The sequence below is a fragment of the Streptomyces luteolifulvus genome (genome assembly GCF_008806595.1).
GTDB lineage: Bacteria > Actinomycetota > Actinomycetes > Streptomycetales > Streptomycetaceae > Streptomyces > Streptomyces luteolifulvus.
Genome location: NZ_VZRB01000008.1, coordinates 107,233 through 148,815, shown reverse-complemented (window position 1 = coordinate 148,815; position 41,583 = coordinate 107,233). Strand labels below are relative to the sequence as shown.

At 71.1% G+C, this 41,583-nt stretch carries 36 protein-coding genes and 1 pseudogene (1 of these 37 only partly in view); 14 read left to right on the top strand and 23 right to left on the bottom strand.

Going from position 1 to position 41,583, the window contains the following annotated elements:
* Positions 1 to 80: 80 nt before the first annotated feature.
* Entirely contained in the window at positions 81 to 776 is a 696-nt protein-coding gene (locus F7R91_RS14285; RefSeq protein ID WP_150948352.1) for a nucleotidyltransferase domain-containing protein, read from the bottom strand.
* A 151-nt stretch (positions 777 to 927) separates the two neighbouring features.
* Here F7R91_RS14285 and F7R91_RS14280 point away from each other — a divergent pair, with 151 nt between their 5' ends.
* Positions 928 to 2,004, top strand: a complete 1,077-nt coding sequence (locus F7R91_RS14280) for an LLM class flavin-dependent oxidoreductase (protein WP_150948350.1) — start codon at positions 928 to 930, stop codon at positions 2,002 to 2,004.
* Here the strand turns inward: F7R91_RS14280 and F7R91_RS14275 are convergent.
* From F7R91_RS14275 to F7R91_RS14255, 5 genes are all read right to left on the bottom strand, one after another.
* A complete protein-coding gene (locus tag F7R91_RS14275; RefSeq protein ID WP_150948347.1) occupies positions 1,933 to 2,742 on the bottom strand; it encodes a lysophospholipid acyltransferase family protein in 810 nt (269 codons plus the stop codon). The two genes, F7R91_RS14280 and F7R91_RS14275, sit on opposite strands and share 72 nt — an antisense overlap.
* Positions 2,742 to 3,512, bottom strand: a complete 771-nt coding sequence (locus tag F7R91_RS14270) for a GNAT family N-acetyltransferase (RefSeq protein ID WP_150948345.1) — start codon at positions 3,510 to 3,512, stop codon at positions 2,742 to 2,744. Before F7R91_RS14270 ends, F7R91_RS14275 begins: the two co-directional genes overlap by 1 nt.
* A gap of 191 nt (positions 3,513 to 3,703) precedes the next feature.
* Positions 3,704 to 4,450 carry a succinate dehydrogenase/fumarate reductase iron-sulfur subunit gene (locus F7R91_RS14265; protein ID WP_150948342.1) on the bottom strand — a complete coding sequence of 249 codons (747 nt, stop codon included), beginning with the start codon at positions 4,448 to 4,450 and terminating at the stop codon, positions 3,704 to 3,706.
* Entirely contained in the window at positions 4,447 to 6,396 is a 1,950-nt protein-coding gene (locus tag F7R91_RS14260) for a fumarate reductase/succinate dehydrogenase flavoprotein subunit (RefSeq protein ID WP_150948340.1), read from the bottom strand. Before F7R91_RS14260 ends, F7R91_RS14265 begins: the two co-directional genes overlap by 4 nt.
* Position 6,397: 1 nt before the next feature.
* The gene (locus F7R91_RS14255; RefSeq protein WP_150948816.1) at positions 6,398 to 7,069 is read right to left on the bottom strand and encodes a succinate dehydrogenase; all 672 of its coding nucleotides are present in this window, start codon (positions 7,067 to 7,069) and stop codon (positions 6,398 to 6,400) included.
* Between the two features lie 119 nt (positions 7,070 to 7,188).
* Between F7R91_RS14255 and F7R91_RS14250 the strand changes: the two genes are divergently transcribed.
* Positions 7,189 to 8,076 carry a LysR family transcriptional regulator gene (locus F7R91_RS14250; protein ID WP_150948337.1) on the top strand — a complete coding sequence of 296 codons (888 nt, stop codon included), beginning with the start codon at positions 7,189 to 7,191 and terminating at the stop codon, positions 8,074 to 8,076.
* Between the two features lie 102 nt (positions 8,077 to 8,178).
* On the opposite strand, the gene F7R91_RS14245 is transcribed toward F7R91_RS14250, so the two are convergent.
* The 5 genes from F7R91_RS14245 to F7R91_RS42695 form a co-directional block, all read right to left on the bottom strand.
* Positions 8,179 to 8,556, bottom strand: coding sequence for a nuclear transport factor 2 family protein (locus F7R91_RS14245; protein WP_150948334.1), 378 nt, complete (start codon positions 8,554 to 8,556; stop codon positions 8,179 to 8,181).
* Complete coding sequence (locus tag F7R91_RS14240; protein ID WP_150948331.1) at positions 8,553 to 10,688, bottom strand: putative bifunctional diguanylate cyclase/phosphodiesterase; 2,136 nt, start codon at positions 10,686 to 10,688, stop codon at positions 8,553 to 8,555. The genes F7R91_RS14245 and F7R91_RS14240 overlap by 4 nt, the downstream gene beginning before the upstream one ends.
* Complete coding sequence (locus tag F7R91_RS14235) at positions 10,685 to 11,497, bottom strand: SAM-dependent methyltransferase (protein WP_150948328.1); 813 nt, start codon at positions 11,495 to 11,497, stop codon at positions 10,685 to 10,687. The genes F7R91_RS14240 and F7R91_RS14235 overlap by 4 nt, the downstream gene beginning before the upstream one ends.
* 246 nt (positions 11,498 to 11,743) lie before the next feature.
* Entirely contained in the window at positions 11,744 to 12,706 is a 963-nt protein-coding gene (locus F7R91_RS14230; RefSeq protein ID WP_150948325.1) for an SCO0930 family lipoprotein, read from the bottom strand.
* Between the two features lie 392 nt (positions 12,707 to 13,098).
* On the bottom strand, positions 13,099 to 13,383 hold the full coding sequence (locus F7R91_RS42695) for a hypothetical protein (protein WP_225320645.1): 285 nt from the start codon (positions 13,381 to 13,383) through the stop codon (positions 13,099 to 13,101).
* A gap of 52 nt (positions 13,384 to 13,435) precedes the next feature.
* Between F7R91_RS42695 and F7R91_RS43810 the strand changes: the two genes are divergently transcribed.
* From F7R91_RS43810 to F7R91_RS14210, 4 genes and pseudogenes are all read left to right on the top strand, one after another.
* Positions 13,436 to 13,564, top strand: coding sequence for a hypothetical protein (locus F7R91_RS43810; RefSeq protein ID WP_269144747.1), 129 nt, complete (start codon positions 13,436 to 13,438; stop codon positions 13,562 to 13,564).
* Positions 13,565 to 13,589: 25 nt separating this feature from the next.
* Positions 13,590 to 14,354, top strand: a complete 765-nt coding sequence (locus F7R91_RS14220; RefSeq protein ID WP_150948320.1) for a bestrophin-like domain — start codon at positions 13,590 to 13,592, stop codon at positions 14,352 to 14,354.
* Between the two features lie 37 nt (positions 14,355 to 14,391).
* A pseudogene (locus tag F7R91_RS42690) lies at positions 14,392 to 14,505 on the top strand (oxidoreductase); the annotation flags it as partial.
* 238 nt (positions 14,506 to 14,743) lie between these two features.
* A complete protein-coding gene (locus tag F7R91_RS14210) occupies positions 14,744 to 15,277 on the top strand; it encodes a hypothetical protein (RefSeq protein WP_150948317.1) in 534 nt (177 codons plus the stop codon).
* Between the two features lie 91 nt (positions 15,278 to 15,368).
* On the opposite strand, the gene F7R91_RS14205 is transcribed toward F7R91_RS14210, so the two are convergent.
* Positions 15,369 to 15,950, bottom strand: a complete 582-nt coding sequence (locus F7R91_RS14205) for a hypothetical protein (protein ID WP_191971478.1) — start codon at positions 15,948 to 15,950, stop codon at positions 15,369 to 15,371.
* A gap of 329 nt (positions 15,951 to 16,279) precedes the next feature.
* Here F7R91_RS14205 and F7R91_RS14200 point away from each other — a divergent pair, with 329 nt between their 5' ends.
* Complete coding sequence (locus F7R91_RS14200; protein WP_150948312.1) at positions 16,280 to 16,951, top strand: class F sortase; 672 nt, start codon at positions 16,280 to 16,282, stop codon at positions 16,949 to 16,951.
* Positions 16,952 to 16,981: 30 nt separating this feature from the next.
* Here F7R91_RS14200 and F7R91_RS14195 read toward each other — a convergent pair whose 3' ends face one another.
* Positions 16,982 to 17,818, bottom strand: coding sequence for a polysaccharide deacetylase family protein (locus tag F7R91_RS14195; protein WP_150948309.1), 837 nt, complete (start codon positions 17,816 to 17,818; stop codon positions 16,982 to 16,984).
* 89 nt (positions 17,819 to 17,907) lie between these two features.
* Positions 17,908 to 21,195: a bifunctional lysylphosphatidylglycerol synthetase/lysine--tRNA ligase LysX gene (gene lysX / locus F7R91_RS14190; protein WP_150948306.1), complete on the bottom strand. Its 3,288-nt coding sequence runs from the start codon at positions 21,193 to 21,195 to the stop codon at positions 17,908 to 17,910.
* An 89-nt stretch (positions 21,196 to 21,284) separates the two neighbouring features.
* Here lysX and F7R91_RS14185 point away from each other — a divergent pair, with 89 nt between their 5' ends.
* Positions 21,285 to 21,746, top strand: coding sequence for a universal stress protein (locus tag F7R91_RS14185; protein ID WP_150948303.1), 462 nt, complete (start codon positions 21,285 to 21,287; stop codon positions 21,744 to 21,746).
* 25 nt (positions 21,747 to 21,771) lie between these two features.
* On the opposite strand, the gene F7R91_RS14180 is transcribed toward F7R91_RS14185, so the two are convergent.
* Complete coding sequence (locus F7R91_RS14180; protein ID WP_150948299.1) at positions 21,772 to 22,917, bottom strand: CapA family protein; 1,146 nt, start codon at positions 22,915 to 22,917, stop codon at positions 21,772 to 21,774.
* Positions 22,918 to 23,146: 229 nt separating this feature from the next.
* On the opposite strand from F7R91_RS14180, the gene F7R91_RS14175 reads away from it, so the two are divergent.
* The 3 genes from F7R91_RS14175 (at position 23,147) to F7R91_RS14165 (ending at position 25,154) form a co-directional block, all read left to right on the top strand.
* Positions 23,147 to 23,695 carry a sigma-70 family RNA polymerase sigma factor gene (locus tag F7R91_RS14175; RefSeq protein ID WP_150948296.1) on the top strand — a complete coding sequence of 183 codons (549 nt, stop codon included), beginning with the start codon at positions 23,147 to 23,149 and terminating at the stop codon, positions 23,693 to 23,695.
* A gap of 135 nt (positions 23,696 to 23,830) precedes the next feature.
* Entirely contained in the window at positions 23,831 to 24,346 is a 516-nt protein-coding gene (locus F7R91_RS14170) for a hypothetical protein (protein WP_150948293.1), read from the top strand.
* Between the two features lie 151 nt (positions 24,347 to 24,497).
* Complete coding sequence (locus tag F7R91_RS14165; protein WP_150948290.1) at positions 24,498 to 25,154, top strand: zf-HC2 domain-containing protein; 657 nt, start codon at positions 24,498 to 24,500, stop codon at positions 25,152 to 25,154.
* Between the two features lie 29 nt (positions 25,155 to 25,183).
* On the opposite strand, the gene F7R91_RS14160 is transcribed toward F7R91_RS14165, so the two are convergent.
* Both F7R91_RS14160 and F7R91_RS14155 read right to left on the bottom strand, forming a co-directional pair.
* On the bottom strand, positions 25,184 to 26,047 hold the full coding sequence (locus F7R91_RS14160; protein ID WP_150948288.1) for an Fpg/Nei family DNA glycosylase: 864 nt from the start codon (positions 26,045 to 26,047) through the stop codon (positions 25,184 to 25,186).
* A 31-nt stretch (positions 26,048 to 26,078) separates the two neighbouring features.
* Positions 26,079 to 28,154, bottom strand: a complete 2,076-nt coding sequence (locus tag F7R91_RS14155) for a SpoIIE family protein phosphatase (RefSeq protein ID WP_150948285.1) — start codon at positions 28,152 to 28,154, stop codon at positions 26,079 to 26,081.
* A 182-nt stretch (positions 28,155 to 28,336) separates the two neighbouring features.
* On the opposite strand from F7R91_RS14155, the gene F7R91_RS14150 reads away from it, so the two are divergent.
* On the top strand, positions 28,337 to 29,758 hold the full coding sequence (locus tag F7R91_RS14150) for a lipase maturation factor family protein (protein WP_150948282.1): 1,422 nt from the start codon (positions 28,337 to 28,339) through the stop codon (positions 29,756 to 29,758).
* 46 nt (positions 29,759 to 29,804) lie between these two features.
* On the opposite strand, the gene F7R91_RS14145 is transcribed toward F7R91_RS14150, so the two are convergent.
* From F7R91_RS14145 to F7R91_RS14120, 6 genes are read right to left on the bottom strand one after another with little or no spacing between them, the layout of a single operon-like run.
* Complete coding sequence (locus F7R91_RS14145; RefSeq protein ID WP_150948280.1) at positions 29,805 to 32,825, bottom strand: alpha-mannosidase; 3,021 nt, start codon at positions 32,823 to 32,825, stop codon at positions 29,805 to 29,807.
* 29 nt (positions 32,826 to 32,854) lie between these two features.
* Complete coding sequence (locus F7R91_RS14140; RefSeq protein WP_150948279.1) at positions 32,855 to 34,957, bottom strand: endo-beta-N-acetylglucosaminidase; 2,103 nt, start codon at positions 34,955 to 34,957, stop codon at positions 32,855 to 32,857.
* Positions 34,954 to 36,273, bottom strand: a complete 1,320-nt coding sequence (locus F7R91_RS14135) for a glycoside hydrolase 5 family protein (protein WP_225320644.1) — start codon at positions 36,271 to 36,273, stop codon at positions 34,954 to 34,956. The genes F7R91_RS14140 and F7R91_RS14135 overlap by 4 nt, the downstream gene beginning before the upstream one ends.
* Before the next feature lie 32 nt (positions 36,274 to 36,305).
* Entirely contained in the window at positions 36,306 to 37,211 is a 906-nt protein-coding gene (locus F7R91_RS14130) for a carbohydrate ABC transporter permease (protein ID WP_150948277.1), read from the bottom strand.
* A complete protein-coding gene (locus F7R91_RS14125; protein ID WP_150948274.1) occupies positions 37,208 to 38,104 on the bottom strand; it encodes a carbohydrate ABC transporter permease in 897 nt (298 codons plus the stop codon). Before F7R91_RS14125 ends, F7R91_RS14130 begins: the two co-directional genes overlap by 4 nt.
* A gap of 5 nt (positions 38,105 to 38,109) precedes the next feature.
* On the bottom strand, positions 38,110 to 39,402 hold the full coding sequence (locus F7R91_RS14120; protein ID WP_150948272.1) for an ABC transporter substrate-binding protein: 1,293 nt from the start codon (positions 39,400 to 39,402) through the stop codon (positions 38,110 to 38,112).
* Between the two features lie 221 nt (positions 39,403 to 39,623).
* Here F7R91_RS14120 and F7R91_RS14115 point away from each other — a divergent pair, with 221 nt between their 5' ends.
* The gene (locus F7R91_RS14115) at positions 39,624 to 40,721 is read left to right on the top strand and encodes a LacI family DNA-binding transcriptional regulator (protein WP_150948270.1); all 1,098 of its coding nucleotides are present in this window, start codon (positions 39,624 to 39,626) and stop codon (positions 40,719 to 40,721) included.
* Positions 40,722 to 40,729: 8 nt separating this feature from the next.
* Positions 40,730 to 41,583 carry the 5' portion of an alpha/beta hydrolase family protein gene (locus F7R91_RS14110; protein WP_150948268.1) on the top strand. It continues 184 nt past the right edge of the window, so only the first 854 of its 1,038 coding nucleotides appear in the window; it begins with the start codon at positions 40,730 to 40,732; its stop codon lies off the right edge, out of view.

Sequence of the window (41,583 nt, the reverse complement as noted above, 5' to 3'; positions counted from 1 at the left end):
GGTGGTGCGGGACACCCCCCCACCCTCGGTGCTTGCGACCACCCCCCGTCGGGCGGACGACGGGAGTTCGACGACAGGACCTAGACGGGCGCCGGACGGTAGAAGTGCGCCCGCACCCGCCGCAGCCACGCCTCCACGGCCGCCTCGTCGGGCCGGTCCGGCAGTGCGGTGCGGCTGTCGTCGAAGGCGGATTCGTAGTGGCCGAGCACGGGCCCGGCGGCCGACGGGTCGGCGGCGACGCGTTCGCCGAAGGCGTGGTACTCCTCGGGGTTCTCCACGCGGAGGGTGATCCGGCCGGTGGTGTACAGCTCCAGACCCTGGTGGCACAGCCGCTTCAGATGCCGTGCGTGTTTCGCGGTGCGCTTGCGTGTGTCCGCGGAGAAGGAGCGGTCGCCGCGGGCCTCCAGCCGACGGAACTGCTGGGTGGCATAGCCGAGGTAGGCGTCCCGGACCCGCTTGGCGCACAGGAACGAGGTGCGGATGCCGATCAGCTCGTCGCCGAGCGGTGTGCGGACCTCGTACAGCTCGTCCGGCAGCCATACCAGCTCCATGGCGGTCGGGTTGCCGCCCAGGGCGAGGCGGCACCACTTCGCGGCCTCGTGCAGGGTGCGGTCCGGGGCCGTGGTGACATGGGACTCCTTCGGCGTGTGCAGGCCGAGGAGGCTCTCGGTGGGCGAGGCAAACAGACCGAGGCGGTCGATGTCGGAGCCCTCGTGGGCGAGCCCGTACGCGGTCGAACCGACGATTCCGGACAGCAGGACGTTCGGGACGGTCACGGTCGGCCGCCTTCCTCGGGCTGGGCGTGGTGGATGTGTGCGGCCGCCATGCGGGCTTGCTCCATTGTGGTGACCTGCGCGATCGCGGTCACCTGCTTTTCGGCGGGGGCGGCGCCGGGAATGCCTCGCCGGCCCAGGTGTTGAACCCGGTGTGAGTTCCGTGATTGCCGACGCCCGCTTCTCCGTCCTCGACCGTTCCCGCACCCGCGAGGGCCGTACGAACGCCGAGGCGCTGCGCGACACCGTGCGGCTGGCGCAGGAGCTGGAGGGGCTCGGCTACGACCGGTTCTGGGTGTCGGAGCACCACGGCGTTCCCGGCGTCGCCGGTTCCGCGCCGACCGTGCTGGCCGCCGCCGTGGCCGCCGCGACGCGGACGATCCGGGTCGGCACGGGCGGTGTCATGCTGCCCAACCACCAACCGCTGGTCGTGGCCGAGCAGTTCGGGGTGCTCGAGTCCCTCTTTCCCGGGCGGATCGACATGGGGCTCGGCCGTTCCGTCGGCTTCACCGACGGCGTGCGCAAGGCCCTCGGGCGCGACAGGGGCGACGCCGAGGACTTCGCCGCGCAACTCGACGAGCTGCTCGGCTGGTTCTCCGGCACATCCGGCACGGGCGTGCACGCACGGCCGGCCGAAGGTCTCGGCGTGCCGCCGTTCGTGCTGGCCGTCGGGGAGGGTGCCGCCGTCGCGGCCCGGGCGGGTCTGCCCATGGTCATCGGTGACCTCAGGAACCGCGGCAAGCTGCTGCGCGGCATCGAGCGCTACCGGGCGGACTTCCGGCCCTCCCCCTGGGCGCGGGAGCCGTACGTCGTCGTCTCCGGCACGGTCGCGGTGGCCGCGACGCCCGACGAGGCTCGGCGGCTGCTCGTCCCGGAGGCCTGGTCGATGGCGTACGCGCGCACGCACGGCACGTTCCCGCCGCTGCCGCCCGCCGAGCGCGTCGAGACGCTCACGATGAGCGGCAAGGAGCGCGGCTTCTACGAGTCCGGCCTCACCGGGCACATCGCCGGCACCGAGGAGCAGGTCGCCGACGAGCTGGAGAGGGTGCTGAAGGAGACGGGCGCGCAGGAGGTCCTGGTCACCACCAGCACATACGACCGTGACGCCCTGCTGGACTCCTACCGGCGCCTCGCCCGGGTGTGGTCACTGCCCGGAGTTCTACGGGCCGCAGATCCCCTCCCGGCCGTCGCCGCTGCCGGGGGTGACCGGCTGGGCCGCCCTGGCCAGTGAGCGGCGGTCGGGGTGTGTGCCCGGAGCGATCGCGCCCCGTACCTCGACCTCGGCCACCACCCCGCGGGCCGACGCCACCCGCCACAGCGAGGCGAGCAGTGTGTCCTCGCCGACGAAGGCGGGCGCGGTGGTGGCCGTTCCCCCGGCGATCCGGTAGCGCAGGCGCACCGGCTGGACCGGGACTCCCGCATCCAGCGCGGCCTGGAAGACGGCCCTGCGGAAGGTGCCCTGGGCGCGGCCGCACCAGGTGCTGCCCTCGGGGAAGACCGCGACCGCCTGTCCGTCGCGCAGTACCTGTGCGATTCGGGCGACCGTGTCCGGCAGTGCGCGCAGGCGGTCGCGGTCGATGAACAGGACACCACCACGGGCGGCGAGCGGCCCCGCCACGGGCCACTGCCGGATCTCGGTCTTGGCGAGCATCCGGGCGGGGCGTACGGCGGCCAGCAACGGGATGTCCAGCCATGAGATGTGGTTGGCGACCAGCAGCAGTCCGCCGGTGGGCGCGGCGCTCCCGGTGATGCGCACCCGCACCCCCGCGGCCCGCACGACGGCCCGGCTCCACTGCCGCACCAGGCCGGTGGGCAGGTGCCGGCCGAGCGGCGACAGGAGGACCCCGGCGAGCATGAGGAGGGTGACCGCCGCCAGCCGCAGCACGGCACGCGGTACGGCGGTGGCCGACCCCGTCGGCTCCACACACGCCCCGGGGGTGCAGGGCGCGGTGGGCAGCCAGACGCTCATCAGGCCGGGACGAGGGAGAGGAAGTGCCGCAGATAGCGCGGGTTGACCCGGCGCATCGACAGCAGGACGTACAGGTCCGCGACCCCGAAGTCCGGGTCGTGGGCGGGCTCCCCGCACACCCAGGCACCCAGGCGGAGGTAGCCGCGCAGCAGCGGGGGGAGTTCGGCCCGGGCCGGACGGGCCACGCCCTCCGCGCTCCAGGGCAGCAGCGGCCGTACGCGGTACTCCTCCGGAGCCAGGTTCCTGGCCCGCACCCGGTCCCAGGCGGCGGCCGCCAGGGCGCCGCCGTCGGCGAGCGGGACGGAGCAGCAGCCGGCGAGCCACTCGTGGCCGTGGTCGACCATGTAGCGGGCGATGCCGGCCCAGATGAGTCCGATGACGGCACCGTCGCGGTGGTCGGGGTGCACACAGGAGCGGCCGACCTCGACCAGGCCGGGCCGGATCCCGTCGAGCGCTCCGATGGCGAACTCGCCCTCGGAGTAGAGTCGTCCGGCGACCGCGGCCCGCTCGGGCGGCAGCAGCCGATAGGTGCCGACCACCTGCCCGGTGGCGGTGTCCCGGACGAGCAGGTGGTCGCAGTACGCGTCGAAGGCGTCGACGTCCAGCCCGGGCTGCGAGGTGGACAGCAGGGCGCCCATCTCCCCGGCGAACACCTCGTGCCGCAGCCGCTGCGCGGCACGCACATCGGCCTCGTCGCGGGCGAGGCCGACGGTGTAGCGGGAGGGGACCGCGGACTGGGGCGGGACGTCCAGGGCGGATACGGCGGTCATGGCTCTCTCCAGGTCACGGGCCGGTCAGGCCTGAGCGGGGAAGAACAGGCCGGTCGTGCGGCCTGCGCGTACCTGTTCTTCCGATGCCGTCTGGCCGGGGCGTGACCTGCAGCAGGAGCCGGGATGTGAGGTTGTTGAACGGCACGGTCACCTTCACACCGCGCCCCGAAGACGACCTCACCGCCCCCGCGCTACCGCTTCCCCTTCCGCACAGCCCGCAGCCACTCCCTGTTCATACCGGTGATCGACACAAGCGGAATCCCCTTCGGGCAGGCCGTCGCACACTCGCCCGTGAGCGTGCACCCCCCGAACCCCTCCTCGTCCATCTGCGCCACCATGTCCAGCACCCGCGTCTCCCGCTCGGGCGCCCCCTGCGGCAGCACGTTCAGATGGTTCACCTTGGCGGAAGTGAACAGCATCGCCGCCCCGTTCGGGCACGCGGCGACACACGCGCCGCACCCGATGCACTCCGCGTGTTCGAACGCGAAGTCTGCGTCCGGTTTCGGCACCGGCGCCGCATGTGCCTCCGGCGCGGCACCGGTCGGCGCGGTGATGTACCCGCCCGCCTGGATGATCCGGTCGAGCGCAGACCGGTCGACGACCAGGTCCTTGATCACCGGGAACGCCGACGCCCGCCACGGCTCGATGTCGATCGTGTCGCCGTCCGCGAAGGACCGCATGTGCAGCTGGCAGGTGGTGGTGCGCTCCGGCCCGTGGGCGTCGCCGTTGATCACGAGCGAACACGCGCCGCAGATGCCCTCGCGGCAGTCGTGGTCGAAGGCGACCGGGTCCTCGCCCTCGAGGATGAGCTCCTCGTTGAGGGTGTCGAGCATCTCCAGGAACGACATGTCGGAGGAGATCCCGTCCACCTCGTACGTGGACATGGCGCCTTCGGCGTCGGCGTTCTTCTGCCGCCAGACGCGCAGGGTGAGCTTCATGCATAGCTCCGCTGAGTGGGGTGGACGTACTCGAAGACCAGGTCTTCCTTGTGCAGGACGGGAGCCGTGCCGGTGCCGGTGAACTCCCAGGCGGCCGCGTAGGTGAACTCCTCGTCCCTGCGGGCGGCTTCACCGTCCGGCGTCTGCGACTCCTCGCGGAAGTGGCCGCCGCAGGACTCGGCGCGGTGCAGTGCGTCGAGGCAGATGAGCTCGGCGAGCTCCAGGTAGTCGACGATGCGGTTGGCCTTCTCCAGGGACTGGTTGAGTTCCTCGCCGGTGCCGGGAACCTTGATGCGGCGCCAGAACTCCTCACGGATCTGCGGGATGCGCTCCAGGGCCTTGCGCAGTCCGCTGTCGGTGCGGGCCATACCGCAGAACTCCCACATGAGTTCGCCGACTTCGCGGTGGAAGGAGTCGGGGGTGCGGTCGCCGTCGACGGACAGGAGCAGGTTCAGCCGGCCCTGGGTCTCGGCCAGCACCTCCTGCACGACCGGGTGTTCGTCGGTCACCTCGCCCTGGTGCGGGTTCCGGGCGAGGTAGTCGTTGATCGTCGCCGGCAGCACGAAGTAGCCGTCGGCCAGGCCCTGCATCAGGGCGGAGGCGCCGAGCCGGTTCGCGCCGTGGTCGGAGAAGTTGGCCTCGCCGATCGCGAACAGGCCGGGGACGGTGGTCTGGAGGTCGTAGTCGACCCACAGGCCGCCCATCGTGTAGTGCACGGCGGGGTAGATCCGCATCGGCACCTCGTACGGATCCTCGTCGGTGATCCGCTGGTACATGTCGAAGAGGTTGCCGTACTTGGCCTCGACGGCCTTGCGCCCCATGCGTTTGATGGCGTCGGCGAAGTCGAGGTACACGCCCTGCCCGCCGGGGCCCACGCCCCTGCCCTCGTCGCAGACGTTCTTGGCGGCGCGGGAGGCGATGTCACGCGGGACCAGGTTGCCGAAGGAGGGGTAGATGCGCTCCAGGTAGTAGTCGCGCTCGTCCTCGGGAATCTGGTGCGCGGGCCGCTGGTCGCCCTTCGCCTTGGGGACCCAGATCCGGCCGTCGTTGCGCAGCGACTCGCTCATCAGGGTGAGCTTGGACTGGTGGTCGCCGGTGCGCGGGATGCAGGTCGGATGGATCTGGGTGAAGCAGGGGTTCGCGAAGTGGGCGCCGCGCCGGTGCGCCCGCCACACGGCGGTGGCATTGGAGTTCATGGCGTTCGTCGACAGATAGAAGACGTTGCCGTAGCCGCCGCTGGCGAGGACGACGGCGTCCGCGAAGTAGGTGTCGATCCTGCCGGTGATGAGGTCCCGGGCCACGATCCCGCGCGCCCGTCCGTCGATGACGATCAGGTCGAGCATCTCGGTGCGGGGGTGCATCTCGACGTTCCCCGCGGCGATCTGCCTGCTGAGGGCCTGGTAGGCGCCGAGCAGCAGCTGCTGGCCCGTCTGGCCGCGGGCGTAGAAGGTGCGGGAGACCTGGACGCCGCCGAAGGAGCGGGTGTCGAGGAGGCCGCCGTACTCGCGGGCGAAGGGCACGCCCTGTGCCACGCACTGGTCGATGATCTCCACGGAGATCTGTGCCAGCCGGTGCACGTTCGACTCGCGGGCCCGGAAGTCTCCGCCCTTGACGGTGTCGTAGAACAGCCGGTGGACCGAGTCCCCGTCGTTGCGGTAGTTCTTCGCCGCGTTGATGCCGCCCTGCGCGGCGATCGAGTGGGCGCGGCGCGGGGAGTCCTGGTAGCAGAACTGGACGACGTGGTAGCCCTGTTCGGCGAGGGTGGCGCCGGCGGAGCCGCCCGCGAGGCCGGTTCCGACGACGATCACCGTGTGCTTGCGCCGGTTGGCCGGGTTGACCAGCTTGGCCTCGAAGCGGCGCTTGTCCCAGCGCTCGGCGACCGGGCCGGACGGCGCCTTGGTGTCGGTGGCCGGCTCGCCGGTCGTGTAGTCCGTGTAGGTAGTCATGTCAGCTCACCACTCCGGTCATGACGCCCACGGGTACGGCGATGAAACCGGCCGTGAGCAGCAGCGCAAGGACGTTGGCGACGGTCTTCAGGGCGCGGTCGCGGGTGCGGCTGCCGACGCCGAGGGTCTGGGCGGCGCTCCAGAAGCCGTGCCGGATGTGCAGGCCGAGGGCGAGCATCGCGGCGATGTAGATCACGTTGCCGTACCAGGTGGAGAAGGTGTCCACGACGTTCTGGTAGGGGTGGCCCTCCTGGAATCCGCCGGAGTGCACGGTGCCGGTGGTCAGGTCGAGGACGTGCCAAACGATGAACAGGCCGAGGATGATCCCGCCCCAGCGCATGGTGCGCGTCGCGTAGCTCGCCCGCGGCTTCTTGTGGACGTAGGTGCTGGGGCGCGCCTTGATGTCGCGCCGGCTGAGCTGGTACGCGGAGACGGCGTGCGCCACGACCGCGACGACCAGCACGATCCGGACCAGCCACAGCGTCCACTCGTAGTGCATGAACGGTTCGCCGACGGTGCGCAGCCAGTGCCCGTAATGGTTGAACTCGGCCGCCCCGAAGAAGATCTTCAAGTTGCCGATCACATGGGCGACCAGGTACAGCAGCATGACGATGCCGCTGACCGCCATCACGGTCTTCTTGCCGACCGTGCTGTCCCACACGGTGCGCGCCATGGACGGCCGTCGGTCCGTCCGCGTTGCCAGAGCCATGGGATACGAAGCTAGGGCCGTCCGGCCCATCGGTCCAAGACATGGTCCGGCTCGTTTCCATAGGGAAAAGCTATGCTGAAGGCGTGCAGTTCCAGCAGCTCCAGTACTTCGTGGCCGTCGCCGAGACCCGGCACTTCACCCGGGCCGCCGAGCAGGTGCATGTGGCACAGCCTTCGCTTTCGCAACAGATCAAGGCGCTGGAGCGGGAGCTCGGCGCCGACCTGTTCCTGCGGGCCCGGGGCAACATCACGCTCACCGACGCGGGCGCGGCACTCCTTCCGCTGGCCCGGCGGATCCTCGCCGACGCGGACACGGCCCGCTACGAGGTGCAGGAGCTGGTGCAGTTGCGCAGCGGCCGGGTGCGGCTCGGCGCGACCCCGAGCCTGTGCACCGGCCTGCTGCCGGATGTGCTGCGCGCGTTCCACGACCGCTATCCCGGCATCCGGCTGCTGATCGAGGAAGGGGGTTCGCACGATCTCGTACGCGAACTCGCGCGCGGCGCGCTGGACCTCGCGCTGGTCGTTCTTCCGCTGCCGACGCCGTCCCCCGCCCTCACCACGATCGAGCTGCTGCGCGAGGACCTGGTCGTGGTGTCATCGCCCGAGGCGCCCGCGCCCGGCGGCCCGGGCCGCCGCACCGTCCGCATCCCCGACCTGGAGGGCGAACGTCTTGTGATGTTCCGGCACGGCTACGACCTGCGGGAACTGACCGTGGCCGCGTGCCGTGCCGAGGGCTTCGAGCCGGACTTCGCGGTCGAGGGCGGAGAGATGGACGCGGTGCTTGGGTTCGTGCGGGCGGGGCTGGGCCTGGCCGTCGTACCCCGCATGGTGGCCGCGCGGTCGGGGCGCGGGCTGCGGGTGACGCCGCTGGCGCGGCCGGGGCTGCATCGGACGATCGCGCTCGCCCACCGCAGTGATGTGGCTCCGCCTCGGGCGGCTCGGGAGCTTCAGCGGATGTTGCTCGAGAGATGAGGTGGGTGGCCTTCGGGAGCGGGCACCGCGCGAACAGCTCAGGTCGTCCGGGGCTGGGCGCCGCCACGCGGCGGAGCCGCACCATGTTTCAGCCCCGCGCCCCTAAAGGGCGCTCGGTGGCACCGGCGTTGCCTGGTGGTAGTACATGCGCCAGCCGGTGTCCTCGCTCTGTTTGCGCCACAGCGAGCTGCGGCGGGCCCGGTTGCCCTCGAAGACGGTCTCGTACGTCAGGTGCGCCAGGCCCGGGGCCAGCAGGACGCCCGTGATCTGCGACGGCTCATGGCGGGGGCCGTCCGCCGCGCTGCCCGGGTGGTCGGGCAACCCGGCCACCATCTCCTCGTACGTGTAGCGCCGGCCCGAGGCGCCGACCTCCACGAACTCCGGGTCGAGCAGGCGGGCGGCCTCGGCCGAGGACCGCACGGCGGGGTCCATCAGGCTCAGTTCGCCCGCGATCGCCTCGTACACCTCGTCCGGGCTCATGCCGTCGCGTCCACCAGGGCGAGCTCGTGCAGCCGGTCCGGTGGGCCCGGGCGGGCGTAGTACCAGCCCTGAGCCGTGTCGCAGCCCAGTATCCGCAGCTGATCGGCCTGTGCTCCGGTTTCCACGCCCTCCACGGTCACCGCGAGGTCCAGGCTGTGGGCGAGCGAGACGATCCCTTCGACGATCTTGAGGTCGACGGGGTCGGCCGGGAACTGCTGCATGCTCTGGGTGAAGGAGCGGTCCAGCTTGAGGATGCTCACCGGCAGGCGGCGCAGATTGGCGAGGTTGGAGTAGCCGGTGCCGAAGTCGTCGAGGGCGATGTCGACGCCCATCTCGGCCAGCCGGCGCAGCGGTTTGAGCAGATCGTCGTCCGCGCCGATGAGCGCCGACTCGGTGACCTCCAGGCAGAGGGCGTCGGGTGCGACACCCGCGCGCTCCAGGATGTCGACGGTGTCCTGGACCAGTCCGGGGTGTGTGAGCTGGCAGGGCGAGAGGTTGACATTGATCCGGAGGGGGCCGGCGTCGTCGCCGCGTTCTCGCCATTCACGCGCCTGGCGGACCGACTGCTCCAGGACCCAGCGGCCCAGGGGCACGATCAGTCCGGTGTGTTCGGCGAGCGGGATGAACCGGTCGGGTCCGAGGACTCCGTGCTGCGGGTGCAGCCAGCGCACCAGGGCCTCCGCGCCGCGCACACTGCCGTCGCCGAGGTGGACCAGCGGCTGGTACTCGATGAAGAACTCGCCCCGGTCCAGCGCCGTCGGCAGCGCCGTGGTCAGCCCGTGCCGGGTGATCATGCGGGCGTCGGCCTCCGGATCGGCGAGCTCGAACCGGTTGCCGCCCGCCGACTTGGCCCGGTACATGGTGATGTCGGCGCTGCGCAGCACCTCGGCCGGGCTGCGTTCACCGGCCGCGCCCTCGACGATGCCGATGCTGCCGCGTACGGTCAGCTCCCGGCCGTCGACGCTGACCGGTGCGATCAGGGCGTTCATGATGCGGGTGGCCAGATGGTCGACCTCGCGCTCGGTGTCGGGGCCCGTGGTCAGCGCCACGAACTCGTCGCCGCCGAGGCGGGCGACCATCTCGCCGGGTGCGGTCGCGCAGGACTGCAGCCGGTCGGCGACCTCGACGAGGAGCCGGTCCCCGGCCGCGTGCCCGAGACTGTCGTTGACGGTCTTGAAGCCGTCGAGGTCGAGGTAGCACAGTCCGAACCGCTGGCCCTCCCCGGCGCCCAGGGCCTTCTCCAGGCGTTCGAAGAAGAAGGTGCGGTTGGGCAGGCCCGTGAGCGCGTCGTGCGTGGCCTCGTAGCGCAGCCGGAGGTTGAGCAGCCGCCGTTCGGTGGTGTCCTCCATGAGGGCGAGCTGGTACTGCGGTACACCGTCCGCGTCACGCAGCAGCGAGACCGTCAGGTTGGTCCACAGAACCGTTCCGTCAGGGCGGTAGAAGGCCTTCTCGACGTGGTAGTGCTCGCGGTCGCCGCGGACGAGTTCGTCGTACAGCTTCCAGGTCTGGGGCGCGTCGTCGGGGTGGGTCCACTCCATGACGTTACGGCCGCGCATGTTCTGCTCGGAGATGCCGAACATCCGCAGCAGAGCGCCGTTAACCTGGAGGATGTTCCCGTCGAGGTCCGCGATCCCGATCCCTATGGCCGCGCCCTCGAAGACGGCCCGGAAGCGGGCCTCGGTCGCGTGCAGCGCCTGTGCCACCACACCCTGGGCCCGCAGCGCCGCCTGGGCGATGGCCTCCTGCTCGGCCAGCGTCCGCCGGCGCAGCGCTCCGGCAAACCCGGCGGCCATGGCGTGCTGGAGCCGTGAGGAACGCGCCCGCAGGTCCTCCTGATAGCCGTCCTCGCCGCAGTAGAGCACGAGGTAGGCGTCCACGCAGTCGAGCGTGCGGCTGAGCGCCTCCGGGTCGGTGCAGTGGGCGGCGACCAGGGCGGCGCCCACCGCCCTGCCCTCGTCCGCGTCGAAGGTCCTGGCCCGCAGCGCCTTGCTCAGCCGCCGGGCCAGCGGGAGCAGTTGTTCCTCGAACTCCGCCCGGGTCGCGGACGTGGAGGTGACCGGGAACACCGCCCGGCTCCAGATCGTCGCGAACCGGCGGAGTCTGTCCTCCGGGCCGTCCGGTTCGGCGCTCACGCGGTGCGCCCCACGCCGGCGAATCCGGAGAACGCCCAGGGATCCTCGTCCTCGGGCGCCGTGTCCGGCCGCCAGTGCGGCATCGGCACCAGTCCCGGTTCCACCATGTCGTACCCCTCGAAGAACCGCGCGATGTCGTCACGCGAGCGCATGATCAACGGGTTGCGGATGTCCTTGTACACGTCGACCGCGCCCCCGGCGCGCTCCGGAGGCAGCGGGATTCCCTCGTACGAGGCATGCGTGAGGACGAGCAGGCTGCCGGGCGGGAGTGCCTCGCGCAGTTCGGCCACCGCTCCGTAGGGGTCGTCCACGTCTTCCACGAAGTGCAGTATGGCAACGAGAAGCAGCGCGACCGGCCGGTTCAGGTCGATCAGTCGCTGCACTTCCGGGCTCGTGAGGATCTCCTGGGGCTTGCGGAGGTCCGCCGCGACGACGCCGGCGTCCTCGTTGCCCGCCAGGACCGCGTGGCTGTGCGCGACCGCCACCGGGTCGTGGTCGACGTACACGACTCGCGCTCCGGGGCTGGCGGTCTGGGCGACCTCGTGGACGTTGCCGAAGGTCGGGATGCCGGAGCCTATGTCCAGGAACTGGGTGATGCCCTCGTCGACGGCGAGGCGCACCGCACGGCGCATGAACGCCCGGTTCGCCTGCATGATCTTGGGGAGCCCCGGCATGAACTCCATGGCCCTGCGGGCCGCGTCCCGGTCGACCTCGAAGTTGTGCGAACCGCCCAGGTAGTAGTCGTAGATACGCGACACGCTCGGCACCGAGATGTCAATGCTCCGTGGGGCCCAGGCGGGACGCTCCATGTATCTCTCCAAGGCGTAGGCGATCCGGTGTTCGAGCAGAGGCTACTGATCGCCCGCCAAACGGGCGAGCTGAAACGGAAATTGACCGTCCGTTCCCGGTCACTGCCTGCGGCACGTGCCGCTCGGACGCAGCCCCGAACTGGTCGAACACGACAAAGCGGTCCGCCCCCTCCGTGCGGCGCGGAGGGGGCGGACCGGCAGGCCGGGCGGCCCAGGGCGGGGCGATCAGCCCTGGGGAGGCGATCTCTACTCCTTGGGCGCTCCGACCGGCTTTCCGTCGGGGGCGACGACGTACCAGGTGCCGCCGACTCCCTGACCGTTGGTGTCACCGGGCTCCTTGTCGCCGGCGAAGGTGTAGATCGGCCAGCAGTTGACGGTCTGCTGCTTGACGCCGTCGGGCCGGGTGAAGCTCATCAGGCCCTTCTTCTGGATGCCCTCGGTGTCGTTGTTCGCCACGGGCGCCACGGCCGGCCACTTCTCCAGGCAGGCGCCCGTGCAGTTGGAGACCGGTTCGGGCCAGGCCTCGTCCTTCAGGAAGCGGTAGACCGTCATTCCGTTCTTGTCGACGACGATCTCGCCGAGCTTGGGGTCCTTGCGCGTGGACAGGCCCGGCAGGTCGCTCAGGGTGGCCTTCTTGCCGTCGGGGGCCAGGGCGAACCACTTGCCGCCCACGTTCTGGCCGTTGATGTCCCCGGCGGCGGCGTCCTTCGCGTAGCGGTACGCGGGCCAGCCGCCGATGGTCAGCTGCTTGCTGCCGTCGGCCCGGGTGACCTCGCCGAGCAGCGCCTTGTCGATGCCCTTGCCGGCCGACGCATCGTCCGCGGGCACCGGCGGCCAGGCCGTGGCGCAGTCGCCGTCGCAGTTCGACTTCGGCGGTTCGGCGGTGTCCTCGTCGAAGCGGTACAGCGTCATCCCGGCGCTGTCCGTGACCAGCTCGCCCAGTTCCGGGTTGGCGGACACCGCCAGCTTGCCCGCGGACGCGGACTCCCCGGCCTCCGCAGCTTCGCCGTTCGAGTCGGATCCATATCCGTTGCCGGCGCCGGCGCCGAGGCCCGTGCCGGCGGTGCTGTAGTCACCGGCCGCGGCCGTGGCGCCCACGTTCTGGCTGCTCGCCGACGGGGTGCCGCTTTCCTGGCCGCACGCCGTCGTCAGCGCCAGCACTGCCGCAGCACTCGCCACGAGCGAGGCGCTCCGCCAGGAGGTCTTCATCGTCAACTCCCTATATTCCCAAGGGTGTTGCAGCGAGCGCCCTGCTGCGCCGCCGCACGACCATGGGTACGCACGGGAGCACCGGTTGTGTTCAACCGGGGCACAAATATCTTTCGGAAACCTCAGACACCGTGCGCATCGGGCCGCACACCCGTACGCCCGCTCGGACACGCGCGCGCCCACCGATCCCCGTCTCCGGTCCCGGCCATCCCCCGTTCGGGGCAATCCCGGAGACGACCGGGCGTGCCGTGCGCACCAGAGCTCATGATCTTCGTCGTGCATCGACGCGAACCGACCCAATCCGCCCTCGCCGTCAGGGTGTTGGCGCTGGTGACGCTCACCTGGCTCCTCGTCGGAGCGCCGGCCGGGCCGGCGGTGGCGGACGCCTGCGCCTACGCCTCGACCGGCCCGGGCGGCACCGAGGCGGTGGCGGTCGCCGGGAGCCCGCCCTGGCCCGTTCCCCCGTCGTGTCCGCCGCCCACGCCGGCACCGACTCCGACGCCCCCACCGCCCGAGCCCACGCCCAGTCCCACCCCCGAGCCCACTGCGACGGTGACTCCGCCGAAGCCCAGCCCGACTCCCAGGCCCACACCGAGGCCCGAGCCGCCTCCCCCGCCGGCCCCGCGGCCCGCGGCACCCCGCCCGAGCCCCGTTCCGCCCCCGGAACCCACTCCCACGCCCCGACCGAAGCCCTCGGCCACTCCCACTCCGCGCCCGTCCGCGACCCCCGTGAGCTATCCGCGCCACCGCGCCCGGCCGCCCAGACGGACCACCCATGGCGCCACGTCGCCGGTCACCTACGTCCTGCTCATCACCGCGCCCGCGGTGGTCGCCGTCGCCGCACTGCGCCCGCGCTGATCAGTTCGATTACTGGAGGCAACTCTTGCCGGAATGGCTTGTTCTCATCGTCGCGATGCTGGCCGCCTGCGTCGTCGTGGTCATCGTCACCCTCGTACGGGACCGCACGGCGGCCGACGACGAGGATCCCAGCGAGACCCCGGACGTCATCGAGTACATGACGATGTGGATCGGCGTGGTGTACGCCATCGTCCTGGGCCTGGCCATCGCGGGTGTCTGGGAGGCCCGCAGCACCGCCCAGGACCACGTCCAGTCGGAGGCCGCCGCGCTGCACGAGATCTCGGAACGGGTACGGGTCTACCCCGCCGACGTCCGTGACCGTATTCGGGCGGATGTCAACGCCTATGTCGGACACGTCGTCACCACCGAGTGGAAGGCGATGGCCGACGAGGGTCAGGTCACCGGCCGCGGCACCGAACTCCTCGACCGCGTCCGCGCGGACGTCACCGACTACCGGCCGAGGAACGACTTCGAGGCCCAGGCCTACCAGCCCCTCATCGACCAGGTGACCGCGGCGGACCAGGCACGTGCCGCACGCGCGGGCTCGACCGGGGCGACCATGCCGGGCGTGGTGTGGTTCGGACTGATCGGCGGGGCCGTGGTCACCGTCGGCATGGTGTTCGCGCTGCAGATCCGGCGCACGGCACGCGAACTGATCCTCGCCGGGCTGTTCTCCGCGCTGATCGCCTTCCTGCTCTTCCTCATCTGGGACTTCGACGCGCCCTACAGCCGGGGCATCGCCGCATCCGCGGAACCGTTCCTGTCCCTGTTTCCGCACATCGATTCCTGATGCCGTGTGTCAGGGTGCGAGCGGTGGACCCCGTGTGCAGCTCGCGGTCCGCGCCCTCTGCGAAGGCTTGCGCCAGGAGGCCGGTGATTCTTTGCGGGTGACCACCGTCTCGCCCGGCGCGGTCGGGACCGGCTTCGCCGAGGCATCAAGTGAACGAGATCGTGGTCCGGCCCACCGCCCAGAACCGACCCCACGTTCGTGGCTGCGTCGACGCCGGCGCCCGGATCGCGGCCGCCGTCGTCCCCTGAGCGGCCCACACGCTTGCCCCATTCGCGCGACAGCGATCGCGCGCACGCACACGCGTTCCTAGCGTTTCGAACATCGAGGTGCATTTATGGCGCAAGCGGAAAAGTTCCGCGGCTGCTCCTCGGGGACCCGGAGGAACCACCATGCGCGCGATACGCGTTGCTTCGGCCGCACTGCTGGGCGTCTGCGCCCTGACCTCCTGCGCGGCCGCCGTCGCGGACGACGACCACTACGTCATGTCCACCGGCTACAGCGTCATGCCCTCCACCGTCGCCGCGGGCGGGCAGGTCACGCTCCGGGTGGACCGCAGCGCCAGCGGCTGCACAAGATCCGTGACCGTCTCCTCGGCGGTCTTCGGCACGGTCTTCATTCCCCAGGGCTCGACCTCGACGACGGCCCAGATCGACTGGAACGCCGTGCCGGGCATGTCCTACCGGGTGACGTTCAGCTGCGGCGGAGTGAGCGCGATCAAGAACCTCACCATCGCCGGCGGCCACCCGGTCAACCCCGCACCGCAGCCGCCGTACTACTACCGGGGTGTCCACGCCGGCGAAGGCGGCAGCAGCCTCGCCGGTCTCGACCTCAAGGAGATCGGTCTGGGCGCCGCGCTCGTCGCCGCCTCGATCGGGGCGGCGTACCGCCTCTCGCGCCACCGCTCGGGCGAGGAGAGCGCCTGACCGCACTCCCCGTCCACACAGGTCTTCGCCCCGGAACCCCCAAGGGTCCGGGGCGAAGACCTGTACTACGTGCGGTCCGGGGAAGAAGCGGTCAGGTCCGCTTCTCGCCGCGGCGGCGCATCCAGAACAGCCCGCCGCCGATGGCCGCGGCGGCCACGAGACCGCTGCCGATGGCCATGTCGGTGGGGGTGGCCCCGGTGGAGCTGCTGCCGCCGAGACCGCCGCGCACACCGCCGATGACGGTGAAGGCCGCGTCACGGGTCAGCGGGGAACGGCCGGTGCAGTTGGCCGTGATGCTGTGCGGCCCGGGGGCGGCCGAGTTGCTGACGGTCGCCGTTCCGCTCGACGTCCCGCTGGTGCCGTGGACCGGGGACAGATGCACCGGCGCGGTGAACGCCGGGGAGGTGGCGGTGCCGCCGCGCGGGCATCCGTCGACCGTGACCGTCAGCTGCCCGCCCCGCGCGATCACGCTGGGGAGGGCGACGATGTTGCTGGCGCTGTCGACGAAGCCGTTGCCGCCGCTGTGGCCCATGCCACCGCCGTCACCGCCGCTGCTCGCGACACCGCTGCCGCCGCTGCTGCCCATGCCGTCCCATGCGATGGCCGCCGGGGCGGCGAGACCGAGGGCGGCGACCGCGGCGACCGAAACCACCAGGGCACGTGTAGTACGCATGTGATCCTCCGCTGGAGGCGCCCCGGGACCCGTCCCCGGTCGATCGGCGAGAAAACGCCTCCCAGAAAGACCCTCAGTTGCCTTGCGCACGACCGCATTTCGGCAATGGTCCGTCCTGGTGAGGGGACACGCCGGAAGAAATCCGGTAATCGGATATCACCGCAGGTCACGGACCGTCAGAAAATTCCTGATCATGGCGACTCGGATGGCGCACCGAAAGAGGCGCTGGCCACCCGTTCGCCGCTGAGCCGTCGCCGGTTTCACCCTCCGCACTTAGCGTGCTCCTATGCGCGAATGACGTGGCGACGGCCGCGTCGAGAGGGGAACGAATGTCTGCGTCCGAACTGGCCGGACTGGCCGAAGAGGAGGAGCAGCCGAAGAAGCGTGCCCCCTGGGGCGTGATAGCGCTTGTTCTGCTGACCGGCCTCGCGCTCATTCGGAATGGTTCGGGAGAGTTCGACGTGGGGCCGCCGCAGCCCGCGTCCGCGGCCGCGGCGGACAGCCGCACCCCGGGCGGCACCCCCCTGAACGGCCCGGCGCCACTGCCGTACGCCGTGCCCGACCGGGTGCGGATCCCGTCGATCCGGGTCGACGCGCCACTGCTGTCCGTCGGCCTGGACGCGGACGGCTGGGTCGCCGCGCCGCCGCCGGAGGACCCGAATCTGGCGGGCTGGTTCACCGGCGCCGTCTCCCCCGGCGAGAAGGGCACGGCGGTCGTCGTCGGCCATGTCGACAACACACAGGGCCCCGCCGTGTTCTATGGACTCGGGGCCCTGAAGAAGGGAAATCGCGTCGAGATCCCGCGCAAGGACGGGAAGACGGCCGTATTCGAGATCTACGGCATCGAGGTGTTCGCGAAGAACAACTTCCCCGGCGACAGGGTCTACGGCTCCAAGGGGTCCGCCGAATTGCGGGTCATCACCTGCGGCGGCGGTTTCTCCAAACAGAACGGGTACGACGGGAACGTCGTCGCTTTCGCCCGCCTGGCCGAGGTCCGCTGAGCGTGCCCCGGCCGGGCGGGCGAAAGCCCGTCACATGAGGCGCCGCCGGGGAACGGAGACGTGGTAGCCGGAATCCAGCAGCTGCGGCAGATAGCGGCGCAGGGCCCCGACACTCTGGGAGCGGTCGCCCCCGGCGTCGTGCGAGAGCACCACGACGCCGGGGGCGGCCCCCTTCTCGATCCGGCCCACGATGGTGCGGGTGCCAGGGGTGGTCCAGTCGCGGGAGTCGACCGTCCAGGCCAGCGGTTCCATCCCGAGCTCCGCACCGATCTGGAACACCGCGCGGTTCCAGGCCCCGTAGGGTGCGCGGAACCACTGGGGCCGCTCCCCGTAGGCGTCCTCGATGACCTCGCTGGTCCGGGTCATCTGGGAGCGGATCTGCGCTCGGCTGAGCCGGGTCAGCAGCGGGTGGGACCAGGTGTGGTTGCCCACGACATGTCCCTCGTCGGCCATCCGGGCCAGCAGGTCCTTGTTGCGGACGGCCATCTCCCCGCACACGAAGAACATCGCGCGGACGTCGTAGTGCGCGAGGGTGTCGAGGACCTGCGGGGTGTAGCGGGGGTCGGGTCCGTCGTCGAAGGTCAGCACCATGGTGCGGCCGCGCCCGGGCACCCGGAGGATCGGTGCGCGCCGTACGAGGGTCCGGGCGGGCGCGGTTCTCGGGGGGCCGTACCCGGTCAGGGGCTGGAGGCGGTAGGCGGAGGGCCTGAGCGCGCGTCGCGCCTGGGCGCCCGCGGCGGGGACGGCGGGCCGGGCCGGCGTCTCTCCCCCGCTCGTCACCAGGACACCGGCCGTACCGGCCGCGCCCAGCACGGCGGCGCCGGTGATCAACGCCCGGCGCCGGTTGAGCAACTGATCCTTCTGCATGACTCATCAGTCGCCCGGCTGGGGTCCGACGCACCCCAGCAACACCGGTGCGGCGGCACGAATCCACCCGGACGGCCCAGTGCACCGGGTCAGCGGCGGCGCACGAGCGGGAACGGCAGCGTCTCACGGATCGTCAGTCCGGTGAGGAACATGACCAGTCGGTCGACGCCTATGCCGAGCCCTCCGGTGGGCGGCATGGCGTATTCGAGGGCGTCGAGGAAGTCCTCGTCCAGTTCCATCGCCTCGGGGTCTCCGCCGGCGGCGAGCAGGGACTGGGCGGTGAGGCGGCGGCGCTGTTCGACGGGGTCGGTCAGTTCGGAGTAGGCGGTGCCCAGTTCGGTGCCGAAGGCGACGAGGTCCCAGCGCTCGGCGAGCCGCGGGTCCGTGCGGTGCTGCCGGGTGAGCGGGGAGACGTCGGTGGGGAAGTCCTTGTAGAAGGTCGGCAGCTGGGTCCGCTCCTCGACGAGCCGTTCGTACATCTCCAGGACGATGTCACCGGGGCCGTCGTCCGCGACGTACGGGACTCCGGCGCGGTCGCACAGCCCGACCAGCGTCTCGCGGTCGGTGCCGGGGCCGATCTCCTCCCCCAGCGCATCGGAGATCGCGCCGTGGACGGTCTTGACCGGCCAGTGCCCGGAGATGTCGTACTCCTTTCCGTCCTTGTGCGCGACCGGTGAACCGAAGGCAGCGGTGGCGGCGCCCTGGATCAGCTCGCGGACGAGGTCGAGCATCACGTCGTAGTCGGCATGCGCCTGGTAGGCCTCCAGCATCGTGAACTCGGGGTTGTGCTTGTAGGAGACGCCCTCGTTGCGGAAGGTGCGGCCCAGCTCGAAGACCTTCTCCATACCGCCGACGCACAGCCGCTTCAGATACAGCTCGGGGGCGATGCGCAGATACAGGTCGAGGTCGTAGGCGTTGATGTGGGTGGTGAAGGGGCGGGCGTTGGCGCCGCCGTGGATCTGCTGCAGCATCGGCGTCTCGACCTCGAGGTAGCCGCGCTCCAGGAGGCCCTGGCGCAGCGCCTGTACGGCGGTGGAGCGGGCGCGGATCACCTCGCGGGCATCGCCGCTGGAGACGAGGTCGAGATAGCGCATGCGGACCTTGGCCTCGGGGTCGGCCAGGCCCCTGCGTTTGTCGGGCAGGGGACGCAGGCATTTGGCGATGAGCTGCCAGGAGGTGACGAAGACGGTCGGTTCGCCCCGGTCGCTGGTGCCGGCGCGGCCAACGGCCATGATGTGGTCGCCGATGTCGGTGTCCGCGGTGAAGCGGTCGAGGGCCGGGCCGGAGTCCTCGCGGGTGAGGGCGAGTTGGCAGTCCGCGGACCAGTCGCGCAGCACCGCGAAGACGAGGCCGCCGAAGTCGCGTACCAGCATGATCCGGCCGGCGACGGCGACCTGCCCGCCCGCCGGAACGCCGGGGATCTCGGCGAGGGTGTGGGTGCGGGGCGGCACGCCGACCGGATACGGGTCGGTGCCGTCGGCACGCAACCGGTCGAGCTTGCGGTGCCGGATGCGGACCTGCTCGGGCAGGCCCGCATCCGGCTTGCCGGCCCCGGCCTCGTCCCCTCCTTCGAGGCCGAGTTCCGACAGCGACGGCAGCCCTTCGGTCGTGGCGGGCCGCGGCGCTCCGTTCGGGTGCCCCTTTCCGAGGAGTTTGCGCAGCGACGGTACGGAGACGAAGCCCTCGGCGATTCCGGAGGCGAGGCCGATGCGGGCGAGGGACACGGTGTCGCCGTAACAGATGAAGCGCGGGTACCACTCCGGGTGGTACTTGGCGTTGGAGCGGTACAGCGCCTCCAGCTGCCACCACCGGGAGAAGAACAAGAGCATGCGCCGCCACAGTCGCAGCACCGGTCCGGCGCCGATGCGGGCGCCCTCCTCGAAGACCGAGCGGAAGACGGCGAAGTTGAGGGAGATCCGGCACACGCCCAGTTTGGGGGCGGCGGCGCACAGTTCGGCGACCATGAACTCCATCACGCCGTTGGGCGCTCCGCGGTCACGGCGCATCAGATCGAGGGAGACACCGTCGCGTCCCCAGGGCACGAAGGAGAGCAGGGCGAGGAGTCTGCCGTCCTCGCTCAGGGCCTCCACGAGGAGACAGTCGCCGTCGGCGCGGTCGCCGAGCCGGTCGAGGGCCATGGAGAAGCCGCGTTCGGTCTCGGTGTCGCGCCAGGCGTCGGCCCTGGCGACGATCTTCTCCATCTCCTCGTCGGTGAGGGTCGAGTGGCGGCGGACGCGGCAGGTGGCGCCGGTGCGCTGGACACGGCGTACGGCCTGGCGGGTCACGCGCATCTCGCGGCCGCCCAGGTCGAAGCCGGCGACCTGCAGGATCGCCTCGTCGCCGAACTGGAGCGCGCCGAGTCCGGCGCGGGCGAAGGCTTTGGCGCCGTCCTCGGAGGCGCCCATCGCGGCGGGTGCCCAGGCATGGTGGCGGGCCACGTCCAGCCAGGCGGCGATCGCGTGCGGCCAGGCCTCGCGGTCGCCCACGGGGTCACCGCTGGCGAGGCACACTCCGGCCTCGACGCGGTAGGTGACGGCGGCCTTGCCGCTGGGCGAGAAGACGACGGCCTTGTCGCGGCGGGTGGCGAAGTAGCCGAGCGAGTCCTGCTCGCCGTAGGCCTTCAGGAGGCCGCGGATGCGGGCTTCCTCGTCCCCGTGCAGGGCCGCCTCCAGACGCTGGGAGCGGAAGAGCGTCGCGGCGGCGTTCAGCAGGGCGAGTGCGCCGAACAGGCCGAGCAGGAAGAACAGGGCGCGGGGCGGGCGGCCGTCGAAGGAGCTGTTGGAGACCAGACCGCCGCAGACCCGGTTGGCGGCCCACGGCAGCCGCTGGCTGCTCGGCAGTGTGCCGGGGAACAGGTCCACCAGGCCCCAGCCCACGAGGATCGCCACGGCGAGCCCGGCGACCAGGACGAGGAGCGCCCGTCGTACGGCGGCGTGGCGCGAGGCGGCGTAGAACTCCCCGCGGCCGGCGATCAGCAGGACCAGCGCGAGGCCGCACACGACGAGCGAGGGGATCGACATGGCGTACAGGCCCGCCGCCAGGCCGGCGAGGTCGGACAGCACGACCAGGCCCAGGTAGACGACCACCAGCCACCAGGCGATCTTCTTGCGGGCGGCGGTGGCGGCGGCGAGCAGCAACAGGAAGACGGCGTACGCGAGGTTGGCGCTGACCGGGACGATCAGCAGGTCCAGGGTGCGCACGACGGGGCGCAGCAGACGGCGCAGCGGCGGGATCAGGGCGAGCAGCGCGCAGAGCAGTGCGAGCGCGCCGAAGAAGGTCGCGAAGACCTCCGGCACCCTGCTCAGCAAGCCGCTCCCGCGCGGCCGTATCGGGCCCGTGGTGTCCTTCGCCGGGGCGGCCGCCACGGTGGCACTCATGTTCCGACTGTAGGAACACCCCGGCCGCCTCGCCCGTCGAGGGCTCCCGCCCGGCGGCGGGCTCCGCGGTCTCCGATAGCCTCACTCATGTGACGGAACAGCACGCGCACCAGTTCGAGCGGGGCACGGACGGGCCCAAGGTCATCGTGGTCGGTGTGGACGGCTCCGACTCCTCGCTCCGCGCTGCGGCATATGCCAGCGGCCTGGCCCGGCGGCAGCGGGCGCTGCTCGCCGTCGTGTATGTGCAGCCGGTGATGGCGGCGGGGGCCGCTCTCGGGGCGCCGGTCGCCGGGACGACCGGCGAGATCGCCGAGGACCTGGTCGCCCAGATCCGGGAGGCGGCCGAACGCCTCAAGGGGATATTCGACGTGCGCTGGGAGTTCCACACCTTCGCCGGCGATCCCTACAGCGGACTGGTGAAGGCCGCGGACGAACTCAAGGCGGACGCCGTGGTGGTGGGCGCCTCCGAACAGGCCGGCCACCGGATCGTCGGCTCGGTCGCGGTGCGGCTGGTGAAGGCGGGGCGATGGCCGGTGACGGTGGTGCCGTAGCGGGCCCGTGCCGGCCCTACCGGCCCTACCGGCCCATGGTGAGACCGTCCTTGGCCGCGCCGCGGCTGAGCACCACGTCCCGGATGTGGTCGCGCACGGCGCGTACGTCGGCGCCCTGCGCGAGCGCCTGGTCCAGGTCGACCACCCGCCCGGCGTCGACGTCGAACCACTGCGGGACGAACTCGGCCTTCGTCACCCTCCAGCGGCCGCCCGGCCGGGCGGGCGGGGCGAAGGTGAAGCGGCCGATGCTGGACTGGTTGCCGCGCGGGTCCTGGACGCCCGCGTAGTTGACCATCTCACCGGCGATCTGGTCGCCCATGCCGTAGATCACCCAGGTGCCGTTGACCTTCTCGTACGCCTGCGGCACATGGGCGTGGGTGCCGAGGATCAGGTCGATGTCGGGACGGCCGCCGGTGCGGGCCGCGGTGAGCCGGCGCGCCAGGGTGAGCTGCATCTCGTCGGGGGCGTCCTGCCATTCGGTGCCCCAGTGCACCGACACCACGACCACGTCGGCGCCCGCCCTGCGGGCCGCGCGGGCGTCGGCCACGATCCTGTGCTCGTCGATCAGGTTGACGGCCCAGGGCTGCCCCGCGGGAAGCGGATAGCCGTTCGTGTCGAACGTGTAGGCGAGGTGCGCGACCTTGGCGGGGCCCGCGCGCAGCATCGTGGCGGTGCTCGCCTCGGCCTCGGCGCGCGCCGATCCGGCGTGCCGCACACCCGCGCGGTCGAGGGCGTCCAGGGTGCGGTGGATGCCCTCGGCGCCGTCGTCGAGGCTGTGGTTGGAGGCGGTGGAGCAGCCGTCGTAGCCGGTGGCGGCGAGAGCCGGGGCCACTTCGGGCGGGGACTTGAAGGCGGGGTAGCCGGTGTAGTCGCCGTTCGCGCCGTAGACGGTCTCCATGTGACACAGCGCCAGATCGGCGCGGGAGACGAGGGGACGGGCCGCGGCCAGCATCGGGCGGAAGTCGTAGCCGTTGCCTCCTGCGTCGAAGCGGGCACGGTCGATGATCGAACTGTGCGGCAGGACGTCGCCGGAGGCGACGAGTGTGAACCCGCGGTCGGCGGCGGACGGTGCCGGCCGGCCCGGCGTCTGCCGGTCCTTGGCCTGGCAGGCGGCGCCGGCGGCGAGCAGGGCCGTGAGGGCGAGAGCAACCTGTCGTCTGCGGGCAATCATGGGCTCACCTCAAGGAGGTCATATCCAACGGGCAGTCATATTTACGGACAAATAGGTACGAATTTGGACGCTCCCGCAAACGGCCTCGGCGTCCCCTTAGCCCGTCCGGAGCGCGCGAACGGCGGCCCGGGACCGTTCGTCGAACCGTTCGTCGACGCGATCGACCGTCCGCCGCAGAGCCGTGCGCTCGCCCTGTCCAAAAAACGGCACCCTGCGGTGCCATACGGCCATGACGGCCGGAACCACCCTCATGAAGAACGGCACGACCGCCGACCACGAGCTCGCCGCACTCCAGCGGGAGCACGGCCGGCCGCTGTTCGCGCTTCTGCTCAGGCTGTGCGACGGGGACCGGCAGCGCGCCGAGGACCTGGTCCAGGAGACGCTCGTCCGCGCCTGGCAGCACCCCGAGGCGCTGCGCGCCGACGACTTCGAGTCCGTACGGCCGTGGCTGCTCACCGTGGGACGGCGGCTGGCGATCGACGCGCGGCGGGCCCGGCAGGCCCGGCCCCCGGAGGTCGGCGACGCGATTCTGGAGAACGCGAGGGTGTGCGCCGACCACGCCGAGCGGGCGGCCGCCGCCCTGGATGTGCGCAAGGCTGTGAAGACACTCACTCCCGAGCACCGTGAAGTCCTGGTGCTCGTGTACTTCCACGGGGCGAGTGTGGCGGAAGCCGCGGAAACGCTTGGAATTCCACCCGGTACGGTGAAGTCCCGCGCGTACTACGCGCTGCGCGCCCTGCGCCGGGTCCTGCCGGGATACGCAGCCGACCTGCACTGAAACCAACGGCCGGGTCAAACCTCAGTAAAGCGCCTTGCTGAGGACCCCGGTTGAGTAATCCGCTGTCTTCATCCGTGTTCCGGACTGGGGGCCCGGGGTCGGGCGACCGTACTTACCGGAGGAAGGCAGGAAGGGATGCTGCACAGAGGTCAAGAGAGTACGGACGGCGCCGGTGGTGGTGAACTCGCCGTTCCCATGGCCTGGTTGTACGCCGAGTACATCGCCGACGAACTGCTGCGGACCGGCGATCTGATGCCACCGACGTCCTTCGAGTTCCGCGCCGGGCGGGACGCCCTCGCGCTGACCATCTTCCTGTCGGACACCGAGGGCGAGCTCTCCGGTATCCAGGTCGTCTCCCAGCTGGAGACCTGGATGTCGCTGACGGCCTACGACCAGCCGTGGCAGGACTGGGTGGGCGAGCGGATGGCACAACTCGCCGCCGAGGCAGCCGCGTCCGGCGGCCCCGCCCCGGATCTGGCACTGGCCGAGGCGGCCTGGCGCTGGCTCGAGGAAACCGAACTGCTCGCGCCCGACCTGGACGCGGTGCCGGGCGGCGCAGCGGTGTTCGGCGAGGAGGAGGGACCGAAGGTGTGGACCCCGGCGTGGCAGCTCGGACTGCCTCTCGGGCACCTCGCCATCCATCTTTTCTAGATACTTTTCGCCTCGGACCAATCCTCGGGCCGGGCGGCTCCGAACCACTTGGTTGCGATTCTCCGTGTGACTTGAGTGATTCGGCTGTCTGGTCCGTACCGGTGGGAGCAAGGAGTAACCCCACCCGCACCCAAAGGTACGAGGATTCCGCATGAGGTCCCTGGAAAGGCATCGCGACGTCGGCGCGTACGCGCTCGGCGTGCTGGACGAGGCGGACGCCTTCCGCTTCGAGGACCACCTCATGGAGTGCCCCCGCTGCGCGGCACGGGTGACCGAGTTCGGTCCCATCACGCGGCAGATGCTGCTGTACCGGCGGGCCACCCCCCGTTCCGTGCACCCCATGGCCCAGCCCGGCCCCCGGATGCTGGACCGGCTGCTCGGCGAGGTCGCGGCTCGGCAACGGGCCCGGCGCAGGCGGCTGATGTTCGCCCTGGCCGCCTCGGTGGTGCTCGCGGTGGGCGGGCCCGCGCTCACGATCATGTCCGGCGACTCCGGCGGCGAGAAGGCCGTACAGGTCACGGCGACCGACGAACGTTCCGGCGTCTGGGCTCAGGTCACCACCCAGGACGAGGACTGGGGCAGCGCGGTGGAGCTGGAGATCAAGGACGGCGCGGGGCCACGGCCGTGCCGGCTGATCGTCATCGGCCACGACGGCTCCGAGCAGACGGTGACCAGCTGGAACGTACCGCTGCACGACGCCCGCCCGAACACCATGCGGGGCGGTGCGGCCATACACCCCGACCAGATCGCCCGCTACGAGGTCCGCACGGCGGACGGGGAGCATCTGGTGACACTCCCGGCCCACTGACGCTCCCGTCCCACCGGGCCACCGGTGCGCTACTTGAGCAGCCGCGACATCCTGCGGTCCGCGAGCGGCTTGCCGCCCGTCTGGCAGGTCGGGCAGTACTGGAGCGAGGAGTCGCTGAAGGAGACCTCGCGGATGGTGTCCCCGCACACCGGACAGGCCTCGCCGGTGCGGCCGTGCACGCGCAGACCGCTCTTCTTCTCCGCCTTGAGGCGTCCCGCGGCCAGGCCCCGGGAGCGCTCGACCGCCTCCGTGAGCGTGGAGCGCAGCGCCTCGTACAGGCTTCGGGTCTCCTCGGGGGTGAGCGTCGAGGTCGGCTTGAACGGGGACATCCTCGCGGCGTGCAGGATCTCGTCGCTGTAGGCGTTGCCGACGCCCGCGATCAGGCTTTGGTCCCGCAGCGCGCCCTTGATCTGGCGCCGCTCGCCCGTCAGCAGCGCCGCGAGGCGGGCCTCGTCGAAGTCGTCGGCGAGCGGGTCCGGGCCGAGCCGGGCCACGCCCGGGACCTCCTGCGGATCCCCTACGACGTAGACGGCGAGCCGCTTCTGGGTGCCGGCCTCCGTCAGGTCGAAGCCCGCGCCGGTCTCCAGGGCCACGCGCAGGGCGAGGGGACCCTTGCCGGGCCGCGGTACGCCGTCGGGGAGCCGGTCCTTCCAGTGGAGCCAGCCCGCGCGGGCCAGATGGGTCACCAGGCGGGGGCCGCCGTCCGTCTCCAGGTCGAGGAACTTGCCGTACCGGTGCACGGCGACGACCTCCTGGCCCTCGACGGCCGTGACCGGCGGGTCGTACGTCTTCAGGACGCTGATCGCGACGGGCAGCACCCGCACGATCTCGTGGCCGACCAGGTGCTCGGTCAGGAAGTCCTTGAGCGCTTCGACCTCGGGGAGTTCCGGCATACGTCCAGAGTGCCACCGGAGGCCGGTGGGGTCAGTCCTTCTCCGGCACCACGAACTCGGACCACACGCACTTGCCGCCGCCCCTCGCCTCCACGCCCCACGCGTCCGCGAGCAGGTCCACCAGGAGCAGGCCCCGCCCGGAGACACCCGACTCGCCGGCGTCGCGGCGGCGCGGCAGGGCGCTGGAGGTGTCCTCCACATCGACGCGCAGCCGGCGGGCGCTGCCGGTGAGGACCCTGAGGGTGACGATCGCCGAGCCCTCGGTGTGCAACAGGGCGTTGGTGATCAGTTCATCGGCGACCAGCTCGATCTCGTCGGCGCGGTCGCGGGCGCCCCAGGCGCGCACGGCCGCGCGGATCATGTGCCGGGCCCCGGTGAGGGCCTCGGGGTCGCCGGGTGCCACATGCTGCTGGAGCCGGCCGCCGGACCTCGGGGCGTCGATGCCGCGGCGGCGCAGCAGGAGCAGCGCCACGTCGTCGTCGCCGCCGCGGGCGTCGGCCACGTCGATCAGCCGGTCGGCGAGATCCCGTACGTCCTCGGGGCCGGCGGCGATGAGACCGGCGAGATTCAGCATGCCGTCGTCGAGGTCGGCGCCGGGCTGTTCGACCAGGCCGTCCGTGCACAGGAGCAGGGTGTGGCCGGGGTCGAGCTCGACGGTGGTGACGGGGTATTCGAGGCCGCCGAACTCGGCGGACAGGCCGAGCGGCAGACCGCCCTCCACACAGACGCGGCGGCAGGAGCCGTCGGGTCGGCGGATCAGCGGGTCGATATGGCCGGCCCGGACCACCTGGACCACTCCCGTGGACAGGTCGGTCTCCGCGTACAGGCAGGTCGCGAAGCGGTCGGTGTCGAGTTCGTGCAGGAAGACGGAGGCGCGGGCCATCACCGTGGCCGGGGTGTGGCCCTCGGCGGCATACGCCTTCAGGACGATGCGCAGCTGGCCCATGACGGACGCGGCGTGCGTGTCGTGGCCCTGGACGTCGCCGATGACGGCGCCCACGCGGCCGCCCGGGAGCGGTATCACGTCGTACCAGTCACCACCGATGTCACGCCCGAAGGAGGCCGAGCGGTAGCGCACGGCCACGTCGGCCCCGGGCACGCTGGGGATGGTGCGCGGCAGCATGGCCTGCTGGAGTCCGGATGCAAGGTCCTTCTCCTGCTCGAAGAACATGGCGCGCTGCAGGCTCTGCGCGATGCTGCTGCCGAGGGCGATGATGACGTTGCGGTCCTCGGGCGAGAAGCCGCGCCGGTCGCTGTAGAGCAGGCCCATGGCGCCGATCGGGCGGGCCTCGACGATGAGGGGCAGATAGGCGGCCGCCGTGATGTGCAGGCCGGTGATGTGCGGCCAGAGGATCGGATAGCGGTCCGCGAACTCCTCCGGCGACTCGATGAAGCGGGGGGTGAGGGTCCGTACCGCCTCGCTCATCGGATAGGGCTCGTCGATCCGGGTGACCAGGGTGCCGGGGACGAAGCTGCCCGCGGGGCCCTCGGCGATCAGTCGGATGCGGCCGGCCTCGACCAGGCCCATGACCAGACTGGTGGCGCCCAGGTGCGTGAGACCGTGGGTGTCCTTGAGGACGTCGATGACGTCCTGGACGGTGCGGGCGTGGGCCAGGGCGGCCGTGGTGAGCTGTACGACGTTGGTCTGGCGGCGCTGGGCCTCGTCCTGGACGACCTGCTCCCGGCGGGACTCTATGTCGTCGATCTCCTGGGTCGCGTCGCGGAGGATGCCGACGATGCGGCGGGGCCGGCCGGTCCCGTCGCGCCGGATGTAGCCCTGGGTGTGGGTCCAGCGCAGGGTGCCGTCGCGGCAGCGGATGCGGAAGTACGTGCCGTAGTTCTCGCTGCCGTCCTTCATGGCCTGGGCGACCAGGGTGTCCAGCCGGTGGGCCTCGGCCGCCGGGACGCGGACGGCCAGCGTCTGGGGGTATCCGTCGTATTCCTCGGGGCGCAGATCGAAGATCTCGTGGGCCTGGGCGTCCATGTGGAAAAGCCCGCTGTCCAGATCCCAGTCGAAGCTGCCCATGCGGTTGAGCGCCAGGATGGGATCCGGGTGGGCGGGCCAGTCGTCCGGGAGTGACAGGGCGCTCGCTCCCCGATCAGCCATGGGGCCCACCTTGCCAGGATTCGCCCGATTCTTCGAGTGGGCGGCACGTCCTTCGAGCGGACGGCACGTTCATCGACCGGGGACCTGGCCGTGTTCCCCTGGGGGGTTGCGCAAGCCGAGGGAAGGTATACGCAGAGTGACACGGGGTCCCGGCGCGACAATGAAGGAAGGAGCGCACGACCGTGGACTGGTTCACCGCACCCGACTACTGGCTGAGCCGGCTGGTCTTCCAGCGGGCTCTGGCCGGTCTGTACCTGGTGGCGTTCCTGACGGCGGCGCTCCAGTTCCGCGCGCTGATCGGAGAGCGCGGGATGCTGCCGGTCCCCCGGTACACCGCGCGGGTGCCGTTCCGGCACTCCCCGAGCCTGTTCCAACTCCACTACTCGGACCGGTTCTTCGCGGCCTGCGCCTGGGCGGGCTGTGCGGTGTCGGCGGCGCTGCTGGCGGGAGTCGACTCCCTGCTGCCCCTGTGGGGCGGCATGCTGCTGTGGCTGGTGCCCTGGGCGCTGTACCTGTCGATCGTCAACGTGGGCCAGACCTGGTACGCGTTCGGCTGGGAGTCGCTGCTTCTGGAGGTGGGCTTCCTCGCCGTTCTCCTCGGCAACGACGAGGTGGCCCCGCCGGTCGTGGTGCTGTTCCTGCTGCGCTGGATCCTGTTCCGGGTGGAGTTCGGCGCGGGTCTGATCAAGCTGCGCGGCGACGCCTGCTGGCGCAAACTGACCTGCCTGGACTACCACCATGAGACCCAGCCGATGCCGGGCCCGCTGAGCTGGTTCTTCCACCGTCTGCCGCGCCCGCTGCACCGGGCCGAGGTGGCCGCGAACCACTTCACCCAGCTCGTGGTGCCCGTCCTGCTGTTCACCCCGCAGCCGGTGGCCACGGCGGCAGCCTCCCTGATGATCGTCACCCAGCTGTGGCTGGTGCTGTCGGGCAACTTCGCGTGGCTGAACTGGATCACCATCGTGCTGGCGCTGTCGGTGGTGGGGTTCCCGTACTCCGCACCGTCCGTGCCGGACGCCCCGCTGTGGTACGAGATCGTGGTCCTCGCGGTCGCCACGCTGCTCGTCGCTCTCAGCCGGCACCCGGTCCGCAACATGATCTCCCGTCGACAGGTCATGAACCGTTCCTTCGACCCGCTCCATCTGGTCAACACCTACGGGGCGTTCGGCAGCATCAGCCGGATCCGGTACGAGGTGGTGGTCGAGGGCACCGACGACACGGTGCCGCGCGAGGACTCCCACTGGCGGGAGTACGAGTTCAAGGGCAAGCCGGGGGATCCCCGGCACTGGCCGCGCCAGTTCGCGCCGTACCATCTGCGGCTCGACTGGCTGATGTGGTTCGCGGCGCTGTCGCCCGCCTACGCCGGATCATGGTTCGGCGCCCTGGTGGAGCGGCTCCTGGAGAACGACCGGGACACGCTGAAGCTGCTGCGCCGCTCACCGTTCCCGCCCGACGCGCCGCCGCGCTACGTCCGGGCCCGCCTCTTCCGCTACCGCTACACGACCTGGCGCGAGCTGCGGGAGACGGGCGCCTGCTGGGAGCGGACGTACGTGCGGGAGTATCTGCCGCCGACGCGGCTGGAGGGAATGGTTCAGAGGTCGTGAGCGCCGCCTGCGTTCGTTCGGCCTCGCCCCGGACGCTCCTCCTCCGCTACCCCCGCCGCAGCCGCAGCGTCACCAGTTCGAAGGGGCGCAGTCGCAGTTCGATCGCTCCGTCACGCAGGTCCGGTGCGGCGGCGTCTTCGAGCGGGCGTTCCAGGAGGTCCGTCACCCTGACGCCGGTGACCTCGAACCCCGCGGTGAGCGTGGCGCGTGCGCGTCCGCCGTGGGCCTCGTGGAGGCGGACCACCACATCGCCGCTCCCGTCGTCCGCCAGCTTGACCGCAGTGACCACCACGGCCTCTTGGTCGACGGTCACCAGCGGCGCCACCTCCCCGGCCCCGGTGAGCGGCCGCTGTGGCAGATTGATGCGCCAGCCCTCGCGCACCGCGTCGGCGATGTCCGCGCCCGGTACCAGGGCGTGGCGGAAGCGGTGGATGCCCTGGTCGGTCTCCGGGTCGGGGAAGCGCGGGGCGCGCAGCAGGGAAACGCGGACGGTGGTGGTCGTACCGCGGTCGTCCTCGGTGCGGACCGTGCGGGTCACATCGTGGCCGTACGTCGAGTCGTTGACGAGCGCCACGCCCCAGCCCGGTTCCGAGACGTGGAGGAAGCGGTGGTTGCAGGCCTCGAACTTGGCGGCCTCCCAGGACGTGTTGGTGTGTGTGGGGCGGTGGAAATGCCCGAACTGGGTCTCGGACGCGTACCGTTCGGCGTGCACGTCGAGGGGGAAGGCGAGCTTCAGGAACTTCTCGGTCTCGTGCCAGTCGACCTCGGTGTCCAGGACCAGCCGCCGCTCCCCCGGGGCGAGCGACAGCACCTGGGTGACCCGGGAGGCGCCGAAGGAGCGGACGATGCGCACCGACGCGCCGTCCTCGCCCGTGGTGGTCTCGTCCGTGTCCGTCAGGTCTGTGACCGTGTTGCGGTAGAACTCGTCCACGTCCCAGGCGTCCCACATGTTCGGGAAGTCCGGGTGGAGTTGGAGGAGGTTCGCGGCGCGGCCCGGTGCGACCGTCTCGCGGTCGGCCTCGATGTCGTACGCCGACACGACAAGGCCCCTCGCGTCGATCTCGATCCGTAGCAGGCCGTTGTCGAGGATGTGGCCGCCGGCCGGGCGTGCGGTGAGGCTGGTCCGGCCCTCCGTGACCGGGGTGCGCGCTCCGCCCGCCGGGACGCCGTCGCGGGTGTGCGGGGCCGCGTTGAAGACGAGAGGGGTCGTGCCCTCGCCGGCCAGGGCGCGCTGGGCGGCCTCGATGATCGCGGTCAGCTCGCCGGCGATCCGCTCGTAGGTCAGCCTCGCCTCGCGGTGCACCCAGGCGATCGACGAGCCCGGCAGGATGTCGTGGAACTGGTGCAGCAGGACCGTCTTCCAGATACGGTCCAACTCCTCGTACGGATAAGGGAATCCGGTGCGTACGGCCGCGGTCGCCGACCATAGTTCGGCCTCGCGCAGGAGGTGTTCGCTGCGACGGTTGCCCTGCTTGGTCCTCGCCTGGCTGGTGAGGGTGGCGCGATGGAGTTCGAGGTAGAGCTCGCCGACCCAGACGGGCGGGGCGGGGTATTCGGCCTCGGCCTGCTCGAAGAACTTCTTCGGCGTCTCCCAGACGACGGCGGCCGAGCCTTCGAGGTCGCGAAGCCGGGCCGCCTTGGCGATCATCTCGCGGGTCGTGCCGCCGCCTCCGTCACCCCAGCCGGCGGGGGCGAGGGAGCGGCGGGCGGCCCCCTTGTCCCTGAAGTTGCGTGCCGCGTGGGCGATTTCGCTGCCGCTCATCGAGCAGTTGTATGTGTCGACGGGCGGGAAGTGCGTGAAGACGCGGCTGCCGTCGATGCCCTCCCACTGGAAGGTGTGGTGCGGGAACTTGTTGGTTTGCGACCAGGAGATCTTCTGTGTGAGCAGCCACTTGGAGCCGGCCGCTGTGATGATCTGCGGGAGCCCTGCGGCGAAGCCGAAGGTGTCGGGCAGCCAGGCCTCCTCGTTCTCGATGCCGAACTCGTCGAGGAAGAACCGCTTGCCGTGCACGAACTGACGGGCCATCGCCTCCGAGCCCGGCATGTTGGTGTCCGACTCGACCCACATGCCGCCCGCCGGCACGAACCGCCCCTCGGCCACCGCCTTCTTCACCCGCGCCCACACCTCGGGCCGGTGCTCCTTCACCCAGGCCCACTGCTGGGCCTGCGACATGGCGAAGACGAAGTCCGGCTCGTCCTCCAGGAGAGCGGTCATGTTCGAGACCGTACGGGCCACCTTGCGCACGGTCTCACGCAGCGGCCACAGCCACGCAGAGTCGATGTGCGCGTGACCGACGGCGCTGATGCGATGGGCGGAGGGCACGGCGGGTGCGGACAGCGCCGGCTCCAGGAGGGAACGGGCCCGTGCGGCCGTGCCGTTCACATCCTGGAGGTCGACGGCGTCCAGCGCCTTCTCCACGGCCCGCAGGATCTCCCAGCGCCGCGCCGACTCCAGCGGCAGCTCGGCCATCAGCTCACCGAGCACCTCCAGGTCGGCAACCAGCTGCCACACGGTCTCGTCGAAGACCGCGAGGTCCATACGGGTGAGCGTGTACTGCGGTTCGCTGCCCGCGGTCTCCTTGTCGCCCAGCTGCGTGGGCCGGAAGGGGTGGTAGCCGAGGATGACGGGGTTGGAGGCGGCCTCGATGTGCAGCCGCACCTCCTCGCCGCCCTCGACGGGCGCGCCGACGCGCACCCACTGGTTGCGCGGGTTGAGGCCCTTCACCGGGGTGCCGTCGGGCCGGTAGACCAGTCCCTCGCACTGGAAGCCGGGCATGTTCTCGTCGAAGCCGAGGTCGAGGAGGGCCTCGACCGTCCTGCCGGCCCACGCCCGAGGGACGTTTCCGGTGACGCGGAACCAGCTCGTGCCCCAGGGAGCACCCCACCGGGCGCCCGCCTCGATCGGCTCGGGTTCGGCCGCCAGTCCCTCGGCGACCGGCACCGGCTCGCCGGGCGCATGCCACACCGCCACCTCCAGCGGCACGGACTCGGGGTACACGGCGGGACGGATGCGCTCGTCGAGGACGCGCCTGAGGCGGGCTTCGACCAGGCTGCGGTCGTCATGCATGCGGGGTGCTCCAGCTGGGTCGCGGGTGGTTACCAGGTGTGGGTCACGGTCACGGGGTCCGACGCGGTGTAGAGCTCCCCCACGGCACGCAGTTCGAACCGTGTCGTCTGCTCGCCCTGTTCGGGCCGGAGGCCGGCCACGAAGTACGCGTGCTGGCAGGTTCCGCCGAGGAAGCGCCGGGTGCCGTCGGGGAGAAGGCGGTGCAGGGTGTGGTGGCGTACGTCGCCGGGGGCGGGGTTCCAGGCGAACCGCAGGTCGCCGCCGGTCGCGCCGGTGATGCGCGGGGCTGTGGGGGCGGCGGGCGGCGCGGGAGGCGCGGTGCGTACGGCGATGGCGCCGAGCCGCCACCGCACGGGGCCTTCGGTGGCCGTGAGCCGGACGGCGATCGTGTGCAGGGTGCCGGACATGCCTGTGAGCGGGACGGTCACGGTCTGCCAGCCGTTGACCGCGTTCACAGCCCGGCTGTGGACCGAGTTCACCGGCAGAAACGTGTACGGCGGTGTCGCACCGGCCCTGCTCGGCTTGGCGGTGGCCATCGCCAGCTCGACGTTCACACTCCCAGCGTCCGTCCGATGCGTCAGCTCGACAACCGTGTCAACACCGATCGGCAGCCGTGTCGCGTACAACTCCACCGTCGTCGGCTCGTCCAGTTCACCGTCCACCAGCACACTGCTGCCGCCGCACCACGCGTCCGCGAAGTCGAAGGAAACGGTCGGCCGCCGCCCCTCCGCGCGCACCACCCACCGCCGCGAGGGCAGCCGGTCCTGCAGCCCGAGGTGGTTCCAGGGTGCGTCCGACGTGATCTCGCCGTTCTCGTGCCACCGCAGCCCGTGCCCGGTGTTGAAGACGCTCGCGAACGGCACCGAGCTGACCGTCGAGCGGTCGGCGACGGACACGGCGGGCGCCCGCCAGCCGTCCGTCCCGTCCGGCCGCGAGGGATCGAGGGAACGCCCGGTCCAGAACCGGTCGTCGGCGGCGTGGAACTCCCCCGGGGTCCGGTTCGCCGGCAGATGGTTGCGGGTCCACTCGGGCCGGTAGAAGCCGAACGAGACCACGTGCGCCTTGTTCGCCGGCACGATGGCGTCCCAGTTCACGGACGCGTTCCAGCCGTTCGCCTCCACGTCCACACCCGCCCACAACTCATGGCGGCTGCGCCCCAGTTGCTCCGCCCTCCGCCCCGAGGACGCCAGCGTGCCCGCCGTCCACCGGAAGTCGACGAACATGTCGTCGGCGGCCTCGAAGAACGCCTGGTTCTGTGTGTTCAGCGCGCCCTGCCAGCTGACCGTCCCGTTCACGGTCATCGCGTCGTACCAGGTCACCCGCTGCCCCGCGACGGCCGCCAGCGACCCCAGCTCGCGCAGGAAGCCGAGCATGGCCGTGCCGAGCGCGGTGTTGCCGCCGCCGGTCTCCGCGTTGACGAACCACCCGTCGAAGCCGTACGCGGCGGCGACCGCCACGAGTTGCCCGGCCAGCGGGTAGTGGCCGGAGGAGTCCTTCTGCACCAGCTCACGCGTCCACTGCAACTGACCCCCGTAGGCGACGGGCGGCAGGAAGACGTTCCCGAGGACGGGCACACCGTGGCGGTGGGCGGCGTCCACGATCGGGGCGTTGGGGGCGAGGATCAGGCCCTCGCCGGCCGAGCCGCCCCAGAACACCAGCTCGTCGATGTACGCCCAGTGGGTCAGCGCGTAGCAGTCGGCGGTGGCGGAGCCCTGGGACGGGTTGCCGGACGTGGGCCCGAAGGAGACCAGCGACTGGATACGGGCCTGGCCGGCCCGCGCCGACGTGTTCGGCGGGGTCGGGGTGAAGCGGGCGGCGAGCGGCACGGTGGCCGCGTTGAAGGGGAGGTCCGCGTCGTCGGCGGCGCGCCAGGTCTTCAGGCTGCGCCAGGTGATGCCGGTCCCCGGGGTGCCCGAGGGCAGCGAGTCCGGGTACCAGTAGGAGGCGTACGGCTGGAGCGCGTCCGCCGCCTCGGAACGTGCCGTCGCCTTGGAAGCCGCCGCTTCGGGAGCGGCCTCCTCGGGAGCGGCCGCAGCCTTCGAAGCGGCATTCGCCGGCACGGAGGGCGGCAGGGCGGCCGCGGCGCCGACACCGGCGCCGGCGAGCAGGACGGTGCGTCTGGTGGGGGTCACGAGCGGGTGCCTCCTTGTGGTCCATCTTGTCCCTGTGGTCCCTGTGGTCCTTGTGGTCCTTGTGGTCCTTGTGGTCCTTGTGGGAGGGGAAGTACCTGGTCGGGAGTGACGACATCGGTGATGCCGCGCGCGGCGAGGTGTTCCTTGTCGTCCGCGTGCACATCGAGGACGGTGGCCGGGCGGGCGCCGTCGGCGACCAGCCGGAACCAGGCGTCGAAGACCCGCCCACCGGGGCCGCAGGCGGAGCGGGCCGAGGGGTCGGCGGGGACGACGAGGGCGGTGGTACGGACGGCGGGTGCGCGGGTGTGCTCGCGGGCCGCGCGCGCCAGCTCGTACGCGATGTCCTTGGGCCGCCGGTCGTTGGTCAACAGACCGAGCCCGTATTCGAGTTCGGGGAAGTCGGCGAGGTCGCGGGACACGTCGTGGGAGCACCACCAGGTGATGCCCCACACGTCGGTGCAGTCCAGGACATGCGCCAGGGTCGCCGCGGCGAAGGCGGCGGCGTGCTCCGCGGGGACGAGGGGCTGGGGTGCGCCGACCTCCTGGAGCCAGACGGGACGGTGGGGCTCGTCGGCCCAGGCCTTGCTCAGCTCGATCAGGTACGCGGCATGGTGTCCGGCCGGCACGGAGGTGCGACCGTGCCGCTGGGCGGTGCCGTTGAAGACCCAGGAGTGCACGGCGGTGACGGCACCCTGCCGGGCGGCCTGCGCCGGGGTGAAGGGCTGGTCGTCCTGGTACCAGGTCGCGTCGTACTCGGCGTGCAGATGCAGTCTGCCGGGCGCGCCCTCCTCGCAGGCGGCCAGCATGCGGGTGAGCCAGGCGTCGATCTCCTCGGACGTCGCCCGGTCGGGGTCCGGATGCGGACCGGCCGCGAACTGGTTGACCTCGTTGCCGAGGGTCATGCCGAGGAAGCCGGGCCGGCCGGCGAGGGCCGCGGCGAGTGTGCGCAGATAGGCGGCCTGTCCGTCGAGCACCTCCGGGTCGGTGAACAGGTTGCGCCGGTGCCAGGTCCGGGTCCAGGCCGGCAGGAAGTCGAAGCTGCTCAGATGCCCCTGGAGGCCGTCCACGCTGACGTCGAGCCCGCGTTCGGCGGCCGCGTCGACGAGCCGCACCAGCTGCTCCACGGCCCGCGGGCGGATCAGCGTGCGGTTGGGCTGGAAGTACGGCCACAGCGGGAAGACCCGGATGTGGTCCAGGCCCAGCGCGGCGACGGAGTCGAGGTCGGCCCGTACGGAGTCCAGGTCGAAGTCGAGCCAGTGGTGGAACCACCCTTCGCTCGGGGTGTAGTTGACGCCGAAGCGCACGGCAGCAGGCATGCGGTTGTCCTTGAGCTCAGGAGACGTGTCCGTCAGCCCTTCACGGCCCCCTCGCCCGCCCCGCGGAAGAAATACCGCTGGAGACAGGCGAACAGGGCGATGAGCGGGGTCACGGCGATGACGGTGCCCGCGGCGACGAGCCGTTCGTCGCCCGCGAAGGTGCCGTGCAGGTAGTTGAGGCCGATGGTGAGGGTGAACTTGGAGGGGTCGCTCAGCACGATGAGCGGCCACAGGAAGTCGTCCCAGGCGCCCATGAAGGCGAAGATCGCGACGACGGCGAGGGTGCCCTTCACCGACGGCAGCGCGATCCGCAGGAACCGCTGCCAGACGTCGGCGCCGTCGACGTAGGCCGCCTCCTCGATCTCGTAGGGCAGGTTGAGGAAGGCGTTGCGCATCAGCAGGACGTTCATGGCGCCGATGCATCCGGGCAGGACGACGCCGATCAGGGTGTTGTTGAGGCCGAGCTCCCGCATGGTCGTGAACTGGGCGATGATGATGCCCTCGACCGGCACGAGCATCGCCAGGACGAACACGAGCGTGGCGACCCCGCGGCCCCGGTAGCGCAGCCGGGCCAGAGCGTACCCGGCGAGGGCCGAACCGACGCAGTTCGTCACGACGTTGGCGGTGGCGACCTTCAGCGAGTTGAGGGCGTAGTCCCAGACCGGAATGGTGTCGGCGACCCGCTCGTAGTTGTGCAGGGTCGGCCGGCCGGGCAGGAACTTCGGCGGGGAGCTGAAGATGTCCTCCGTCGGGCCCTTGAGCGAGGTGGACAGCTGCCACAGGAACGGGCCGACGGTCAGGGCGAGCACGGCCAGCAACAGCACATAGCGCAGGGCGAGTTCGCCGACCCGGATGGGGCGGCCGTGCTCGTCGGTGACGCGGGGTTCCCTGGCGACGGCCGGTGCCGGGGCGGGCCGTACCTTGTCGATGACGCTCATGTCCGCTCCCTCCGGTCGGCGCGCAGCACAAGCAGCATCAGGACGACGGTGACGACGAAGACGACGACGGAGAGGGCGGAGGCGTAGCCGACGCGGCCGGTCAGGCCGGTGCCGGTACGCTGGACGAGCATCACGAGGGTGGTGTCCTCACCCGCCGGGCCGCCGCTCGGGCCGGCCATCAGGTACACCTCGGAGAACACCTTGAACGCGGCGACCGAGGAGAGCGCCCCGACCAGGACCATGGTGGAGCGGACGGCGGGCACGGTGACGGTGCGGAAGCGGCGCACCGCGCCCGCGCCGTCCACCGCCGCGGCCTCGTGCAGCTCGCGCGGCACATTGCCCAGCGCGGCCAGGTAAATGATCATGTAGTAGCCGAGGCCCTTCCACACCGTGACGGCCATGGCGCTGATCAGCAGCAGCCACTGGTCGCTGAGGAAGCCGACCCGGCCCACGCCGATCGTCTCCAGCAGGGAGTTGATCAGGCCGCGTTCGTCGAGCAGCCACACCCAGATCAGCCCGACCACGACGATCGAGGCGACGACCGGGGTGTAGAAGGCGGACCGGAAGAAGGTGATGCCGGGGATGTTCTTCTGCACCAGCAGCGCGAGCAGCAGGGGCAGGACGACGAGCGCGGGGACGACTCCGAGGACGTACAGCGTGCTGTTGCGCAGTCCGGTCCAGAACATGTCGTCGTGCAGCAGCTCGCGGAAGTTGGCGAGGCCCACGAAGCGGCCCGGGATCAGGGTGCGCCGGTCGGTGAAGGCGTTGACCAGGGTGGAGACGAACGGGTAGAGGATGAACGCACCCGTGACCAGCAGCCCGGGCGCGGCGAGCAGCCAGGGGCTGGCGGGCAGTTGGCGCCGCACCCGGGAGACGGCGGTGGAACTCGCCATGGCGCTCAGCCCTGCTGCGCCAGGAGCCGGTCACAGGCCCTGACAGCGTTGTCAAGAGCTTCCTGGGGGCTCTCCTTGCCCTGCAGTGCCTTGGCGACCTCGTTGCGCAGTTCGGTCTTCATCTGCTCGCTGAACAGGACGGGCGTGTAATTGACCGCGTTCTTCAGCGACTTGGCGGCGGCCACCCGCACCCGCGTCTCGTCGGTCCCGTCCTGCTCGGTGAAGTACGGGTCGTCGAGCGAGCCCGCCGTGCTCGGGAAGATCGCGACCTGCTTCGCGAACGACATCTGGCGCTCGGCGTCGGTGACGTAGTGGGCGAACGCGACCGCGGCGGGGGTCCGCTTCGTCCGCGCGTTGACCATCACCCCCATCACATACATGTTGACGTGCCCGGTACTGGTGATCTGGTCCGTGATCCCGATGTCCCTGTACAGGTTCGGCGCCTGCTTCTTGAAGTTGCCGAGGTCGAGGGCGCTGCCGGGGTTCATGGCGACGGCCTCGGTGAGGAACTTCTTTCCGGAGGACTCCGGGGTGGCGGTGAGCGCCTGCGGGTCGAGCGCCTTGGCGTCGTACAACTCCTTGTACTTGGTGAGGAGTTCGACCCCCTTGGGGTCGTTGAAGGTGAAGGCGGTGCCCTCCTTGTTCATCAAGGGGACGCCGTAGCGGCCGAAGTCCTCGATGGTGGGCACATTGGCGAGGGTGGCGACCTCGCCGTCGCTCTCCTTCGCCATCCGGAGGGCGTCCGCGAAGAGTTCGTCGTACGTCCTCGGCGGCTGGTCGGGGTCGAGTCCGGCCTCCTCGAACAGCGACTTGTTGTAGAACAGCGGGCCGGTGTTGAGGTACCAGGGGAAGGCGTACGTCCCGGTCATGCCCGGAATGCGATGGCCGGCCCAGGCGCCCTCCAGGTACTCCTTCCGGTACTTCACAGCGGCCTTGTCGAGGTCCAGGGCGAGTCCGGCCTGGGCGAGCGGGGCGACGAGGTCCGGGGAGACGTTGACGACGTCGGGCAGCGTGCCGCCGGCCGCGTCGGCGCTGATCTTGTCGGCGTAGCCCTCGGCGGGCTGGTCGATCCATTTCACCCGGGTCCCCGGGTACTGCTTCTCGAACTCGGCGATCACCCCCTCGAAGTACGGCTTGAAGTTGGCCCTCAGGTTCCAGGTCTGGAAGGTGACGTCGCCCTCGACCTTGCCGGAGGCGTCCGTGGAGCCACCGCCGTCGTCGGACGAGCCGCAGGCACCGAGCGGCAGGACGAGGGCGGCTACGGCGGCTGCGGCGGTTGCTCTGCGGGATATGGGCACGGTGACACGGCTCCCTTGGCGGCGTCGGCGGCGGGGACGCCATGGACCATGCCCGCGGCCTTCCGGGGAAGTCAATACATTGACCGCAGCTAAAGAAATTCACTCCTCATCAGTGCAGGTCAGAGCAGCATGGGCGAAAACTTGCCAGTTTTCACTAATGCGCTCTAGGGTACTTGCACTCAAGCGCATTAGCTGCCATCGGCGAGAAAGCGGGAAGCACCATGCCTGCGAAACGGTCACCGGCGCGCCGGCCGACGATGAAAGACATCGCGCGGCGCGCCGGGGTCTCCGAGAGCGCAGTCTCCTTCGCGCTCAACGGCCGTCCCGGGGTCTCCGAGGTCACCCGGGACCGGGTGCGGCGGATCGCCGAGCAGCTGGGCTGGCGGCCCAGTACGGCGGCGCGGGCACTGTCCGGGGAGGGCGCGGCGACGGTCGGCCTCGTCCTCGCCCGTCCCGCGGACACACTGGGCGTGGACTCCTTCTTCCTCCAGCTCGTGTCGGGCATCCAGGAGGTACTGGCGGAGCGTCATCTCGGGCTGCTGTTCCAGGTGGTGGAGGACATCGACGACGAGTGCGCGGTGTACCGGCGGTGGTGGGCCGAGCACCGGGTGGACGGTGTGCTGGTGGTCGACCCGCGCACCGACGACCCGCGGCCCGGCCTGCTCGACGAACTCGGGCTGCCCGCCGTGGTGATCGGCGGCACGCCGGACGAACGCCACCCGGGGCTGTCGACGGTGTGGGCGGACGATGCGGGGGCGATGGCCTCGGTCGTGGACGAGCTGTACGCGCTCGGCCACCGGCGGATCGTGCACATCGCGGGACTGCCGGGGCTCGCGCACACCGAGCGCAGGATCCGGACCCTGCGCACCGAGGCCGGGCGGCTGGGCCTGACCGAGGTGCAGTCGGTGACCACGGACTACTCGGACACGGCGGGCGCGGCCGTGACCCGCCGGGTCCTTGAGCAACCCGCTCCCCCGACGGCCCTGATCTACGACAACGACGTGATGGCCGTCGCCGGAGTCGCCGCGGCGGGCGAACTCGGCTTCTCGGTACCGGCGGACGTGTCGGTGGTGGCCTGGGAGGACTCGGCCCTGTGCCGCATGGTCACACCATGGCTGTCCGCGCTGTCCCGGGACAGTGTGGAGTTCGGCCGCACGGCGGCGGCCGAACTGACCGCGCTGCTGGACGCAGGCCCGGCGCGGACGGTACGGGTTCCCGTGCCGCGGTTGATCGGGCGGGCCAGTACGGGGGTGGCGAGAAGCGAGGGACGGGGGACGGCGCCGAGCGAGACACCGGGGGTGGCCACAAGCGAGCGATAATGGTCGGTATGCGGCCACGGGGAGCGGCCTGTGCCGCCGCCGGACTGTCCCTGGTCGTCGCGATCGGCTGCACCGGGGGCACCGACGAAGCTGCGCCCGATGCCACACCGACCGCCACCAGAGCCACCACCACACCGCCCCGCACCACCGCCGCGCCCACGCCGACCCGGTCCCCGGCCGACCCCGTGTCGATCCCCGGCCTGATACAGCGCCGGCATCAGGGTTCGGACCTGCGCGTTCGCACCGTGCTGGCCCGCACCGCCGCGTACACCAGCTACGCGGTGACGTACCGGGCGAACGGGCTGACGATCTCGGGCCTCATGAACATCCCCACGGGCAAGGGGCCGTTCCCGGCGCTGGTGCTGGCGCACGGCTACATCGATCCGGCCGTGTACACCACCGGCCGCGGCATGCCACGGGAACAGGACCTCCTGGCCCGCAAGGGCTACGTGGTCCTGCACACCGACTACCGCAACCACGCGCGCTCGGACGACGATCCGGACAACGACGTCAACCTCCGGCTCGGCTACACCGAGGACGTCATCGGCGCGGTCATGGCGCTGCGCTCCTCCGGCCGCCCGGAGATCGACGGCGACCGGATCGGACTGCTCGGCCGGTCGATGGGCGGTGGCGTCGTGTACAACACACTGGTCGTGGCGCCCGGTCTGGTCGACGCGGCTGTGGTCTACGCACCGGTCAGCTCGCGGCCGGCCGAGAACATCGATCACTTCCAGCGCCGCAACGGGGACCCGGTCGTCGCCGAGATAGAGGCCGAGCACGGCACACCCGAGGAGAACCCGGCCTTCTGGCGGGAGGTCTCGCCCCTCACCCATGTCGACCGGGTGACCGAGCCGCTGCTGAT

Bases quoted from the DNA above. Each gene is read 5' to 3' on its own strand.
- F7R91_RS14275 (WP_150948347.1), bottom strand. From the start codon at position 2,742: ATGAGCGTCTGGCTGCCCACCGCGCCCTGCACCCCCGGGGCGTGTGTG.
- F7R91_RS14270 (WP_150948345.1), bottom strand. From the start codon at position 3,512: ATGACCGCCGTATCCGCCCTGGACGTCCCGCCCCAGTCCGCGGTCCCC.
- F7R91_RS14265 (WP_150948342.1), bottom strand. From the start codon at position 4,450: ATGAAGCTCACCCTGCGCGTCTGGCGGCAGAAGAACGCCGACGCCGAA.
- F7R91_RS14260 (WP_150948340.1), bottom strand. From the start codon at position 6,396: ATGACTACCTACACGGACTACACGACCGGCGAGCCGGCCACCGACACC.
- F7R91_RS14255 (WP_150948816.1), bottom strand. From the start codon at position 7,069: ATGGCGCGCACCGTGTGGGACAGCACGGTCGGCAAGAAGACCGTGATG.
- F7R91_RS14245 (WP_150948334.1), bottom strand. From the start codon at position 8,556: ATGAGCCCGGACGAGGTGTACGAGGCGATCGCGGGCGAACTGAGCCTG.
- F7R91_RS14235 (WP_150948328.1), bottom strand. From the start codon at position 11,497: ATGGAGCGTCCCGCCTGGGCCCCACGGAGCATTGACATCTCGGTGCCG.
- F7R91_RS14230 (WP_150948325.1), bottom strand. From the start codon at position 12,706: ATGAAGACCTCCTGGCGGAGCGCCTCGCTCGTGGCGAGTGCTGCGGCA.
- F7R91_RS14210 (WP_150948317.1), top strand. From the start codon at position 14,744: ATGCGCGCGATACGCGTTGCTTCGGCCGCACTGCTGGGCGTCTGCGCC.
- F7R91_RS14205 (WP_191971478.1), bottom strand. From the start codon at position 15,950: ATGCGTACTACACGTGCCCTGGTGGTTTCGGTCGCCGCGGTCGCCGCC.
- F7R91_RS14200 (WP_150948312.1), top strand. From the start codon at position 16,280: ATGTCTGCGTCCGAACTGGCCGGACTGGCCGAAGAGGAGGAGCAGCCG.
- F7R91_RS14195 (WP_150948309.1), bottom strand. From the start codon at position 17,818: ATGCAGAAGGATCAGTTGCTCAACCGGCGCCGGGCGTTGATCACCGGC.
- lysX (WP_150948306.1), bottom strand. From the start codon at position 21,195: ATGAGTGCCACCGTGGCGGCCGCCCCGGCGAAGGACACCACGGGCCCG.
- F7R91_RS14180 (WP_150948299.1), bottom strand. From the start codon at position 22,917: ATGATTGCCCGCAGACGACAGGTTGCTCTCGCCCTCACGGCCCTGCTC.
- F7R91_RS14175 (WP_150948296.1), top strand. From the start codon at position 23,147: ATGACGGCCGGAACCACCCTCATGAAGAACGGCACGACCGCCGACCAC.
- F7R91_RS14170 (WP_150948293.1), top strand. From the start codon at position 23,831: ATGCTGCACAGAGGTCAAGAGAGTACGGACGGCGCCGGTGGTGGTGAA.
- F7R91_RS14165 (WP_150948290.1), top strand. From the start codon at position 24,498: ATGAGGTCCCTGGAAAGGCATCGCGACGTCGGCGCGTACGCGCTCGGC.
- F7R91_RS14160 (WP_150948288.1), bottom strand. From the start codon at position 26,047: ATGCCGGAACTCCCCGAGGTCGAAGCGCTCAAGGACTTCCTGACCGAG.
- F7R91_RS14155 (WP_150948285.1), bottom strand. From the start codon at position 28,154: ATGGCTGATCGGGGAGCGAGCGCCCTGTCACTCCCGGACGACTGGCCC.
- F7R91_RS14145 (WP_150948280.1), bottom strand. From the start codon at position 32,825: ATGCATGACGACCGCAGCCTGGTCGAAGCCCGCCTCAGGCGCGTCCTC.
- F7R91_RS14135 (WP_225320644.1), bottom strand. From the start codon at position 36,273: ATGCCTGCTGCCGTGCGCTTCGGCGTCAACTACACCCCGAGCGAAGGG.
- F7R91_RS14130 (WP_150948277.1), bottom strand. From the start codon at position 37,211: ATGAGCGTCATCGACAAGGTACGGCCCGCCCCGGCACCGGCCGTCGCC.
- F7R91_RS14125 (WP_150948274.1), bottom strand. From the start codon at position 38,104: ATGGCGAGTTCCACCGCCGTCTCCCGGGTGCGGCGCCAACTGCCCGCC.
- F7R91_RS14115 (WP_150948270.1), top strand. From the start codon at position 39,624: ATGCCTGCGAAACGGTCACCGGCGCGCCGGCCGACGATGAAAGACATC.